Raw genomic sequence first — 57,671 nt, forward strand, 5'->3', positions numbered from 1 at the left:
GCGTTGAGACGACTGCATCTGGCCGCACAAACCAGCGAGACGGCATTTTTTATGATCCGGCCATTGAATGCAGCCAATCTGGCCTCGCCCTCGCCGCTGCGGCTGCGCCTTGAGCCCGCGCCCGATGGCGTGTCCGTGTTTTTCTTGAAGCGGCGTGGCCCCACGCGCGACGAGCCGCTTTTCGTGCCGCTTTACCCCTCACCTTTTGCGAGCAAGCGTCATGCGCCTGTGGATCGGCGTACATCTCCCCTACCTCTGCCTCGAAGCGTATCGGCCGACCTGGACGCCTGATGGCGCCGGTCTGGTTGTGCTTGAGCGCGAGAGCGTGCTTGCGGTAAGCCGCGCGGCACGTGACGCAGGCGTGCACCCAGGCATGCGGCGCGCCGGCGCGCTCACGCTCGCGCCTCACGTCACCCTAGTCGAGCGCGATGAGCTGCGCGAGGCCGCGGTGTTGCAGGCCCTTGGGATGGCACTGCTGCGCTTCTCGCCGCAGGTGACGCTTGCAAGCGAGGCGACGGTGTTAATGGATATCGGGGCGAGCTTGCGCCTGTTCGGCGGCATCCGAGCGCTACGCAGGCACGTGATCGACACTGTCAAAGTGCTCGCGCTGACGGGCCGCGTGGCGCTCTCGCCGACCGGTACCGGGGCGTGGCTTCTCGCCAGGCGCGCGCAAATTGCGCTAAGCGAGACGTCGTTGCGTCGCAAAATCACACCCTTGCCGGTCGCGCTGTTGCCACAGGCGCGACCGGCGGCAACTTGGTTAGCAGGCGTCGGATGCCACACCTTGGGTGCGGTACTGCGCCTGCCGCGCGCAGGGCTGTCGCGTCGTGCTGATCCGGGCCTCTTACTGGCGCTTGATCGCGCCGTTGGCGCCGTCCCTGAAGGCTTTGGGTGGCTGATACCGCCGCCGACCTTCGACGCAAAGCAGGAGCTACCTGATCGCACGGATCGCGCCGATCTGATCGCCTGCTACGCGCAAGCCCTTGTGGTCCAATTGACCGGTTGGCTGGCTTCGGGTTTTCGGGCGATTACCGCTTTGACCATACTGCTTGAGCATGAGCGCGGGCGAGACGCGGTCGCGCCGACAGAAATCAAGGTGATGTTCGCCGAGCCGGCCAACGAGACCACCCGTATCCAGCGCTTGATCAAAGAGCGCATTGAGCGCACCGAACTGCCGGCGCCAGCGATTGTGCTGCGCTTGCGCGTTGACGATGTTCGAGCTGCCGAGCAACTGAGCGACTCGCTCTTTCCTGAGCCCGGCGGCACTCCCGCCGATCACGCGCGCCTGATCGAGCTGCTCGCAGCGCGCCTTGGCGAGGAGCGGTTGCGCAGGCCCGCACCGATTGCCGATCATCGACCAGAGGTCGCCAACCGGTGGGTTCCCTATCATCGCCCAGGGACAATCGCGCCCGCGAAACACTTGCGTCGCCCGCTTTGGTTATTGGACAAGCCGATCGAGCTTAAAACCCGCAATCACCGCCCCTTCTACGGAAGTGCGCTGCGTTTGGCATCCGCGCCTGAGCGCATCGAGGCTGGCTGGTGGAGCGAACCATTCGCCGCGCGCGACTACTTCGTCGCGCAGGGCGCCGACCATCGCTGCTATTGGATCTATCGGGAACGCGGCAGTCTCTCCGACGATACCGACCCACGCTGGTTCCTGCACGGACTGTTCGGGTAAAACGCCATGCTCGCATCCGTCTTCCTACCCGCCTACGCGGAGCTTCAATGCTTCACGAATTTCTCGTTCTTGCGCGGCGCATCGCACGCCGAGGAACTGGTAACGCGCGCCAAGGCACTCGGTTATACGGCCTTGGCCATCACGGACGAGTGTTCGCTCGCGGGGGTGGTTCGCGCGCATGCGCAAGCGAAAGCGGCAGGGATGCCGCTGTTGATCGGAGCCTATTTCCAACTGAGCGGGCCGGATGGTCAACCCGATGCCTCACTCACGATCCTTGCCCGCAACCGGGAGGGTTACGGCAACCTCTCAGAATTCATCACGATGGCGCGCACGCGCGCGAACAAAGGCACCTACCAGGTTGGCCGGGACGACTTCGCACGGCCCGCACGCCCTTATGGCCATCTGCGCGCCCTTCCCGACTGCACCGTGATCATCGGCACTCCGCCTGGTGCCGCAGAGGTGGACCAGGCGTTTTTGGCGCAAGTCGCTTGGGCCCTTGACACGTTCGGCGCGCGACTGTGGATCGGCTTGGCACTGCATGGCGGACCAGACGACGATTTACTGCGCGAGCGCGCCGAGAGCGCCGCCGCAGCGTACGGTGTGAAGATCGTCGCGCTTGGCGGGGTGTACATGCACGTGCGCTCCCGAAAGCCGCTTCAAGACACGCTCACGGCTACGCGACTGCGCAAGTCGATCGCCGAGTGCGGCTATGCGCTGGAGCCCAACGCCGAGCGGCACCTGCGTGCGCGTCTGCGCCTGGCTAACGTGTATGCGCCGGCGATGCTTGCAGCAACGCTCGACGTCGCCGCGCAATGCGCTTTCTCGCTCGAGACGCTGCGCTATGAATATCCGGACGAATTGGCTCCCCCAGGCGTCACCCCCGCTGCCTATCTGCGCCAGGAAACGTACATCGGCGCGTGGCGCCGCTATCGCAACGGCATTCCCTATGTCGTACAGGCGCAGATCGAGCACGAATTGCAACTCATCGCGGATCTGAAATACGAGCCCTACTTTCTCACTGTCTACGACATCGTCCGATTTGCCCGCGAGGAAGGCATTCTTTGTCAGGGCCGCGGCTCCGCCGCCAACTCGGCTGTCTGCTATTGCCTGGGTGTCACCGAGGTCGATCCACAGCGCGGCAATATGCTGTTTGAGCGCTTTATCAGCAAGGAGCGTAACGAGCCCCCTGACATCGATGTCGACTTCGAGCATCACCGGCGTGAGGAGGTGATCCAGTACATCTATCGAAAGTACGGCCGTCATCGCGCCGCACTTGCCGCGGCGGTGGCCACGTACCGACCGAAAAGCGCGCTTCGCGACGCAGGCCGTGCGCTCGGTGTCGATGCGTCAATCATCGACAAGGTCGCCAAGTCCCACCACTGGTTCGACTCCAAAGAGGATTTGCTTGCGCGCTTTGTGGAAAGCGGCCTGGATGCCGATACGCCCATGATTCAGCAGTGGGCGAGGCTGGCCATCCAACTGCTGGGTTTTCCCCGGCATTTATCGCAGCACTCCGGTGGTTTCGTCATCAGCGCGGGCAAGCTATCGCGCATGGTGCCCATCGAAAACGCCGCGATGCCCGATCGTAGTGTGATCCAGTGGGACAAAGACGATCTCGACGCCGTTGGCCTGCTTAAAATCGACGTGCTCGCCCTCGGCATGCTCACCGCGATTCGCCGCACGCTCGATCTGGTGTCGGAGCAACGCGGTGAGTTTTTTGAACTGCAGGATATCCCGCCTGAGGACAGCGCGACGTACGACATGATCTGCCAGGCGGACACGATCGGCGTATTCCAGATTGAATCACGCGCGCAGATGAGCATGCTGCCGCGTCTGCAACCGCGCACATTCTACGACCTGATCATCGAGGTTGCCATCGTGCGCCCAGGCCCCGTGCAGGGTGGCATGGTGCATCCGTACTTGCGGCGCCGGCAAGGCCTGGAGAAAATCTCCTATCCGAGCGACGAGGTGCGAGGCGCGCTTGAGCGCACCCTGGGTGTGCCGATCTTCCAGGAACAGGTGATGCAAATCGCCATGGTGGCCGCCGGCTTCAGCGCCGGCGAGGCCGACCAGCTGCGCCGCGCGATGGCAGCATGGAAGCGCAAGGGCGGACTTGGCCACTATTACGACAGCATCGTCAACGGAATGCTTGAGCGCGGATACCAAAAGGCATTCGCGGATGCCCTGTTTGCACAAATCGAGGGGTTTGGCGAGTATGGCTTTCCGGAAAGCCATGCGGCAAGCTTCGCGCTGCTCGTCTACGCAAGTAGTTGGCTGAAGTGCCACTATCCTGCCGCCTTCCTCTGCGCCATGCTTAACAGTCAGCCAATGGGCTTTTATTCACCCTCTCAGTTGGTTCAGGACGCAAGACGCCATGGCGTCACCGTCTTGCCGGTGGATATCACCGCGAGCGACTGGGATAGCACCTTGGAAGGCGATATGGAACGCCCCGCCGTGCGCCTCGGCCTATCCCGAATTACTGGTCTACGACAAGAGGCTGGCTGGCGTATCGAGGCCTCGCGCGCAATGCGGCCCTTCAAGGATGTCGCAGACCTCGGGCGGCGCGCCGATCTCAACCGCCGCGACTTACAGATCCTGGCTACGGCCGACGCCCTGCGGTCAATCGCCGGGCACCGGCGGGAAGCTCTGTGGCAAGCGATCGCATCGGTACCGGAAAAATCGCTGCTTCGCGACGCTGGCCAGGACGATCACACACCGAGCCTGGCTGCGCCACGAGAAGCAGAATCGATCGTCGCGGACTACCAAAGCACGGGCCTTACCCTTGGGCGCCACCCCGTCGCGCTCTTACGCACACACCTCGACAAACTCGGACTGATGAATGCCCAGACGCTGGCCACTTATAAAAACGGGCGCGTCACACGCGGTTGCGGCATCGTCACCGTGCGGCAGCGTCCTGGCACGGCCAAGGGCGTGCTGTTCATGACCCTTGAGGACGAAAGCGGGTCGGTAAATGTCATAGTTTGGCCATCGCTCCTGGAGCGGTACCGTAAGGAAGCGCTTGGCGCCACGCTGCTCGGCGTGCATGGCGTCTGGCAAACTGACGGCAAGGTCAAGCACTTGGTCGCCAGGCGGCTTTTTGATATGACCGCCCTGCTCGGCGATCTCACAACGACGAGTCGCAACTTTTGCTAAACGGCGGTAGGCAGTTTTTTACAATGCGTTGACTAAAGATCGCGCTGTACCGTTTCACGATGGCTGAACTGGGCTTCCCGAAAACGCAAAAGTCCGAACCCAAACATGTAGAAAGCCCAGCCGATATATCGAGATCTAGAGACTGGCCGGACGTGGTCCGGTCGCGGCAAGCGGCCGCAGTCGATTGTCGGCAAGGATCACGGCCAATTCTTGATCTAACGCCCATGATCACGCGCAAGCCTGAGCGGCTTCCATTAACCGGGCGGGGCACCAAATTCTTCTATCGTCCTGCATGTCTTGCATCGATAGGTATGAACGCCCGTGCCGTGAAGGAGATATCCATAGTCCGCGTGTTGTTGCCACTGATGCCTGCCGAAAAAACACTTTACGACGCAAATAATTATTTGGCGCATCATTTTTAACTTGTCGAGAAAAGACGCTGATCACTCGCCCGGAGCACATAAGTCGGACTATTCAGAACACCCGCCGCGGCACCACTCATACGGTTTTATTCCGTGGCCAGGCGCGATATCAACACGGCCTCACAGCACGTTTTATGCCCGTCGAGCGCAACCGCCTTCTCATCAACAATGAAATTCGGATTGCCTTCGACGATTAGAAGGTCAATGATCAGTTAAGACGGTCCGGCCGTACGATCGTCGGTCCCACGAAAATCAACTTACGCAGCGCTGCCTGCGGCCCATGCGGCTGCATCCGGAAGTGCGGTCGTCGCCAATGCCCTCGAACCTCGTGATGCTCTCCGTCTCCTCCGAGTGACGGAGCCAGCCCCGCATCCAGAATCGCCGGACCGACAATATGTCGGTCATAGAGTTGTTCGATCTCAGCCAGTCGCTCGGCTCGCCGGCGCTTGCCCAGCCCATTGAACTGACGCGGTGCCTTGGTATACGCCTGCTCGTGTACGATCTGCGCATCTCGCGCATTCAGGTACAGCAACATTTTGATGCTGTAATCCATGGCGCCGCGCCAGAGCGCAAGTGTCTCGGCATCCTCAGGGTCCCGTGAGTTGCGAAAGGATTCATCGAGCAGCGCATGAATGGTTTTATCCGGATCGTCCAACGACAAGCTGATGACGTCCATCGCGCCGGTCGTCGCGCTATCCTGGCATGTCCACGCAACCAGGTCGAGCGTCTGTTCGGTGCGAAAAATGGCGATCGCCTCGACATCCCCCGCCTTCTTCCACCGCGACGGTTCAGGAATGATGCACACCGTGTCGGCTGGCAGCGTGATCATTCCGACCGGTACGTCGTCAGCAATGTAAGAGTCGTCGAGCAGTCGGTGCAAGGGGGGTGTCGGCTCATAGAACACACCATGACGCACCTCGAATGCAAGCCAGATGATGCTGTATTGCGCGATCATCCGGACCTGCATGGCGTCGAATCCGTCTGCCCCGTTAGGCAGTATGTCTCGGGTGAACGGATCGATGAATCGCATCAGCGCAAGCACCCCTTTTGTCCTTAGCGCCTGAGTGAAGCTCTGCGAGTCCACCGCGTCTAACGCGTCCCGGGCAGCGTGCCACGCTTTCATTGCGCCACTCACACGATACCGCACGAGTCCAGGCAAGCGCGCGAGCTTAGGGTTGGCTGTATCGCTACTGCGGCTGATCGCTTCGATGAGCAAGGCGCGAATCGTTGCTTGCTGCTGACGGGTTTCTTCTTCCGGCGTGGGCGCTCGTTCCACAAGTGGCTGCGAGCGGCGACGTTTGCGATACTGGGCGATGGCCTCTGGCACGTGCCGCACCTGAATCTCCATGGCGCCGGCCTGCCCACGGTGCCGATCGTCCCACCCGGCTTCGAGACGCAAGTCACGGAACGCCATCTTTACGGCTGCGGGCGACGCGGGCACGCCCAACCACTCGATGAGTCTCGGGCGGATCTTCTGCCAGATGTAGTCAAGCAGTTCATCTGGGTCTTCGCCGTCCATCGGACGCACGTGACCCGCGCTCAACCATAGCGTGACCCCTGGTAAGAAGCCGGCGCACCGTAGAGGTTGGCCATCCAGCGCCATCGAGCCCGACAGCACCACCTTGAACAGGTCGCTGGAGGCAAGCATTGCGCCATCGGAAAGCACGACGTGCTTCCCGAGCGCAAAGCGAAGCGATTCAATGTCTACTTCCAGCATGCTTTCGTCGGATGTCAATGGCGGTCGATTCATAATCATGTAAGCGAGAATGTGGAGGACGCGCCTTATCTTGAAAAACCTTACACCTCGATCCAGCCGTCGCGCACCAGCAGCGCGGCCGATGTTCAGCGTTCGCCCCAAATGGCTGGTCAAGGCCAGCAGTACTTCTCAAACTTCACTAAGTCCGGCACGTCGACCTTGCTGAACGTGTAGAGAAGAAAGATTTGCGTTAAGCCGAATTGCAGCCAGCATCAGCACTGGCTTTTACGTGGTTTTTCTCGCAGGGGCAAAGAACAAGATCGCCATCAAGCACGCAAGCGCGCCCGTCTTCTTGCATATCGGTGCCAGAGCCCTGGATCGGATGCTCTCCCGGACACTTGCCGCACGTCGCCATTTCACGATCCAACGCGACGCGCCTCTCGCCGTCGTACATGCTTGAAACTGCCGCGATGACATGCCCGCCTGTAGTTGTCGCGTCGCCATCACACACGAGTTCTTTACTCATACTCTCTCAAATGAAGATCTAGCGTTCGATTGGTTTTTACTTTACGTCATAGCGAAAGATCAGCTTACCCATCTGCCATGTGTCGTCTGGCTGTTTTAGTTTTTTGGAAGCTTTTGGCAAATCGACGTTGGGTGGGTCCGACCAGCCGAAGGTCGCGAATATCTTGTTTGCCATAGGTAACTGCTTCTTGAAACGCCGACTGATCCTATATGCGATAAAGACTGCCAAAGCTTCTACCATCAGCCAGACTATCGAAAAACTTTTAACTACATCAAACCATATGTCTATATCGTCTAAAGACCTGAGAAGTAGTAGGATGTTTACAACCAATGCACATCCGCTCCAAAATGAAACTGACCATTTGAGAAAGAACTTGAAGTTCGCTTTGCTCCCCCGCTCACAGTGCGGATGAACGGATAGGACACCGTCCGAGCATCGCCTGATCGCATATCCTATCCAGTCCTCTCCCGCGCGCTCGGCCACGACCTCTACCTCATCCCCATTTTCGAAGACCGACAGCCAGATCCACGCGCGGACCGTTTCGCCGTTCAGGTTAAACGTCACAAGATCAGCTACCGTGTCCGTGAATTCGGTCGAAGCACTCAGATTCAGTGCAACATCGTTAAGCCCAGCAAGCGCCGCCACGAGCGCAGTACGCTCCATGGCTTGCTTGTCTGATTCCGTAAAGACAGTTTCATAGGACGCTCGGCGCTTCGTCAATCCAGTAATGCTCCCGCGCAGAAGTACGGTAGCCGTGTTGAGCGGACGATCCGTCATCTTATCAGGGCGCCTGAGCCGCCCAAGCGAATGCCATAGGTCGCCATAGGGACGAGTTCGCATATTGCTACAAGCATCCACATTCGGCTTCCACAAGTCATACCTTACCGTAGCGGAAGATCAGCTTCCCCATCTCCCAGGTATCCCCTGGTTGTCTTAGTTTTTTCGAAGCTTTTGGCAAATCGACGTTCGGAGGGTCCGTCCAGCCAAAGGTCGCGAATATCTTGTTTGCCATCGGCAGCTGTCTCTTGAAACGCCGGCTAATTCTATATGCGATAAAAACCGCCATTACTTCAATGACTAACCAAATAACGAATAAAACCCTTCCAACAAATACCCACTCCTCGTAACTATCAGGTGGCGGCAATACTAAAAAAAGTGTTGGGGCTAAAGCGCATCCACTCCAAAATGTCAGTGACCATTTCATAAAGAATTTTGTAAGCGCCCGACTACCCCGCTCACAGTGCGGATGAACGGATAGAACACCGTCCGAGCATCGCCTGATCGCATATCCTATCCAGTCCTCGCCCGCGCGCTCGGCCACGACTTCTACCTCATCCCCATTTTCGAAGACCGATAGCCAGATCCACGCGCGGACCACTTCGCCGTTCAGATTAAACGTCACAAGATCAGCTACCGTGTCCGTGAATTCGGTCGAAGCACTCAGGTTCAATGCAACATCGTTAAGCCCAGCAAGCGCCGCTACCACCGCAGTACGCTCCATGGCTTGCTTGTCTGAGTCCGTAAAGACGGTTTCATAGGACGCTTGGCGCTTCGTCAATCCAGTAATGCTCCCGCGCAGAAGTACCGGCCTCGCTATCTGTTGATTTTCCATTGTCAGTTATATCCAGTCACGGCCAGGGCCGACTCAAATGCTTCGCGCTGTTTTTCCAGCGTCCATTCAGATTTTGGTGCCGTCCCGAAAGGGCAGTTTGCGAGCCAGTTTTCCAGATCGTCCGGCTGGAAATAGTTGTACACGAGCGTAATGACCGTCAGGATTAACGCAACCTCCCAGCCTGTTGCGATCAGGATCAAGCGCCCGCTGATCAATAGCCATCCGCCTGCCGAAACTTCCGATGCGACCCCGGCAGCAACCGTTTCGCCCGTAATAGTCCCCGCGGCCTTCCATGCCGCGCGCTTCACAGATGCTTTTAGCGCCGCCCCCGTCAGACCAGCTGCTCTTCCGTCTATCTGGGCCTGGGCACCCGCTACGCGCGCCGAGAGCTTGCCGAGGAATCTGAGCTTTCCCGGCGACAGTGTTGCTGACCGCATTAGCAGCGGTGCGGAAGAACTAATCGCCGTCAGTACCGCCACTGTGCCAGATGCTAGATCGAAAGCTACCTTCAATCCATAGAAGATGGCCTGTTTGTAATTCCGTGATTTGATCCCAGACTTCATCTTGTTGTGGTCAGTCCAAAGCGATATAAAAGACGAAATCCCCCCCAGACAGCTAGCCGCCACTTTCATGTTCGAAAGGGTGAGACTGGCAGCGGACTTTGCAAAGGACCCCAGCCACTTGGTTTGCACGTTGAGTGCGGCGCCCGCCAGTGAAAATGTCCCGCTCACAATCGCCAAATCATCATCCGTCGTCTTATTCGGCTTGGTCCACAACAGGAAATAATTCATCAATTCGATAACGAATAATGCGCCGGACAGCTTCACCGAAGCGATCGCCTTATCCCGAGTCGCATTCGATGTCACCTGCACATCCGCGTACAGCCTACGTACCAGTGCTCCCCGCTCATCGTTCGCTAACGCCTCATATGCTTTCGCACGAAGCTGCAGCGGACTCATTTCTGGATTCTGAGCCTTGAACTCGCTAACCTTCAGTCTCACCAACGAGTCCATCTGCCCTTCCCACGCCGCAAGCTTGACCGTGATGCGCTTGGCGTCTTCAAGTGCGATTCCTCCGCGAACCATCAAGGCCCCCTTGATCAAAGCCCCTCCGATACTACGTGAAATCGGACCAAATACGTTGACCAATGCGCGCCCGGACCACATCGTCAGCCGATCGACCTGCAGCGCCTTGAGCGGCTGCTCGGTTGCCGATCCCGCGCGCTCACGCTTGAACACTTCATCCATCTTCTCGTAAAATTTCGTAAACGACTTAAAATAGCCGAGATAGCTGGAAATGTCCGCTTGCCTGTCTTCGTACCACGACGCCACCTGGTCCAGCGTTGATTCACTTTTCTTCGCCTGTACCCCAGCCAGGAACGTCTTTAAATCTTGACGAATATCCGTCTGGTTATAAGCGAATGCCCGCCAAAAGTAGCTACGCTCGTCCATCGGGTCCATGTTGTTGATTACCTTTTCAACAATACGCAAACCCGCATCGGTGGCTGGCAATCCGGCAAACGCCTCGTCGATCACGCCGGTAAACGCCATTCCATCGCCCGCATCGTTCGGATCATAGTCATTCAGTGCGTGCCGAAAGGTATCAGCGGATAGCCAAGCATCGCGATCAGGAACACGCTGCTTCTGCAACTGCTCGCATTTGTCAGTCACTTGATCAAACCACTTACTAAAGCTGTTCGGCCACCTGCCCCCTTTGAGGCTCGCCTGGTATTTCTTCCAAGCCTTATCCCCCGCAGCCTGCTTTTCTTCAGGCGTGAGTTGCCCGGCCTTGTCGATCTGCTCTTGTGTGCCAGGCATCATGAGTCCCATTCCTTCATAGCCGCCCAGAGCACTACTCATGAGGGACTGGCGCCAGGCACTTTCACTCAACGCTGCACCACTGCGAACGGCCGCTTCAGCCGAATCGATGGATTGAGCCGCGTCAACCCGCACTGTCTGCGCACTGGTATAGCGCATCAGCGCACCCGCTGGGTCGTTGTGGAATCCCGCGAGCTCGTGGGCGATGCCTACCCCATCCCAAAGCGCTAGGAGCATCGGCTTGTGCGGGGTACCGCCCTCATTCTTGCCGATCTCTTCCATGAGTTTGACCAGGTCCTTGCTGGCTGAACCGGACGGAGAGGTTTGACGAATATACAATGGATAACGCGTTGCTTCCTGCGCCCACAGGCTATCGTCGGTAGCTCGGCCATCGGCATCCGTCGTGATCGGCTTAGCAGGAGGCGCTAGCAGGTCGGATTTCAAACCCGGTTGGTACTCGACGATCTGGTCGATGCTGGCCTGAGTGGCTGCCGTCGCATGCCCAGCCTCACCTTTCCTCATGCCGAACATACCACTGCCCGTCTGAATCCACGTCGACGGCATGATCACCTGCATGCGATCGCTACGCAACTGTGCGTTGGACGCGTACTTCTCGAATACGTTTTTGTTCCACGGATACTCTGAAAACGCGATGAACACCTTTGTTGCCTTTTCAGGTTTCTCGATGGCAATCACCTCCATAGGAACTGCGCTACCGCGCTTCCCGCAGGCAGCATGCGCTTTGCGCTCCGAAGGCACAGGCGTTTTGTGGTTCCAGAGCCGCCCGTCTTCCGTTACTCGGTAGGCTTCCCAGTAGTTGCTGCCTCTCGCACCTTTTTCGTAGAAAAGATAAAGCCAGCCTTCACGCAAGGTTCGCAAGCTGTAGTGATGTGCGCTCAGCGGAACATCCATCACACCGAGCCCGATGATGTCCGCAGGCATGGCACTCGATATCGTTTGCGGCACGACCGTGTACCGAACCGGCAAAATCGCAAGTCCGGATTTATCACAATTTGGGCAATTTTCGGTAGAGGTTGAAGCAGCGTTTTCCATGATCTTATCGTGATGTTCAGGTACGACCACCCGCGTTATTCGAGGTTCTCAGGCGCTCATGCCAAACCCCTTCACAAATTTCCTCGATTTCTTCCGGCGTGAGTTGTTCGATTTGTTCAGCATAAAACTCATCGTCTGCTTTACGACCAAGAATCTGTAAAACCTTGGGATGCAGATCAAACTCTGGGTGCCATGCTAGTGCGTGACTAACAAACTTCACCTCATCTTCCTCGTCAATCAAGCCGTATTGGCGCGCTCGCGCGGCCGCCGCGACCGCCACGTCGACTTCATGCTGGTGCGGTTGACGATCCTGGTCGTAAGCATGCAGCGCAAGCGCACGGTTCACGATGCCGTGGCGATGAATCGCCTGCCACTGCGCGGCGTCGAGCTCGAACTCGTCCCGACGGCCCATGGTATTCAATCGGCTCACTGGCATGGCACTCGCGTCGAGCGTGTGCCATGCCTGGATCGGTCCCAACAGGGACTGTTGCTGTACCGGCGACAGCACGTGCCATAGAAGCGCAAATGCTCGTGGGTCGTAAAACCTCAACAGGCAAAGACGATCTCGATCGTCACGTTGAAGCATCATGCGAGAGCAATGCGACGCAACCTCTTGCGGTGCCGCCGTAGTCGCGAGCCAACCACCGATGCGTTGCCCCATGCCTTCAGCCATCGCCTGCGGCCGACGATCGTCAAATGCCAATTCCACGCTTTGCGCAAGCGCATCGGCCCCCGCGGTACTTTCAAGATCCAGCTCAAGAAGATAAGGGTAATGCGCTGGCGACACTGCCTCATGATCGATCGTCAAGTCAATCCTAGAGAGACTTGCTAGCAATCGGCTGCCGTCGGCGGCCGGATCATTTTGAGTCGGATCGATAACGAGCAGGCAACGCATATCTGGGTGTCGACGAAACCAACTCTTGAGAGCCGTAACCTGCTCGCGGACCTGAGGTGCACCGAGCTCAACAGTGGCTGGATAAGGGCGATCGTCGCGCCCGTGTGTCTGCGTAGATTCGACCATGCCTACTCCAGCGGTACGCTTGACGCGCTATTAGCGGATGCGGTCGCGGTTTTCCAGGAACATCCCTTCGTAACGCTTGTGATCGGCGTGGGCAAGCGCATTGACGATGCCCCCTGCTTGCTCCAAGACGCGCCTTTTTCCAAGATCTGTCCGCTTGTCCCGTTTTCGATGAGCTCAGATGTGATCTTGATGTATGAACCGCCCGCGCCGATCCAAATTTCCTTATCCGCGGAGATCACGACCTTGCCGCTCGAACTGGTAATCGTCACGTCGTTGAGCGCGGCGAGCTTCATCTCATCGCTCTGCGCCTGGATCTCGACCTTGCCCTTGCTGGCAAAAAGCTTGATCCCCGCATTCTGCGCAAACAGGCTGATCTTCTCCATCACGCTGGCGATGAGCGATTTACCCGCTGCCACGTTCGTGCTCTTGCCACTGACGATGTTGACTTGCTGGTTCGCCGTGATATGAGCTGAGTCCTGCGTGGACAGGCCAACGCCTGCGGGGCTTGCAATCAGCATGATTGGGGTTGAGAAGCCATTTGCGTTACCCGTGCCCCCGCCCCCCGTGTTACCACCGACACCGCCACTGTTACCCGCCACGTTATATTGCGTCGCATCGGTAAGCTTCTTGAGTGCGTCCAAGCCGTCCTGCAGGCTTTCAGCCTGGTTTGATGTGCTGGCCTGCGACGCCAGTTCGGTGACACTTTCCGCGCTCGCCAGTTGCTCGCTTGCTGCCGTGACGTTCATCGGCTGGGCAGCGTTTGCCGGATGGGTCGAGACATACAGTCCCTGGCCCGCGCGAATTGCACCATACGCGTCCGATTTCAGGTCGAAGCCGCTGCCCAGGTAAGCCCCGCGCGTGTTGCCGTTGTGCGCAACCAGATACCCCAGGTGGAGCTGAGAATTCGCACTTGAGCTGTAAAGTTGCATACGTGGCTGGGACGTCGAGTCATCCAGTACCATCTGGCTATACCCGCTGCCGCCGTATTCCTTTGACCGATAGCCCGACAACAGTCCATTTGAATGCCAATTTGGCGTCTTCGAACCGTTGTATACGCGCCCCGTCACAATCGGCCTGTCACAATCCCCGTCGACCCAATCCACCAAGATTTCTTCGCCCACGCGGGGCACGTGCACACCGCCGTAACTGCCACCCGTATCCGACATCGCTACCCGTAGCCAGCACGAGGCATTCTCGTCTCCGCTATTCAGCCGGTCCCACTCGAATTTGCCCTTGATGCGGTTCAGCGAATCCGTGTACACCTCCGAGCCTGCAGGTCCCGTCACGGTCGCCGTCTGAATCCGCATCTGCGGCTTCCTGTGCTCGAACGGGCTGCGGTACGGCACACTCATGCGCTGCGCTTCAACCAGCGTCAGGAAGAAGCCGGCGCTCCCACCGCTCGCGGACGCACTCAGTTTTGCGCTCCCGGTCTTCTCAGCCCCCAGTTGGTCACCGAGGTAGTCTGCACGTGCATCGGCTACTTCGGTCTCCAGGCTCCCGGGCAATGGTCGGGTGTTGCCCGTCGACAAGTTATTTGCGATAAACCACCGCACGTCGATGGCGAGAAACTCACGTTCCTGCTGCCCATCATTCTGATGGTCCGGATGATTTCGCAACTCGAAATATCGGCCCGCGTCCATCCGGCGGATACTGCCCGCGCCATGAAACCGCTTGGCCCGTGACTCCATCTCCTCCATCCGCAAGGTAGCAAGATGGTCGCCACGCTTATAGTCGGGCCACGTATATTTGCCGGTGTATTCGTAGACTTCGGTCTGCTGCGGCAAATCGCCCTGGTTGGGTAGGGTATCCTTGCTGCGCGCCTTGCTTGAGCCCGGGGACTTGTAATCGCCGGTGACGCCGGTATAGCGCGTGCTCTGCAGTGTGCGGGTTCCCGACCAATGCGAAAATCCTTCCACCTCGGCGTCCATCTGTGCACGGGAGAAATCGATCTGACCGGGCTGCAGTTCGTCGCAGTAGTAGTTGTAGTCCGTGATGATCATCGTGTGGGACTGCCCATCCGGCGACTGCTCGAAGTAGAACCACAATCCCTCCGACTCCAGGAGCCGGTGCACGAAGTTCCAGTCGTCCTCGTACTGCATGCAGAACGAGCGTTGCGGCAAGGGATCGCGCAGTTCCCCGAACAGCTTGAACTTGAATCTGCCCCGTGCCTGAGGATGCGCATTAAACACGTCAGTCAGTATGTCGATGACCGTCTTACCTTGCCAGATCCTGGCATCCTTACGAAAGCGCAGGAAGTGAAGCCAGGACGCAAATTCCAGCTGCGTATGGACGAGCCCACCGTCCATGCCAAGGCGACGCACTGTATGCACGTAACCATGATGCGGCTTGTACGTCTTGTCGTTCTGGCGCATCCAAAGCGTGACGGGCTGTGCGATCAACTGCTTGAGTTCGAGCTTGCGCGACGTTGACACCATGTCGACCGTGAAGGCGTAACCGCGACCGATGCGTGAGTGCCCTACCGCGCGCAATGGCATCAATACATCCTTTCCCGCCGGGGTATCGAGCTTCAGCGGCCGGTTGTTCTGTACCCCCAGCGGGTTACCGGACTGGATCTGCTCGTAGACATCCATGATTTTTCAGTTCGTTTCATAGCGCGGTTACGCGCGGTTAGTCATCGTTTTCATTAGAGCCGGCTTGGCTTAGTGGAACAGCGGGTAGCGCCGTCTACCGCACAAGTAACGGCACGACAGCCGCCGCAGCATGGCACGCGTCTCTCGGCTAAAAAAAAGCTTGTCGAACAAACACGAATCGAAACGCTCAATCGCGTCGCTGACGCATACCAAATGGATAGTCCAAACAGTTAGAAATGACTAGCCTGTTCGATTAACTCGGCGAGATTAACAGGTAATAGTACCGCCCACTACCAGACAATTCAATATCGTTTTGAAGACAATGGTGAGCGAATGACGGCAACCTTCGATTGAGGGGTATTTATTGCCTGCCCTTTTCGCGACGGTTCTGGTGCAAATAGGCGGTGCGAATCGGTTAAAGTATTGAACCTAACAATCACGTGAACGCTGATGAGCAAGCCAAAAGGTCAGAGCAGGCTGTTTGATGGCCGACATTTTGATCGCGAAATCATCATTCTGTGTGTTCGCTGGCACCTTCGTTACAAGCTCAGCCTACGCGATCTGGTGGAAATGATGGCTGAGCGCGGTTTATCGCTGGCTCACACCACCATCATTCGCTGGGTAAAACGCTTTACCCCGGAGTTCGTTAAACGCTGGAACCGCATCGCGATCCCTGCTGGTGGCTCGTGGAGGGTCGATGAGACCTATATAAAGATTCGTGGCAGATGGGTCTACCTGTACCGCGCGATTGATCGAGATGGCCAGACGGTGGACTTCTTACTCAGGGCCATACGCGATGCGTCCGCAGCGAAAGCCTTCTTCAGCAAGGCCATCCGGCATCAGGGGCAGGCGCCCGAAACGATTACGCTGGATGGCTATGCGGCCTCGCACCGGGCTGTGCGCGAGATGAAGGCCGACGGCTTGCTGCCAGCTGAGACCGAAGTCAGATCGTCGAAGTATCTGAATAACCTGATCGAGCACGATCATCGAAACATCAAGTCGAGGACAAAGGTCATGCTGGGCTTTAAGCGGCTCAGGAGTGCCGCGACGACGATTTCAGGTATCGAGTTGATGCATCGCATCCGCAAGGGCCAGTTTGATTTCAGTGCGCTCGGGCTCAAAGACAACGATACGCCAACGCTCTGGAACGCGGTTCTGTTCAGTTAATAAGGCATACTTATCTAAAGAATAATTTTAGCCCGGCCAGATATTTGCACCAGAACCAGCAAAAGTATCTCAACAACCTTGTCGAACAGGATCACCGCGCTATCAAACGTCGAACGCGGCCCATGATAGGCTTTAAGAATTTTCGCTGCGCACGCCTCATACTTGGTGGAATCGAGATCATGCACATGATTTGTAAAGGTCAGATGACTGGCAGCGCTAAGGCACTATCTCCGGCTCAGCAATTTAACTCCTTATTGCATAAGTAATCCTATATATAGACGTTCATACGCCACCCAGTTCTTAATGCGACAGAACCTTGCCAAACACCCCACGATGTCAAACTTGCGAGCGTCGTGCTTCCAAACGGAAGACATAGACAGATGCCGCAAGTGCAAGCGCGCACGCAAACAACATTACGCAAAATGGTGAATATCCGGCATTTTGCGCGGTCACGATAAATCCAGTTCCGGACGCGAACAGGAATCCGCCCCCTATCGTGATGCAACCTGCGAGACCAGCCGCGCTTCCCGCTAGTGGAGGATGCACCGAGACGGCACCAGCATTCGCACATGAACTCGAAAGGCCATTGCCGATTCCGACGAGCATGCAAGGTGCGAGCACCCAGAGTACTTCCGACGTGCCAAGCAAGGCGACGGTAAGACTGATCAATGGGCCGAAGCACGCCAGGATACGTCCCAAAACCATGGTTCTCGCAAGCGACCATCGTTTCGAATAGCGTCCGGACAAGAAGCTCCCCAACATGAACCCCAGTGTAATGGCCCCCATGTATGCACCCAGTGCCGCGGGTGATAAGTTGAACGAGGTTTTTGCAGTCATGGGTGCGCCGGTGAGGAATGCATAGAATGCACCGGTCGAACAAGCGAGGCAAACGGTATAACCCCAGAAACGGTTCGAGCGGAGAAGGATCGGATATGCTTCGAACTGCGCCTTTATCGACCTGGAAATATTGGTTTTGGTCTCACCCAGGTCGATCCAACAGGACACGAATAACCCCCCCCCCACACAGGCAAGCACCCAAAAGTTGGCACGCCAGCCGAAGATCTCATCGAGAGAACCACCCAATGCTGGCCCCAACATAGGTGCAAACGCCGCAGCCGTCGCCGCGTACCCGATCTTGCTTGCCGCCGCCTCCTTTCCAAAGACGTCTCGAACTGCCGCTATAGAAACTGGGTAGCTAGACGTTACCGCAGCCTGGACAAACCGGAATGCAAGAAATGACCATGCGTTGGTCGCTAAGGCGCAGCCGAGCGACCCAATCGTGAACAAGGCAAGACTCAATAAAATAATCGGCCGACGACCGAAGCGGTCCGACAGCGGCCCCATGAAAAGTTCAAGAATCGCTGAGAGTGCCGCGTATCCGGCTAGCGAGAGGCTCATGACTGCATAGTCAACCCGCAGATCGCTGCAAATGCTAGGCAACGACGGTAGAAAAATACTTAGAGGCAGAACCGAGCACGCGCAAAGAAGTGTGACGACAACCAAGTTCAAAGACGGTGCTGATTTTGAAATACCTGTTTCTTTGCTTTCCATCGTTTTCTTTCCTAGCAGTTTGTAAACAACGCGGCGGCACACTCCCGCACTACCAGTCGGAAACACTGACAAGAGGGAGTGTCGGGCGCCGGCAGGTTCCTGCAACCGTGTAGAAGCTACCAATAATTACCGCATACCCAGGATGCTGGCACGTACGATCAGCGTGCAAAGAACATTCAGTGCGTAAAAAATGTAGCTTGACCCGAGGTTAGCAAATACGTAGGATAAACTATTCCACCATCCGTGTTGGTCCTCTGCAAGGCGAACCCAACAAACTTCGCCGCAGCACCGGACGCGCCGCTTGAACCTGAGCCACAAGCCCGGCAGATAGCACCCGATGAATTTTTTGCCGAAAATTGAAAGGGCTCTTGATGAATATCCTCAGCGCGGAACTTCTCGTGGTGCCACCGCTTTATAATCCTCCCGCCAACTCGATTGGCGCGACGGTTCTTTTCAAAGCGCTCGCACATGAAAACGTCGAATACATTTGGGGCTATCCCGGCGGGACGGTCCTTTACATCTACGACGAGCTTTACAAGCAAAATCAAATACAACACATCCTCGTCCGCCCCGATCAGGGGGCGGTGCACGCTGCAGACGGTTACGCCCGCTCGACCGGAAAGGTTGGGTTTGTCTAGTGACGTCGGGCCCCGGCGTCACCAACGCAGTAACCGGCATCGCGACCGCGTATATGGATTCAGTCCCGCTCGTGATTATTAGCGGGCAGGTGTCAACCTCAGCCATCGGACAAGATGCCTTTCAAGAGTGTGACGCAATTGGCATTGCGCGTCCGTGCGTCAAGCACAACTTTCTCGTGAAGGACGTGCGCGATCTGGCTGCCACCGTCAAGAAGGCTTTCCTCATCGCGCGAACAGGCCGTCCTGGGCCCGTGCTCATCGACATCCTGCGCGACGTGTCAAAAGCGCCGTGCTACTTTGAATCGATACCTGAAGCATCGCTGCGATCCTATAAGCCCGTCACCAAAGGTAATCCACCACAAATCCGCAAGGCGCTCGCATTACTACTGTCGGCTAAGCGCCCCTACATCTACACGGGCGGCGGCATCATCCTCGCCGACGCGGCGCGCGAACTGAACCAGTTCGCGAATCTGCTCGGCTACCCGGTCACCAACACGCTGATGGGCCTCGGCGGCTATCGCGCGTCGGACAAGAAATTCCTCGGCATGCACGGCACCTACGAAGCAAACATGGCGATGCAGCACTACGACGTACTGATCGCGATCGGTGCCCGCTTCGACGACCGCGTGATTGGCGACCCGGCGCACTTCGCGTCGCGTCCGCGCAAGATCATCCACATCGACATCGACCCGTCGTCGATCTCGAAGCGCGTGAAGGTCGATATCCCGATCGTCGGCGACGTGAAGGAAGTGCTGAAGGAGCTGATCGAGCGCAACTGCAGACGGCCGAGCACGGCCCCGACACCGAGGCGCTTGCGCAATGGTGGAAGGACATCGAGGGCTGGCGTGCGAAAGACTGCCTGAAGTACGACCGCGAAAGCGAGATCATCAAGCCGCAGTGCGTGGTCGAGAAGTCGTGGGAGCTGACGGACGGAAATGCGTTCGTGTGCTCGGACGTCGGCCAGCACCAGATGTGGGCGGCGCTGTTCTATCCCTTCAACAAGCCGCGTCGCTGGATCAACTCCGGCGGCCGCGGCACGATGGGCTTCGGCCTGCCGGCAGCGATGGGCTTCAAGATAGCGCACCCGGACGACGACGTGCTGTGCATAACGGGCGAAGGCTCGATCCAGATGGGCATCCAGGAGCTGTCGACCTGCCTACAGTACGACACGCCGATCAAGATCATTTCGCTGAACAACCGCTACCTCGGCATAATCCGCCAGTGGCAGTAGATCGAATACAGCAAGCGCTATTCGCATTCGTACATGGATGCGCTGCCCGATTTCGTGAAGCTCGCCGAAGCGCACGGCCATGTCGGCATGCGGATCGAAAAGACCGCGGATGTGGAGCCGGCGCTGAAGGAAGCGCTGCGCCTGAGGGATCGCACCGTGTTTCTCGACTTCCAGACCGATCCGACCGAAAACGTCTGGCCGATGGTACAGGCCGGCAAGGGCATCACCGAGATGCTGCTCGGATCGGAAGATCTGTAACGGCGCGACGCGCGCTCCGGCCGGATGCGGCCGCCTTCACGGAGGGCGGTGCGGCGCGCGGCGGCGCGCGGCCCGAGTGAATCCACACGGTAATTTCTGGAAGAAGCAAACATGAGACACATCATTTCCGTCCTGCTGGAAAACGAACCGGGCGCGCTGTCACGCGTCGTCGGTCTGTTCTCCGGACGCGGCTACAACATCGAAACCTTGACGGTGGTGCCGACCGACACAGATCCGAAGCTCTCTGACATGACGATCAACTCGATCGAATCGGCCGACATAATCGATCAGATCACGAAGCAACTCAACCGCCTAATCGATGTAGTCCGAGTGACAACCATGCATTCGGTTTCGGATTAGGGATGGCCGGCGAGGCGTGGAACGAGGCGAAGATCACTCGCCACCTCCGCGCCGGCTGCCGGTCTCACTCAAGAATCGACAACTCTCCGATATCGCGTCGACAATAGAGGCCGTTATACTGAATCTTGTCTATGTTGCGATAGACTCGCGTTCTCGCCTCAGCAAAGGAGCTTCCACGCCCCACTATGGTCAATACCCGCCCGGAAGACACAGTGGGAAGAGGGTTCGCGCAAATATTCTCGGCAAGAGGCCAAACTTCGCTTTCAACCAATCCGAGCCCAGCAATGGGTTCTCCAATCCCTTCATCTGAGAAAGGATAGCCCGGTGCAGTCGTTGTGACGGCCACGCTATACGGTTCGTCGTGCTCCCATTCCAAGGCCAGTTCGCTCAACCGACGGTCGAGCATTGCGGACACCAGATGCAATCCACTGGTCTTCAACAATGCCAGCAACGTCGGGAACTCGGGATTTCCAGGCCGAACGTTGTATTCGAGCGCTACCGGCCCGGCGTCGGTGACCATAACGCCGATGTACAGGATGTACCTGTAGTCTATCGCTTCTTCGCGCATCCCCAGCATCGTCGGTTCGATAATCCGCGCTTTGATCTGGTCGAGCAGTTCCCCATCCCACTCCTTCGCGACCGCAACCGAGCCGATCCCGGCCGTGTTCGGACCTCGATCGCCTTTGAAAATCCTCTTATAGTCTCTGACCATCGGCAGGACCTTGTAGGTTGATCCGTCCACTAAAAGATGCAGGGAAAATTCCCGCCCCTCGACGCGCTCCTCGACGACCACTTCACGCTTGGCACCGATACTATCGAGATGCTCGAAGAGGGACTGCGTCGCGGCCAATGCTTCCAGTAAGGAATCTGGCACGCAACAACTGAACTTGATGTCACTCAAATAGCCGTCGGCCTTTACGACAAACCTTCGAGCCCCTCGCCAGTTTTCGAGCAGATATTGCCTTGCGTCCACCGGGTCATCGAATGAAACGCTAGGCGCCGATGCCACCTCGTATCGTTTCATGAACGCTTTAGCTCTACTTTTGCTTGTCTCAAGCGAGATTGTGGTTTCCGGCAAACCAAACACCTGGAAGCCTGCTTCGTGAAACTTCCGGTAATTTCCTGCCTCCAATTGCTCGACACTCAACAGAATGACGATCTGGACGCCACGTCGCGACGCAATATTGATGGCGTCGGATACGCCGTTGACGAGCGAAGTATTCGGTGACGACTCCAGATACAGATTTCTTCCGGTAATGCAGCACAGCAACTCATCGTCAGACGTCAGCCTCCAACACTGCTCGCAAAACGCCTGCTCTTTAGAGGTTCCTTCACCAAAAAGCATATATCGGGTCATTATTACGTCCGCCTCTAATCTGATTGTCAGAACACATAAGGTCAACAACATGTGGGCCAGTTTCTGCTACTCGGCCACCTCGAGCGCCGCCTCTGAAAAGCGCGCGAGTCCGTCCTCAAGAAGCGTACGCTCGATTGTCAGCGGAGGCATCAGCTTCAATGTCTCGTCATCCGGGCCGCAGCGCTCCAGTAGCAGCCCTTTCCGGATGCAGAGCGAATGGATCTTCTCTGCAGTAAGGCCATCCGGGCAGCGAAGACCTTGCATCATCCCGCGGCCAACCGAGACCCATCCTGTCGCTTCCGCAATGTTCCTCAGCGTCGTCTCTACCAGTCTTGTTTTCAGTGCAACGTCGGAAGCAAATCGGCCATCTGACCAGAACTTGGTGATGGCAACCTCGCCCGTGACAAATGCGTGGTTGTTTCCACGGAAAGTCCCGTTATGTTCTCCCGGATGCCACGCATCGTATTGCGGGCGCATCAGTACGAGCGAAAGGGGGATGCCAAAACCAGAGATCGATTTTGACAACACTACGATATCCGGAACGATCTCGGCGATTTCAAAGCTAAAAAATGTACCCGTCCTGCCACAACCGGCTTGTATGTCATCGACGATCAGCAACGCATTCAGCCTGGAGGCGATAGCGCGGAGCCGTCTAAGCCAGTCGGACGAGCAAGCATTCAACCCTCCCTCTCCTTGCACCGTTTCCACGATGAAGGCCGCCGGGACGTCGAGTCCACTTGATGGATCGTCGAACATTCGCTCCGCCAGAGCCAGCGTATCAATGTCCTGTCCGAAGTAACCATCGTACGCAAGGCGTGTTACACCATGCAATTCGACACCTCCGCCGCGACGACTACTCTTGTTTCCTGTAGCCGCCAGAGCACCAAGCGAAACGCCATGGAAGCCGTTCGTAAACGCGACAACGTTGGAGCGACCCGTTACCTTTCTTGCCAACTTCAATGCGGCTTCGACCGCATTCGCACCGGTCGGTCCTGTAAACTGAACCTTATAGTCGAGCTGCCGGGGAGCGAGAATTCGGCTCACGAGACTCTGGATGAACGCGGTTTTGGCGCTCGTATGGAGGTCCAGTGAACTCGCAATTCCATTGCGCTCGATATAACGAAGAAGTGCACGCTTCATGTCCTCATCGTTATGGCCATAGTTCAACGATCCTGCTGCACACAGGAAGTCAATGAATAGCTCGCCCGACGACAGGCGCACCCTTGCGTTCTCTGCGGAATCGATCTCGAACGGAAACCCTCTGCAGTAGCTTCGTGCCGCGGATTCATACTGTTCGTAGCAATCTGAATAGTCGGTACTCACGTCACTTCCTCCTCGATTGTTGACGCCGATAAGGTAGAAACTTTCACTTTGACTTCGGGAGATCACCTGCGAGTGAGGCGCAACGACATCGAGGCGACGATGGTCTAGATCCCGCTAGCATGTTGAACCGCATGACGGCCCTTAGAGGCCAGTTTAAATTCCCCGAGAGGGGGCTGTTTACTTTCTCGGCGATTTGTTAAGCTTGAGGACCGCAATGACGGGAGCCCAAAGATGAAAGCGCCGATCATTGACGACGAACTGTGCAAACTGATCGAACCGTTGCTGCCAGCCGTGAAGCCTCGCGCGAAGAGCGATCCGGGACGTGCTCGTGTGCCCGATCGCGTGGCGCTCAACGGCATCCTGTTCGTGCTGAAGACTGGCATCCGGTGGAACCACTTGCCGACCCGGCTGGGCTTCGGCTCGGGCGCGACATGCTGGCGTCGACTGGACGACTGGCAGAAGGCTGGCGTGTGGGACCGGCTGCACGAATTGCTGCTAGACAAGTTGCGGGCGACCGACCAACTCGACCTCTCATATACAGCGGTCGACTCATCGTCGATACGCGCTGTTGGGGCGGGCGAAAAACTTGCCCGAACCCCACGGATCGAGCGCGTCCGGGTTCCAAGCATCACATCCTCGTAGACGCAAACGGCATTCCCGTCGTCGCCACCCTCACTGGCGCGAACGCCAACGAGGTTACGCAACTGCTGCCGCTCGTCGACGCCATTGCGCCGATTCGAGGCGTGCGTGGCCGAGCGCTTAAAAAGCCGGGGATCCTCTACGCCGATCGTGGCTACGACTCCAAACGACACCGTCGCGCACTGCGCGAACGTGGCATCAGGCCCATGATCGCAAAGCGCCGCACCGAGCACGGTAGCGGACTGGGCACGTATCGTTGGGTCGTCGAACGCACTCACTCTTGGCTCCACAATTTCCGTCGTCTACGCATTCGCTTCGATCGTCGTGCTGACATTCACGAAGCCTTCCTGAAACTTGGCCGCTCGCTCGTCTGTTGGAATATCTTCAGGCCTACTGAGAACGATTTTTGAACTGGCCTCTAAAACACCTCCAGTCCGTTCGCATCGTCTGGGCACATGATCTATGACGTTTATTTATTCTCGGGATCGGTAAATAATTATAAATAATTTTCACCAAGCAATTTCTTGTAATGAAAGAAGCATTACTTCGGTTTACTTATGTCTTTTCCTGACGTATCGTACACGGACGCAAGGAAGAACGCACAACCATCTTTCGATAATGGAGAGCCTTACAATGCTTAATGATTACTGCTCCATCTTCGCATCAGTTTCCCATATGGCCAAGGGGATCCGATCACGTGACGCGTATAGCGGCACTTCTCTAGCGCCGTAGTAAAAGGCACCGCGCCCCTGTTTAGGCGGAGACGTAAGCCGTCTAGCGCATATCAATCCAGGCAAATTTAGAAGTCGTGAATCCTATCGTTCCTGTTGCGTGAATTTCCGCGCGGGTTCTGGTCGGGTTCGCGCATTTCTGGAAATCATGCGTCCGGAGTCGGTTGGTTCGAAAATCGGGCCGCCATTATTTCTTCTTTGCGATCGATGCAAAGCGAGAGGGTGCATATCGTCCATTAGCATCGGAAAATGTGTTGCGCGGTGGACAGCTACTGGTGAATCTGGCTCCGGGATTGAAGGGAGTTGAGCTGCGTCTCATCAGGTCCCTGAGTTCGTACTTTCATCGTAAAACCTATCAAATGGAGTTGAAATGAGTAACGAAACCAAAAACCTGCAACCTCGCCTTGCTCGCCTGGCCCCGCTCCTTGGGGCGCCGTTGTTCGAAAGTACGCTCTGGGGCCACGAATACACGCTGGAGGGTTTGAATCCGGAGCTCAAGGCTCGTATCGAAGAAGGGGCATTCAACCGAATCGTCTTTTATGGCATGGGCTGTTCGTCGGTTGTTTCGGATATCGTGAAGGGGTTCTTTCTGACGCACGAGATTCCGCTCGCCGTCGACGTGGTAAACGACTACGATACCGATTGGTTCGTTAGCAAAAGGGTCTTGAAGGATCCGGCCACCCTAATTCTTATCGTTTGCTATAGCGGATGGTCTGTCGAGCCGTGTCTTTTCTACGACCGGATGAAGCAGCTCACCGGCAACCAGAATTTGATCGTATTGACAGGCGGCGGCAAGATCCAGAAGCTGGCACAAGAGGACGGCTGTTCAGTAATCCAGTACAAGCTCCGCCATGCAGACCGTGAATATCCACTCTATCACGTACAACAGTTCTTCTCGATCTTCCTCGATCTTTTCCATAAGCTCGGCATCACGAAGACGTCCTACGAGAGCGAGTTGAGGGATGCAGTCAGCTATCTGAACAAGACCTTCGACGCCGCCTACGTCGACAAAGCCAAAAAGATCGCGGAGAAGCTGGCACGAAGCCGCATCGCATTTCTGGCCACCGCCAAGTGGTATGTGCAGTTGTTGAAACAAACGACGATGTTCTTCAACGAGATTGCCATGGTTCCATCGCATCGAAACCTGCTACACGAGTTCTCGCACACCGAGGTAGCAGCCTATTCGAACCCTTCCGAGAAGCAGGCGATCGTCGTATTTCTCGACAATGAGGACGACGAATACACGAAGGCCAAGGTTGACACGCTCCACCGGCTCTTCGGTGACAAGAGCATTGTGCAAAACAGGAATATCGAAATTGTTCAGATCGACATCGATCAGGACGGTTTCTTCAAAAAATTCTATGCGACTCACTTCTTCATGGTTCATGTCGCCTACTTCCTTGGCGTCCAGAGTGATGTCGAAGGGCGCGACTTGATTTCGATCGCTGCGAAGAATCCGTGGTGGAGTGCCGAGTCCATCGCTGCGCACCCGAAGTGCGTCGACATTCCTGGTCAGCTCAGCGATGAGATTCAGCAGAGTATCGAACTGGTCTGATCGCTCGCGCGGGCCTGCACGGATGCGCGCAGGCCCGAGTGGTGCGCGGTCGCGGCGAGTTCGTTTAGGTCTGCCTGTCGAATCCCGGCAAAGCGGTAGTACACAGCTCGTTCGTGCTGTGGTCAGAAACTTAATGCACCGCAGACACTCCCCATATTGGAGAATCGTCGATGCAGAGAACTCCTTTAACTATTATTACTGGCGGGAGTCGCGGTATAGGTCGAGATCTACTGCGCCCGCTGCTTGAGCGCACTGATGTATTAAGCCTGTCTCGGTCCGAGATCGATCCCGCCTCCATCGAGGCAAGCGAGCATCGACTCTTCCAGCTTCAATGCGACCTGACGCAAGTCGATCGAACCATCGAAGGCCTCAATCAGTGGTTGGCCGAGCATTCTTCGCATATCGTCGATACTTTTATATCCTGCGCTGCCGTCCTAGACCTATGTTGGCTTTCGAAGACCGATACATTGTCGGCGAGCTTCGATCGGGCCTTTCAGATCAACGCACTCGCTCCGATAGCGATATCGTCCCATATAAACCGCATCAATCGATTCCGAGATGACGGCGCCCGAATTCTATACGTCACATCCTCTCTCGCGCGCCCGGTCCCAGCACTCACGTTTGCCGGGCTCGGTCTTTACAGCGCTACCAAGTCCGCGCTTGAGCGGCTTGCCCAGATTCAGGCACGGGAGTTCGATTTGTCTTCGCGGAAAACCAAGGTTGTTCTAGCGCACCCGGGTATTGTCGACACGGACATGCAGCGCGAGCTTCGAGCGAGTGACCTAATAGATCCCGCGTTTGCCGTGAAAACAGCAGGACTCCCCGCCTATCAGGAAGGGGACTGGGACCGCCAGGCTCCCGACACTGCAATGAGGACCATCTCCCCCCGCTTTTCGGCAGACTTTTTGATGTGGATTGTCGAGCGGAACGTAGAACTTCTCGATCCATATTACGACTTCTACACGGCGAGCGGTTTCCACGGTGCAGCATTGCAGTCTGTCAGATAACCGTCGCTGCTGCGAAATGAATGATGCGCAACTTCTTGGATGATTCAGCAAGATGAACCGTGCTACCAACGACATACTCGGTCTTGAATACGACGGCGATCGTACCATCGTGTTCATCCCTAGCATTAGCTTCGACGGTCTGACGAAGAAATACCTGATCGGTCTCAACTGTTTCGAGGAGCGCAATCTCTATTACCTTGCGTGCCTTTCGAACCCTAATACTCGCTTCATTGCCGTGCTCTCCTCCACGGTGGAAGACGCGTTTATCGACTATTGTGTTGACCACGTTTCGCACATCGGATGGATTGACAGCACCTCGCTACGCGATCGATTTGAGATCGTCCGTGTGCCGACCGTCGGTGACGAGCACCTGTCGCACGCGCTTCTGCGGCAACCCGTCATACTCGAAAGCTTGCGGCAGCGCATCCGTCGAGCCGCTAATCCGATCATCGACTTCTGGCTGGTGTCACCTGAGGAAATACGACTGGCGGCCGCATTGAATTGCCCCTACTACGGGCTTCCCGAATTCGCTCTTCAGTTCGACAACAAATCCAATGCCCGTGCCCTGTTCCGGGAAATCGGGCTCCGTGTCCCAGAGGGAGAGGAGCATATCGATAGCCCTAGTGAAGCATGGCGCGCCCTGAAACGCTTGATCGAACGAACTTCGGCCAGCGAATACCTCATCAAATTAAACTGCGAAGAAGCCGGAAAGGGCATCGCAATCATTGACCGTGAATCGATTCCGCAGCCGTTCGAAAAATTTGCGAGTCTGATCAAAGTACCAAAGGACATCCCGGTCGACGAATTCTTGAATGCTCTTTGCAGGCAAGGGGCAACCGTTGAAGCATTCGTTGCTGCACCAATAAAGGCTTGCCCCAGCGTAAAGATGGAAGTACTAGCTGACGGATCAGTTCGAAATCTCGCTACTCACGATCAAGCGCTCAATGGGCTGGCCTATTCCGGATCGCGTTTTCCGGCAGACGAGAGCTATCGGTCTGAACTCATTAGAATTGGATATCAGGTGGCCGAGGTTGCCGGCCAAAGGGGGGCGCGCGGAATTGTATCGGTCGATTTTCTTGCAACCAAGAACTCATCAGCCGAGCCATGGACGTTGTGGGGAATGGAAATCAATGCGAGAAAAGGCGCGACTACCCACCCGTACTATTGGACACGTTGGCTGACCGGTTCGGATTACTCCGTGGACACAGGTAAATTGACGTGCGCTGCCGGTGAAACGGTGTACTGCGCGTCGGAATTCTTCTCCGATCCTCGTCTGCATCTCGTCCCTCCTTCGCTGATTCTGAGCGATTTGAAGGAGTCGGGCTTGGACTACAACCATCAAACGAGATCGGGGGTGTTCGTACATATGCTGAGCAGCGTACGACGGTTCTCTAAGGTTGGCGCCACTGTGATCGCGAGAGACAGTAACGAAGTGGACAGGTTATCCGCAGCGTTCAGCGCGCGAGTGAAGAGTCTGGCGGAGAGAGACAGTTTCTCTTCTCCTCGTGCCAACGTAACTGCATAGCCTATCACCTCGCCGCGGTCTGTGCTTCCGCAACCCTTCTTCCCAAACCGATGACGACTTTTGACGACAGGTTAGACGATACGTATTGGCCAAACTTCATCGACGGAGTGTACTGCGACGGAGGTGCGGGGCGCATATCCATCACCAATCCCGCGACCGGTGAAGTGTTGGCAGAGCAAGCGCTCGCTGACGCAACGGACGTTGATCGCGCCGTGCAGGCCGCGCGAAGAGTACACCTTTCCGGGCAACTGAAAGACATGCACCCGATGGAACGTGGGCGCATGGTCCGCCACATCGGCAACTACCTCGCGAACAACATCGAATCGGTGAAGCGCTCCATCACGCTAGAGCAAGGCAAGCCGCTGTTCGAGTCCGAGGCGGAAATCAAACTTGCGATCCGTTTGTTCGACTATTTCGGTTCGATGGCGGAGTCACTGGAGGGGCGGTCGGTTCCCTCCGATAGTACGCGTTTCGACTTTACGGTATATGAGCCGGTCGGTGTGTCGGCTCAATTCATGCCGTGCCATTACCCAATATATATCCCTTCGCGTGCACTTTCGGTTGCACTGGCAACGGGCAACCCCTGCGTGATGAAGACAGCCGAACTTGCACCGATCTCAACTCTTTGGCTGGCGCGTGCAGCGGAGGCCGCCGGCTTTCCTGCCGGTTCGGTCAACATATTTTGCGGGCGTCGTGAAGATGCGGGATTGGCGCTTTCGATACACCCAGACATCAATCACCTTGTTTTCATAGGCCGCCAGAAGGCGGCGACAGAGGTTCTCTCTCGAGCGGCGGGCACTCTCGTACCAAGCATCGTAGAGGTGGGTGGGACATCTCCCACCCTCGTCTTTGAAGATGGCGACCTCGACGCGTTCACCTTCGAAGCGAGGATGGGCTCGTATTGGAATGCTGGTCAGTTTTGTTGCGGTATGTACCGGATCATCGTACACGAGTCGCGATATGAAGAACTGGTCGACAGAGCGGTAGCGCTTGCGGAATCACTAGAGGTTGGCCCTGGTATTGCCAGTGGAGACTTCCGCCCGTACATGGGTGCCATGGACAGCGAAGAGCAAATGCAAAAGGTGCTCGCCATGGTGGACGACGCACGGCGCAACGGCGCGAAGTGCGTAACCGGTGGCGAGCGATTGAGGCGGCCCGGTTTTTTCATGAAGCCTACCGTCTTGTGTGACGTCGATCCCGCCATGAGCGTCGCTCAAGAGGAAGTGTGGGGGCCCGTCATGTCCGTATTGAAGTTTCGTGATGAAGAAGAGGCATATCGCCTCGCTAATGGTCCGCGCCATAGCGGTCTGATGTGCGGGGTGTTTACCAAGGACCTTGGACGGATGTTGCGTGCCGCCGCGCGAGTGCGCGCCGGACATATCGTCTCAAATCAGACATTGATAGGCGGTGCTGAGCTCCCTTTCGGGGGATTCAACCGCGCGGGATACGGCAGCTTGAAAGGACGTGAGGCCATGCTGGGCTATGTGCAGCGAAAGAATGTACTTCTTAACGTATGACGAGGTTGGATATGAGTGAAGCGACTGAAATCGTTGCTGGTCAGGTAGCGGACGAACATGGGATCCCTGCGGGCGTCTGGAGTTGCAACGAGTGGGATCCGCTAGTGGAAGTGGTCGTCGGAAATCCTTTCAACGCCCGATTTCCGTATCGGGACAAGAGCAGTCACATCGCGGAGTACGCGGGCAAGCCGTTCGAGGCGATTCCCGAAGGGCCGTTCCCGAAAAAGGTGATCGAGGAAACGGAAGAGGACCTTGGTGCGATGGTCGGCGTATTCTCGAAGCTCGGAATATCGGTAAAGCGCCCGGACACATGGGATCACGAACAGGAGTTTTCCACCGCCTACTGGAAAACCAAGGGCTACTACAATTATTGTCCGCGCGACATACTGCTCGTCGTCGGCGATCAGATCATCGAAACCCCGAACGTAATTCGCGGCCGGTCTCAGGAAACCTACAGCTACCGGCGAATCCTGCTTGAGTATCTCAAGGACGGCTCGCGCTGGTATAGCGCGCCGAGACCGATGCTGCAGGACTCGATGTTCGATGTCGATCACGAGAAGCCTGTTCCGCGCAACGATGAGCCCGTCTTCGACGCGGCGAACGTGATTAGGCTCGGAAGAGACCTTCTATATCTGATCAGTTCAACCGGCAACGACCTCGGCGCGCATTGGCTGCAGACTGTCCTCGGAAAAGATTTCAAGGTTCATGTTTGCCGGCTTAACTACTATGGCAGTCACATTGACACATCCGTCGTGGCGCTACGCCCGGGTCTGCTGCTTTGCAATCCAGACCGCGTCAGCAAGGACATGCTTCCAGACATATTCAATGACTGGGAAGTGCTGTTCAGTCCACCGATGGTTGGCGCTGACCGATTCGAACCTGACTATTTGTCGAAATGCATCGGAAGTAACTGGATCGATATGAATCTTTTCAGCCTCAGCTCCGATCTTGTAATGGTTGACCGTGATCAACTTCCCTTGATTCACCTGCTCGAAAGCAAAAATATCGAAGTGGTGCCGATGAAACTTCGGCATTCGAGAATGCTGGGGGGCGGGTTCCACTGCACGACGCTGGATGTCAAACGAAAAGGGACAATGGAGTCCTACTTCGATTGAGTGTATTCCTAGGCACTACGTTTTACCTGAGGATCCGCCGCTTCGTCACATCCGCCCAGCCACAAATCGCGGTTTTCGGCGAGTGGACAAGCGGAGCGGCGCCCTGACGTCGGATCTGCTTGGCAACGGGACTGTCAGATTTTTTGTGTTTGAGGCGGTTAGCGTGACCCGCTTGTCAGCGGCCCACGAATTCAGCATATCTCAGTTGTACGGATGCGTGAAGCGCTCCTCATACAGTATCGCGAATTGGTTCATAGCTGCTTTGCAGTCATGGGCTGCTCGGGCCCAGCCAGCAGTGATGTTGCGCAAAACTAGCCATAAGAGCGTCGTTGCCGCTTCGTCGCTCGGGAAGTGGCCGCGTGTGCGGATGATCTTGCGCAGCCCCGCATTGACGCTCTCAAGCGCGTTGGTCGTGTAAATGGTTCTGGTGCAAATAGGTAAGATCGTTGAGAACGTTAATATATGTAGGATATCTGATAAAGAAGACAGAACAGCACTCCATTCGGCAGGCGGAGCGGCATCCTCGATACCGAGCTTAGTCAGATCGAACTGGCCCTTGCGAATGCGATGCATCAATTCGATGCCTGAGATCGTTGCCAAGGCGTTTCTGAACCGTTTGAAGCCGAGCATCACGTTCGTTCTGGACTTGATGTTTCGATGGTCCTGCTCAATTATATTGTTCAGATACTTCGAGGATCGGACCTTCGTGTCTTCGGGCAGCAGGCCATCGGCCTTCATCTCGCGCACCGCGCGGTGCGAGGTAGCGTAACCATCGTAAGCGGCTGGTGATCCCATCTTGACGATGGTGGAGACGGGTTAGGTTGCCGTGGGCTGCCAGTTGTGCGGCAAGAGATCATCGATCTGCCGTGCCGGATGGGTTGGCAATCGATTTAGTACGTCTTTGAGATAGGCGTACGGATCATGGCCATTGAGCTTGGCCGACTGAACGAGACTCATGATTGCCGCCGCGCGTTTGCCTGCCCGCAATGAACCCGCGAACAGCCAATTCTTCCTGCCCAGCGCAATTTCCCGTTCATTCTGCCCATATCGGGCAGGAAGTCGAGATTCATTATCGTTGGCATCCGCTGTATGGGCGTCGCGTCAAGGTTAAAGACATCGAGCGTCGCGGCGGAGGTCAGGTCGTCCATGTGGAGGCGGACCCCGGTGTAATCAGGATGATCGCGGGATGGATGCTCGATGCCGCGATTTGTTCAGCGATGGTTCTCGGCGAACCGAGAGTTACCGTAGCGACACTGCATAATCTGCATCAATTGCTGGTCGATCTGCATTTGCGGGGAAACTCTCCGGACGGTTCCACCAACGTCCGGGAGAAACGCAATGGGCAATCTGCCAAACGTCGTTCCAGCAGGTCAACAGTTATCGCGGTCGATGCCGCCCCAGATGAACCTGATGTTCGACGCGGTCGAGCTTCAGGGGATGAACGCGGTGCAACGGGCAAACACGCTCAGGCATCTCGCATGCCTGTTGATGCAGGCGGCGGGCATCCCGACTGCGAAGGGGCGTAACGATGACGAATGATGATCGTTTGCCCGCAGATCTTCTTAAACGCAAGGCGGTAGTTTATGTCCGACAGTCCAGCCGAACGCAGGTCCAACTGAACCTCGAGAGCCGGCGCCGGCAGTATGACCTCGTGCAGGAAGCAAAGCGACATGGATTTCGCGACGTCGAAGTCATCGACGACGACCAGGGACGCTCGGCGAGCGGCACAGTTGCGAGACCGGGCTTTGATCGTCTGGTCGCGTTATTGTGTGCAGGCGATGTCGGCGCAGTGCTTTGCCTGGACGCCTCACGCCTTGCCCGCAATGGACGCGACTGGCATCATCTGCTCGAGCTCTGTGGTCTCGTTCAAGCGCGGGTAATCGACCTTGACGGTGTGTACGATCCTTGCCGGGCAAATGACCGGCTATTACTTGGCATGAAGGGCAGCATCAGCGAATTCGAACTCAACGTGCTTCGAACGCGCATGCACGACGCCAAACGAGAGAAGGCACACCGTGGTGAATTACGTATCAGCGTGCCGGTCGGCTATATCTGGCATCGTGATGTTGGTCTGGGTTTCGATCCAGACGCACGGTTGCAGGAAGTCATACGCCTGATTTTTACTCGTTTCCGGCAACTGGGCAGCGCGCGGCAGGTTCTGCTGTCGATGAACGCTGAACAGGTCCACTTCCCGCGCCCCTCTGACGGCCGGACGCTGACGCGGGTCGACTGGACTCCAATACGCTACCGTAACGTGATTTCGGTGCTCAAGAATCCGTTCTATGCTGGTGTCTACGCGTATGGCAAGAGCGGCAAGCAGATGACGATCGTCGAAGGCCGGGCACGCAAGAGCTACAAGCACCGCAAGCCGTTTGAGAACTGGGACGTCATGCTCCGGGAACACCACGAAGGCTACATCGACTGGGCGGAGTTTGAACGCAACCAGAAGAAGCTCGCGACAAATGCTTACGGCAAGGCGGGCGACGTAAAATCCGGTCGTGGTGGCCGCGCGCTGCTCGCTGGCCTGCTTGCCTGCGCACGCTGTGGACGTCGCCTGTCGGTGGCCTACGCTGGACGTATCCCGCAGGCCGTGTACCGGTGTGACCGCTTCGACACGTCAGCGCGATGTATGAGGTTCGGTGGTTCCCGTATCGATGCGACTGTCAGCAAGGAGCTTCTGCGCGTCGTGGAGCCATTGGCGATCGAAGCGGCACAACAGGCTGAGCAAATGCACATGGATACCCTGAACGAGCAGCAACAGATCGTGGAACTCGAACTGCAGCAGGCCCAGTACGAGGCCACGCTGGCTGAGCGGCGCTACGCCGCCTGTGATCCCGAGAACCGCCTGATTGCCGCGCAGCTGGAGAAGAACTGGGAAGCGGCATTACGTCGTGTACAGGCCTGCCAGACGCGCGTGGAGACGGTGACTGCACCAAAGGCGCAGGCTCCCCTGCCTGACTTTACGAAGCTCGCCGAAGATCTTCATGCTGCGTGGAATGCACCGAGCGTCGCCATGCGCACACGTCAACAGCTTGTTCGCGCGCTCATCGTCGATATCGTTGCCGACGTCGACGAGGCTACACGCGAAATCATTCTGACGATCCACTGGCAAGGCGGTCAACATTCCCGGCTACGGATTCGCAGGCCGCGAACTGGCGAGCATGGCTGCAGTACGTCAGACGAAGCGCTCGCGGTTATTCGCAGCATGGTAACCCGATGGTCCGACGAGGACATTGCTGCATCACTGAACCGCATGGGAATACGCACAGGACAGGGCAAGACCTGGACCGCACATCGTGTCAGCTCTGTACGGCATGTCCGCGATATCCACGCCTACAAGTCGGCAGATAAGGATGGCGACTGGCTGACGATGTCTGAGGCAGCGAAGGAGCTTGGTGTCACTCACTACATGATCCGGCGTTTGATCAACGATCGGATTCTGCCTGCCGAGCAGGTCGTGCCTGATGCCCCATGGCAGATTCGGACGATCGATCTGCACAGCGAAGCGGTTACCGCAGCACTGGCGCGCAAGTATCGCCCGTGTCGCAACGATGTCGAAGGCCAGATCCCAATGTTTATCCAGGTTTCAGAAGGAGGTGCACAATGAACGCCCCGTTGCGATCGGGCGAATTTGATTTTCTGCCCAGTTATTATCAATGGGCAATTGGCTATCGTCCAAGAATCGCGTGAGCGCTTCCCAGCGACGTAGGCTGTAGTCGAGCGCCTTAGCGATTGCGGACCCTTCGCTTACCTGCTGACGTTGCAGTAGCATCCATGTATGGAGCGCATCGGCAATCGGTCGACTTCGTCGCTGCCGTCGTTCGTGACGCTCATCGGGTTCTAGATTTTGTACTTCGCGCTCGATTTCGTAGAGCTGCCCAATGTGTTGCAGTGCCTCTTCGGCAATCTGGCTTTTATTGCTCGCGTGCAACTCGTAGAACTTGCGCCGTGCATGCGCCATGCAGCCGATTTCCGTCACGCCCTGGGCGAATGAGGCTTTGTATCCGCTGAAGTCGTCGCAAACGAGCTTGCCCTGCCAGTTGCCGAGGAAGGCACGAGCATGTTCTCCCGCACGGCTCTCAGCGAAGTCGTAGACCACGCCCTTCATTGACTCGAACGCCCCAGGACAGTAAGTCCAGAGATAGGATCGGTGCGTCTTATGTTTGCCTGGCACCAGCATCGAGACCGGTGTTTCGTCCGCTTGCAGCACGCGGTGCTGAACAATTTGCGCACGCAGGGCGTCAACTAACGGCTGCAACTGCACCCCGCATGCGCCAATCCACGCGCCCATGGTGGAGCGAGGGATGGCGAAGCCCGCGCGCTCGAAGATACTCTCTTGACGGTAAAGCGGGAGGTGAGTGGCGCAGGGGAATCTCACCCCTGCGCTCTCCCAGAACCGGACGTGAATCTCTCGACTCATCCGGCTCCTATCGTCCAGTCGCTTGTATTGCCGCGCCCCAATGCGGACATAGCGTCGGAGCGCGATGTTGAAGATCAGACAGCCAATCCCAGGCCCTCGAGATATGGCCGCGAAGCTTCTTGTACTTGCGTCGCGCCCATCGCACTAGATGGAAGTCCAGTGCCTTCAGGGAACGTTGCAAGGTCGACGGATGGAAGAGCCCGTAATACCGTACCCAACCAACAATCTTCGGTCGAAGCCGCGCTAGCAGCTCCCCCAAATCATATCGGCTCAGGCGAGATAGGCCCCAATCACGCATCTCCTGCCGCATAGCTTTCGCCGCTTTGTCGCTCACGGCCGGCGAGAAGCTTGTGAACAACTCCCCTCGCCGATTCATCGCCTGTCTTGGCTTAAACGTATAACCAAGGAAGTCGAACCGCTTCACAGCAAAGTCACCACGCCGATTCGCATCGACGCAATATACGACCTGAGTTTTCTCTGGATGCAATTCCAACTGACACTGTGCCATACGAGCTTTAAGATCAGTCAATAACGACTGCGCCTCCGCTTCGCTTTCACAATGGCAGATGACGTCATCCGCATAGCGTTCAAACGACACCGTAGGATGATGTCGCTCCATCCATTTGTCGAACGCGTAATGCAGGAAGAGGTTTGCCAACAAGGGACTAATAACACCCCCTTGCGGCGTGCCCCTATCGCGCATTTGCCGTGTTCCGTCCGGCATCACCACATCCGCGCTCAGCCAGCGCCTAACATACAGCGCAGTCCACCGGCAGTCGGTATGCCGCTGCACAGCTTTCATCAATAGGGCGTGATCGATGTTATCGAAGAACCCCTTGATATCAAGGTCAAGCACCCAGGGACGTTGCCAGCAACGACTTCTGGCAACGCGCAAGGCATCGTGTGCCGAGCGCCCCGGTCGATAGCCATAAGAATCCTTATGGAATACCGGCTCCAGCAACGGCTCAAGCCGTCGCCGAACGACCATCTGTGCAATCCGATCAGCAACCGTGGGAATACCCAGCGGTCGCGTTTTGCCATCCCCTTCGGAATGTCAACTCGCTTGACCGGTGACGGGAAGTAGCTGCCCGAGGCCATTCGATTCCAGATCCGGTAAAGATTCCTGCTTAGATCTCGATCGAACTCGATAATACCGACCCCGTCAACTCCGGCCGCGCCACGATTCGCTTTGACGCGCTTGTACGCGTCCCAAACTTCACGCTTGGTAATATCAAACGACTTTGCCTCAGACATGAACGTCATCCCCTTGCAGGTTGTGTCCATGCTGAGACCGAACGACGACGCCCCTTCGGTCCAGCTCCATTACAGAGCCTTCTACCCTACTACGAGCATCTCCGTCCCTGTGCCCCGCATCGGTACTCTCGTTCTCGCAGAGGCTTTCCACTTGAACTTCTCCCTTAACATCGGGACGACAGGTTCTTACGTTCCTTACTGAAGCCTGATACAGAGTCACGCCGCCTTCATGCCGGGCGCCGGTCGAGCAGTCGGCAGGCTTCCCTCGACCTTCATCCCGGGCTAACCACCAAGGCCCGGTTTCGACGCCATCTATATACGTTTCGACACCACATCGACGGTTCATTTTCATTCGTCTCTCTGTACCGCACCTGACGCAGTCATTGCTGCGCCTTTTCCTCAACGCTCACCACCAGAGCTCTTTACCCCAGCAGCTTGAGGTGGTTTGGAGCCTGCTCCTGCAAACCGACTCCGAGGGGCCCACCCTCATCTTCAATAAAGCACCACAGTTCTCCTTCCTGCTATGGAGGCTGTGTTCGTAACACACGGTGATCGGCATATTTGCCGATCATGACGTGTGCAAGCAAACCGGGACCGGCTAACCCTCGGGCAATGGGTCGTGACGGCGCGCTCGCTTGAACGAGTGTCTGACAGCATGCGCAACTGAATTTGGGACGCACGTGTCGAATGACACGCCAGCTCCCGGGCACGTACTCGAGCTGCTCGGCGACATCCTCACCGATTGGCTTGAGCGCACCGCCGCAGTCCGGGCAGTCATTGCCTGAGGGCAGATGCTCGAGCGTGTCGCGCGGCAGATCCTCCGGCAGCGGCTTGCGAGAGCGGTTTTTACGTTCTTGTTCGACAGGTGTGGCGGGCGGCGGATCTTCCCCGTTGTCGAGCAGCAATTCCTCGAGCTTGAGTTCGAGCTGACCGATCTCGGTCTCCAGCTTCTCGGACTTGCGGCCGTACATCTGGCGGCGAAGCGCCGCGATCTGAATCTGTAAATGCTCGATGAGCAGTTCGCGTGCGCTCAGATTCGATTGGAGTTTGCGCACCTGGCCGGCCAGATCCGCGACCATGCACTGAAGCGCAACGACCTCGGTGGGGAGCGCACTGTTAGGGGATTCGGCCATGGCGACAGTTTACGCATTTCAGGCCACGTATACAACTGCTACGACTACGCCGCACGGGGTGTGGCGGTGCGCTGTGGTCGGCGCCAGTCGATGCCTTCAAGCAACATGGACAACTGCGCAGCGCTCAAATGCACGCTGCCGGAATCGGCCTGCGGCCAGACGAAGTAACCGTGTTCGAGGCGTTTGCAGAGCAAACACAGACCCTGTCCGTCCCACCAGAGCACCTTGATTCGGTCGCCGCGCCGACCTCGGAAGACGAACACCTGGCCGCCGTACGGGTTGTTGGCAAGTTTGGTTTGCACGACAGCGGCCAAACCGTCGAAGCCACGCCGCATATCGGTTACGCCGGCGACCAGCCACACTTGCGTGCCGGGAGGTAGCCCGATCATGCTGCACGTGAGGATGCCAAGGTTTGCGAGATGATCGTGCGCAGAATCTCGACCTCGACGTTCCCCCGAATGACGATCCTGGTCTGGCCATGCAGCCACTCGAGCTCAGTCGGGGGAACTGTGGCTAGCGGAGCACGAGCGTATTCTGAAGCAGTGGATGCGGCGCTGACGACGGGCACGAAAGTGACGTGATCGGCACGCTGATGCTCGCGACACCAGCGTGCCAGTTGATTGGCGTTGACTCCGTTGGTCAATGCCAATGCTGCACGCGACACGTCCGGCAGCATCGCTTGGCGCACCAGCTCGCGCTTGAATTCCTTGGTGAAACTGCGTCGCGCTGTGCGCGGCGTGACGGGTACCACTTGCTTGCCTTCCATCGTCTGCATCCGTCGAAAATCCGACAGCATGATGACGTCCATGTCGCGACGAAAGATGCCTTGGGTGGACGCTTACCGATCAGTGCGATCATCTCCTCGTCCACCGGGAGTTTTCCATCGCGATACAACTCCAGGCGCGCCTGCTGACGCTGGAGTATTTCGAGCCAGTCAGCCTGGTAGGTGATCAGTCCGTCGAGCCTTTTCTTGCGGTCGCTGTCGTTCATCTGGGTGTCTTTCGTATCGTGTGGTGAAGTGATGCTCGGTCTGGTAGAGCACGGCGCGTCCGGCAGCCAATGGCACGGCCGGCACTGCTTGGCTCAAACAGATACATGTGGAGGAGAATGACGCGAGGCGCGGCCGTACTGCAATACCTCGTCAGCGATCGCCGCAACGTCCGCAGCTGGCAGGTCCCAGGCCGTCAATTCTGCCGCAGTGCGGGCCGCGAAGGCTTCGGGCGTCAGCAGAATTGTTTCTTGCTCGACGACGCAGGGTTCAGCAAGCAATTCAGCGATATGTGTGGCCGCAATCATGCGCAACGGCCCGCCACCGACTCGCCACAGCGAGCGCAGTTGAAAATCACGCAGGCGCTGAACGCGCAGTCGGGCTATCTCCCAGAGAAGGGTCGTCACGTCGGCGTGGCCACGGTACCGATTACCTAGCGCTTATAGCTCGGCCTTGGTGAGGCCGGGGCGGAAATTGGAGTGCATCGCCACCTCTTAAATGCTGTATATTTACACAGTATACTAGTGCATTTGAGGCCCATAGAATGCTTGCCGATTGTCGACGTTGTTCGCTGCCGACGTTGCTGTTTAATCGATAGGGATTGCTTTGCAGTACAGTGGGCGCTTGCAGGTGGGAGGATTGTTAACAACTTTTCTAAATAGTCCGTTAGTTGCGTTTTAATGCGTATCAAGAGACGATAAGCGCGTGACTGCCCCATGGAAATACTTCTCGTCGAGCTCGATGCCGATGTACCGTCGACCGGTGCGGCGAGCTGCCTTACTGGTTGATCCTGAGCCCGCAAAGGGGGCGTCCATGTAGACAACTTTATAGACGCAAAAGTGAAAAATTTAATTTGTTCTACGCTTGACGATATCGTCGACTTGTCTGTATTAAGCATTGGCGAAATGTCCTTTTTTATTCGACAATGCTAGCTGGACGTTCATCGACGGAACAGATATGCCAGCGCAGTGCATCTTCACATTGAACGGGAAAAACACTTCCACGCTTTTCTGTAAGGGTTTTGGAGGGGTCTCGGCTTTCTCCGGCCGTAAGCAATATGTCGACAAGCCTTCGGCGACTGCCGTTGCTGGCATGGGTCCAATTCCGAAGGGGCGTTACTACATAATCAAACGCGAGTCAGGCGGTCGACTAGGGCGTGTTCGTGACTACGTAATGGATCTCGCTTCCAACAGTCAAAGAGCTACATGGTTCGCTCTGTATGCAGCCGACGGAGCGATTAATGATTGGACATTCGTGAATGGGGTCCGTCGAGGCAATTTTCGACTCCATCCTAACGGACGTTTCGGTATAAGCGATGGCTGTATTACTCTCAATTCACAAATGGATTTTGACAGGCTCCGTACCTATTTACTGTCACAGGCTCCAGCCACAATTCCTGGGACGGATATTCCGTATTATGGAATGGTTGATGTGCGATGAAAGTTCTCAGTCGTATCTTTTTGGTCTTGGTCCTTACAGCGCTCATATTTTTGGGCTTGGGCCACAGCGACACGGTGTCGCGATGGATTCTGAGTGATCGGGCCTGGTCATTTCTGATGCCGTTTTTTCGGCTATTTGGCATTTATGGGAGCGAAGGTGAGGAAAACGTAATTTTCTCTTTGCTGGCAGTCATTAGCTTGTTTATAGCCGTAATCGTCGTATCGGCGACTTACGCATGGAGCGGGCGTAATAAAGGTGGTCAGAAAATTACGTCCTGAATGGGGCGCTTACTTGGACCCGTTTATCAGAGCCCATGCCAATTCGTTTTGAATCTCCGTAATATCCAAGACGTGCTTTGCGCGTGTGCATGCGACGTACAACAATCGTAGCTCATCCTCGTCCAAGGCCGTCTTGCCATCCTCCTTTCTAAAGCGGAAGTCGTTCATAAGCTTGACGCGCCCCCATTCAAGGCCCTTGGCACGGTGAACGGTGGAGATGACGTAATCCGCTTTTTCCTCGGCTGTGATCATCGGCACCAGGCTACGCAAACCGTTCGTACCGTATTCGTCGATGAACTCGACAATCGGTTGCGTGTCGCGGCCCGCGACGCTGCGCGAATAATCCTGCGCCTCTTTCCATGTCTCGAAAAGCGAGAACGCAGCCGGGCGGAATGCTCGCTTGCCGGCCATCAGGGAATCGGCGCCGTCCGCGTAGGCGAGTATTTCAGCCGCACTCATCCGAATCGCGGGCTTTTTGCCGGCGACCACGCCCGAGGCAAGCTCCCATATGGCTGTGACGTTTTTGCGGCACAGAACCGCATCAACCGGAGGCCGGATGGACGGATCGTAGACCACGAATGAGCCGAGATTCTCTTTGCCCCGGACCGGTGTTTTTTCACCGAGTACGCGCAGAATCTCGCTCGCCAATATTGCAATCTGTGAGCCAAATCTGAATGACTGCGTCAACCGGCGCTCGGGCGCCTCGATCGCGGCCATCGCATTGATCGCACCACGCCATTCATAGATTTGCTGGTAGGGGTCACCGACGTAAATCGTTTGCGCATGCTTCTGACGGCTGAGCACAGAGAGCATGACACCATCGCTGTCCTGCGCTTCGTCAAAAAGAATGACGTCGGCGTTGATCTTCGGGTTGGATTGCGCCCAGACTTTCAGATAGACATCCGGGATGATGGCGCTACGTCCTTTCGGATCAACGCTTTCTTGCCACAGTCGGACCACATGGGGCACGAGATTGGAGCGCAGCCAGGCGGCCGCGCGCTCGTCAACCTTCTCGTCGACAACGATGTGCTCAGCGAGCGGTACAGCATCGGCTGAACGACAAAACCGACCCAAGCCTTCAATGATCATTCTTCCGAGATCGAATTGCTCGAGATCGAGATCTCGTCCCGTTACCGATGGAACCCGAATTGGCTGGATCTTATAACGCGCGGCTAATTGATGAGGTGCTTCTTCCGGTAAATTGAGCCGTGCGGTAAGTGCCCCGTTGACTGACGCGAAGGCGAGCGAGTGCACGGTCCGGCAGTTCACGGGTGCCGGGAATTTATGGCGTGCATGCTCGGCGATGGTTTTATTGAACGCGAGGTAGCTGCAGCGCCGCTCGCCCATCGCGCTGGCGAGCAGCTCAAGCGTGGAGGTCTTCCCGGCGCCGGCGTAGGCTTTCACTTTAAGATCGCCACCCTGCAGGGCCGCATCGATAACGGCGCTCTGTTCAGCCGTAGAAGCGAAATGAACTGACATTGTCATGCCCCGCAGTAGAAACGCCCAATAGATAAGCCGCTCGCCTGCGCACTGCGCTGCTGCATTCGGGTCAGCACCGCAGCGGCGATAGGCTTAGGAGGTGATTGCAAAACGCGGATATTTCTGACCACGGATCCACACAGGCGGACGCCCTTCCCCGACCACGTCTCTCCGGTTTCGGCATCGCGCCATCCAGTTTCATCACATTGACGACGCTTCCCGCGTGGCGTTTGCCAAAATGGCTAAAAGTGCCCAACGCCCATAAATGGAAAATCCCCCTGTACCTCCTGCCAGACAAGGCTTTCGGGAGGACGTATCGGGTTTACGGGCGCTGAACCTGGGTGCGAAGGTTTTCGATCCGCAGCGCCATGGGCTCAAAGATGGCGCGCATCGTTTCCCGGGAGACTTCCGGGACATCGGCCTGCAGCAACAGGGCAGGCAATTGCGCAAGCAAGGTGGTCCACTGCTGCCAGGTGTGCTCCAGCAGTTCGGCCTTCACCCAGAGATCGCGCTGCGGACGGGCATCGAGAATCGTCTGGAACTCGCGCTCGAGCGTCGCGCCGTCCGAGAGAAGGCGCAGGACGGTGGGCTTGATGGAATCAGGCAGCTCCTGTCCGGACTTTGTCCTGCCGGCATCCTTGAGCCATGCCTGCTCGAAGAGCTCGCCATAGCGGTACAGGCCTGGGTACGTCTGGCACAGCGACACGAGCAGTTCGTTGGAGGTGGTGTTCCAGAGCCGTTGCAGCTCGGGCGTATAGGCAGCCATATGCGCAAGCAGGGCTGCGCCGCGGATGCCGTTTGCTTCAAGTTGACGCACGCGCTGGTCGATCGCGGCGGCGATCCGGTGCTCGTCGGCAAATCTTCGCTCCTTGCCGGGCACCTGAATCTGCCCCGTTGCAATACCTGAGGCAACCGTTTCAACGATTTTCGCATAGCGATAGAAGCCGGCAAACTCACGCGCCAGAAGATTGATGGCGGCGTTTTCCAGCTCCGTCATCAGGCGATGGAAGTCAGGCATATGGTCGACCATTGCCGCCATGATCTCCGCTTCGTCCAGCCCTGCGGCCTGGAAACGTTGCATCTGCGCGTCGATGCGCTCAGCGAGCTCCCGCTGTTGCGGTGTAATCGATGCAGCAGCCTCGTTTGCCCGGCGTTTTGCCTCACCCATGCGATTCTCCGTGATCGGTCCGCCGGACTTCCCGTGGGGCGAATGCTGCGCATGGCAGCTATACGTCCGGCCGTGTCTGCCCCGGCCGGGCAATCCTGCTCCACCACGCTGGATCGGCATAGAACGCGGCCAGCGCATCGATGTCGACGTTGGCACCGCCCGGCGTGAACTCGAATGCCCCGAACAGGTTGATGTGCTGCCAGGCGACGGGCGACATGCTGGCGATCAGCGCCATTGCGGCATCGTCGCTCGCGGCGCGCTTCTGCTCGTACACCCGCGAAAGCAATGCCGTGTTGTAGTGAATGATCGCATTGGCAATCAACCGCGAGCATTCATTCCAGATCTGCTGTTCAGCCTCTGTCTGCACGCGAAACCTGCCAGCGTTGACGAAGGCAATCGCACGGCGCAGGCGGTGATAGGCTTCGCCGCGGTTCAGGGCTTTCTGCACACTCTGGCGCAACCCGACATCATCGATGAATTCCAGAATGTAGAGCGTGCGGCACAGATTGTCGAGTTCCCACAGCGCCTTCTTTGTCTGGTTCTGGCGGGCATAATTGCTGAGCTTGCGTACGATGGTTGCCTGCGTCACATTCTTCTGCGCGAGCGAGGCCATGATGCGCTGGATGTTGGGCCACTCGCGGATAATCAGTTCGTCGTCGGACCTGCGCGACGGCCGGATCAGCCAGTCTTCATTGTAATGACCCGGCGGGTGACGGGCGACCAGGCGATCGATCTTTTTGTGCAGATTGCGATAGCGCGGCGCGAACTGGTAGCCGAACGTGAACAGCGTGAAGAAATTGACCTGATTCGTGCCATGCGTGTCGGTCGAGTGGCGATCGGGCTGGATGTCGGACGTGTTGTTGTAGAGCAGGTCGAATACGTAATGGGATTCGTGCTCGTGTGTGCCGATGATGGTCGCATTGGCCGGTACATGATTGGCGACCAGCGTGCTGGCGCTCACGCCCTTGTCCAGACCGAAGTACTTTGGCGAGTATCGGGCGTTGAACGTGTCGATCTGCGTTTCGAAACGCTGTCCATCGCTGCTCGAATGAATCTCGTCGCGGATGTCGAACAGCCGGAACGCCGGCAGGCTGGCCGTGGCGTTGCTGATCGCATCGTTGGCCCCATGCAGGGTTTCCGGGCGCAGGTAGTTCCTGGCGGCGGTGAGCAGGCTCGCGTAGCTCAGGCCCGAGACTTCGGCCATCCGGCGCAGCCCCATGTTCGTGCCCATGGCGACCACGCAGGCGAGTATTTCACGTGGATCGGCATCCTGGCGTGCGTTACGTTCGAGCACATGAGTGAATGCCTTCAGGAAATCCGTACGGCCCGCGACGAACCACAACAGATTGGCGATGCTCACGCCTGGCAACTGGCCGTAAAACGATCCGTTGACCGTTTCGTCGATTTCAGGGTAGAGCAGCGTCCACCGGCGCACGCCCTTGCGCTGGCCGATGTTGATGTGCGTGTTCTCGCCGCTGTCGATACGCTCGTTGACGCGTTTGAAGCTGGCGTCGATTGCATCGTGGAACATCGTCAGGGTCTGTTCGATGGGCGCGAGCAGAACCGGCGCGCCGATGTCCCTGAGCAGCGCGTCCTTCTGTTCCCAACGGACATCGCTGATCAGATCGTCCTCGAACCGGCGATACTCCGTGCTGTCCTCGCCGTACACGTCACCCGCTTCAAGCGCATTGCGCAGGAGCCGATAGACGAGGAATTCATAACGGTCGACATCGAGCTGTTTCTTCCGGCCCGGCTCCGATGTATAAAGATAACGCTGCAGGTTCTTCGGGATCAGCGCCACGGGAAACGTGGCCGGTTTCACCTGCCGCAGCGAGCGGCCATTGCGCAGCAGATCATGCAGGAATGCGATGGCCTCTAGGAGCGGCGCATCCTCGATGCGACCGGAGAACTCAAGTTCACAGAACAGGTGCCGCAGGTTGCGCTTGATTTTCGCTGACAGCGTTGCGTAGTGCGCCCACTCGAAGCCGGCGCGATCAAAGGCGACGTTGCGCAGATAGCCCGACACCGGCTCGAACTGCTCGCGCTCGAGTAGCGCAAAGGCCTGCTTTCGAACTTTCGAGAACGGCGTGCTATCCGCAATCGTCTCGTCGACGAACAGGCCCAGCACCTTGCCCGCGGCCTGAAGGCGCGAACCCGCATCAGACTGCGCCTTGAGCATGGCCTCCTGGGCTGCAGCGCGAGCCCACTTCTCGTACTGGCGAACAAGATGGATGAATGCATCGATCAGGTTGTCGTTGATCTGCCGGAACCGGTGAAACGCAAAGCACAGCAGATAAAGTCTCGCGACCCGCGCCGGCATGCGTCCGAGCTTGTAGACGGTGTAGTACCGGACGAGCGACGCGTAATACCGGCCACTCTCGGTTGAGATGCCGGCGAGCTCGAGAAAGCTTCGGGCAAATTCGTGCAGGCAGGCGAAGGACTGTCGGCGGGCCACTTCCTCGCGCAGTTCACGCCAGCTGAAATCCCGCGGTTCGCGCTTCAGAAGCGTGATCCGGTAGGCGGATTCGTCGGCCTGCAGCAGCGCGTCAATCTGGTGTGCGATGTCTGGCGTGAGCGCCTCATCCAGCAGTGCAGTGATGCGCTGGCGCTCGCTGGTCACGACCCGACCGGTCATGTCCTGCAGGATGGCGTAGGCCGGGGCGACGATGTGTTGCTGGCTCAGGTACTGCAACATCTCGCGCAGGAGGTAGACAGGTTGCGTCGAGCGCATGGCGATACGCTGTGCGCGACGTTCAAGGTCCTCGCGCGCTACGCTGTCGCACAGGCGATATCCGGACAGATCGAGAATGGTGTCCCTCAGGGCTCGCCGTGTGGGACGGGACGGCAGACTGATAGTAGCCGGATCTACCTCGGGAAAGTGCCGCCGCACGACATAGTCCAGATCCTCCCGCACCGCCTCCAGGCTGTAATCGAAGAACTGCCGCTTCGCCCGGAAGTACCCAAGCTGCAGCGTCAGGTGAACGGCAACAGGTGTCGTGCGGGAGTGGACCGCACGCGACTCCGGTTCGTCGAGTTCAAAATACGTCTGACGCTCCTCGCCGGTAAAGCGCGGCACGCCATAGAGATCGTCGATCTCCTGCCGGGTGAGGATCGACAGACGGTGCGAGCGCTCCGGTGCATGCATGGGCGGTTTCTGGTTACCAGTTCGGGTCAGGCCATTCAACGCCTTCCCATCGCTTTAGTTCGCGAGGTGATATCGATTCCGGGGTGTGCCGTCCGTTCGCAGGCGTGGAATAACGGTCGTACATAAAGTCGAAGCTCAGCAGCAGCGAAGCCAGGCGACCCGCCCGCTCGGCCTTCGACCAGGAACAGAACATGGCGCCCCGGCTGTCGAGTTTTTCGAAGATGTCCGCAGTGGGATCGATTCGTAGCCAGTGATCGACCATCGCTTGCCCCTGCGCACCAAAGTCTTCCCGCAATGCCGCCTCGATGACCGCTTCCAGCGAGTAGGTGATGGCCTGATGCCGCCTGGAATGGTCAAGGTATCCGAGTGAGACCCGAAGCATCCGATGCTGCACGAGGAGAACGGGCCAGAGAATCTCCACACCGTAGCGCACGCCCATTTCCTCGTAGCCTTCGGGCGGTTGCAGGATTTCCCGCTGCTGCTCATAAACCTTGCGCACATCATACGCGAGGCCTAGAAATGGCCCTTCTTCCTGCGGGATCAAGGGAGAGCGTTCATTGACGTCATGGACGACCTCGTGCAGCTCGATGAGCGAATGGTAGTCGCCGACGAGCAAAATGCCGGCATGATTTTTCAGCAACTGATAGTCAAGCACAGGCGTCTCCTTCCACATCAAAACGGTGCAAATTCGAACTCTGGCCTGGCGCGTACGAGCTTGCAGCGTTTCAGGTTCCTGACATCTTCGAACGCTGCAAGGTCCTGCTCGAGAGTCCAGATGTTGTTCTGGAATTCCCCGATCTCGCTGGCAAGATCACGCAGGACCGTATCGGGTGATATCGGGCCGAACGGATCCATCCCATACGCATCCCGGAAGGCCGATTCGACGTGAAGGATTTCCTGATCGAGTTCGCGCACCTGACCCCGCAGGATCGTGTTGTAGTGCTTCAGCCGCTCCTCACTCAGGCCGTTGAGCGCGTGCTGGTCAATGTGCTCGAGTTCAAGCTGCAGTTCCAGTAACTGCAGCAGATTGTTTTTCTGGTAGACCTCGTTCACACGCTGCATCAGACAGGTCTTGCGCTCCCGCTCCTGAGGGTCGGTTTCACGATCAGGATGCAACGCGCTGGCCAGTTTGCGGTAAAACCTCGCGCAGGGACAGGTTGACCTGCGCCTGCTGCTCCTGTGCCCGCGCCTCGGCGGCCTGCTGTCTGGATGATTTTTTCCGTTTCGCACGCCGGGTATCGCGTTGCACATTCTCGCTTTCCCATTGCGCCTGGGCCTGCTGGAGATGGACCTGCGCACGCTGCAGCAGATCTTCCGGGGAATTCAGGTCTTCATCGTCTCCCAGGTCAACGCCGAACATCGTCTCGATCATGCTCTTCATCCCGTCGACCTCAGCGGCCACCTGACTGTCGTAGCTCTCTGGACTGTATCTGTCGTGGATGATCTTCATCTGCCCTTCGTCGTCTTCGCCGCCTATCAGCTCGCCCGCCAGATCGACAATCACGAGCGCCACCTTGCGGCGTTCAGCCTGGGTCAACTGGTCATGGGCCTGGTCGAGACGGCGCGCCATCCGGTGCCTGCAACTGTGCCGACGTTTTATCGAGGGGCAGAATTTCATCGACATATTGCTTCTGGAAGACTGGCGTCACCGTTTCCCAGTCGCGCAGGCGCTTGCGTCGTTTGCCTATCTGCCCGATCAGTGAGTTGAATGTCTTCCGGGCTTTTGACAGTGCTGACGGAGTGTGGTCGTGCGCAATGCTGATGGACCGCGATGTGCTGGTCATGAGGAGATTTTCGCTGAAGACAATGGAAGGCAATCGCTGCGCACATTTTACCCGACGGCACAGCGTCTGAATCGGTCCGTCGGTCACATGGAGGTGAGCGCTCTCGAATGTCTATCGCTAAGGCTTATTAGCGATAGACTTCTGTTTTATACTAAAACTTCCGTTTTGCAAAACGCGTCTCACCTGGCTGGCACACCATCGCGCTGTCGTATCTATAATCGAAAGATGCCGAACATAGACCCATCCTTCACATTTCCCGATACCCCGTCGTTATCCGTGCTGCGCGCGTGGTACGCTGGCATGGGTTCGCGTGAGGCTGTCGAGCGCTATCAACCTGAAGCGCTCGGGGACGGTACGTCAGCACGCGGCGTAATCGGCCGCATTCGCCGGCAGATCGTCGAATTTGCCCTCAGTCGGCATCGCGAGGATGTGGCCAGACTCTTCCAGTGTCCCGCGGATGAACGTGAGTCTTATCGCAAGGCGGCCAGCCGGGCGCTTGATATACTGCCATCGCTGCAGATCCCACAACCTCAGGTCTCTGACCAGGTCGACGTCTGGCTACCGGCACGGGTTGTAGCAGTCCTGCATCGGCACGGTATCCATACGCTCGCCGATCTGACCGTACGCATCCCCCGCCGGCGGCGCTGGTGGCTTCCGGTGGCCGGACTCGGCGAGCGCAGCGCACGCTGTATCGAAGCATTCTTTGCGGCTCATCCCGCGCTCACCGAGCGGGCGCGCGCACTGGTTGCCGTTACATCCCCCGAGGGTGTGGTGCCGTGGGAAAACATCCTCGTACCACGCGAAGTCGATGGTTCGCGCGGCCTTTTTCGTGCGCCGAAATCCATGTGCGCGCTCGAGGCCGATAACGACTGGCAGGCCATCAACGCGTGGCTCGAACGGCACGAAGCCCGTGACACGCAGCGCGCCTACCGCCGCGAGGCAGAACGGCTGCTGTTGTGGGGCATTGTCGAACGCGGCAAGGCGTTATCGTCACTGACCAGCGAGGATGCGGCGGCCTGGCGTGCCTTCCTGCGCCACCCCGCGCCCCGCGCTCGCTGGGTTGCACCCGCGCGGCCACGATCGTCGCCCGAATGGCGGCCGTTTACGGGGGCACTGTCGTCGGATTCCATCGCCTATGCGCTGTCGGTGCTCGGCGCCATGTTCCGCTGGCTGATCGAGCAACGTTATGTGCTGGCCAATCCGTTCGCGGGTCTCAAGGTGCGTGGTGCGCGCCGCAAGGGCAAACTGGACAGATCCCGGGCCTTTACGACTGGCGAATGGGAGCTGGTACGCACGATCGCCGACGGGCTCGAGTGGTCGTATGGCTGGGCAGTGCCGGCTGCACAGCGCCTGCGATTTCTGCTCGACTTCGGTTACGCGACCGGCCTGCGGGCCGCCGAACTGGTTGGTGTGACACTCGGCGGCATCGAGCATGGCGCACGCGGTGAGCGCTGGCTTCACCTCACGGGTAAGGGAGCGAAACCCGGCAAGGTGGTCCTGCCGTCACTCGCAAGCTTCGCGCTGGACCAGTATCTGGCACAACGCGGTTTGCCCGTCACGCCGTCCCGATGGGCACCTGATACGCCGATACTGGGTCACCTCGGCGAGCCGTGCGGCATCACCACGCCGCGCCTGAGGCAGATGCTGCGCCGGTTCTTTAGCGACGCGGCCGATGCCATCGAAGCCGACCATCCACCTCTCGCAGACAAACTGCGACAGGCCACGCCGCACTGGATGAGACACTCGCACGCGACACACGCACTGGCCGGTGGGGCAACGCTCACGACCGTGCGCGATAACCTGCGGCACGCATCGATTTCCACGACCTCGGTCTATCTCGACGACGACGAGGTGCGGCGCACGCAACAGATCGAGCATGTCTTCACGCGACGCTCGCCCGCGTAACGACTCGCCCGCCCTCCCCAAAGCCTCATCTGACAAGGGTTACGGATGGATTTTCCATTTATGGGCGTTGGGCACTTTTAGCCACATACGAGTACCACAGTGGATCGTACGGATTCTGGTCCGAATGCACCAGGATATGCCGCACAATAGCCACCGAGCTCGCATGGAAGAGCCGATAAAATGAAGGCCGTTGATCAGGCACGGGGTTACGAGCAGAGAACCACCAGTCGCGATTGCCGACCATCGCATAATATTTCTGCTTGATCCACCGTAGCCCTTTCTTGGGGTGACGAGCTTTCGCCCAACGCCACAAGATATAGAAGATCCGATGGTCGACATGCGAGAACGTCCGCTTCGCAACAATATGCCGATGATAATTCGCCCAACCCCGTATAACCGGATTTGGGGTTCCAAGCCGGACAATGGCATTCGGTTAAGGCTTCGGCGCGGCACCAAACGAATTCCATCGCGTGCGGGGCTTGAAGGAGCGTCGCGGGTAGCGCCGCCCCGGGCGATTGCGTTGCCTGATTCGGGCCACTGCCGCCATCGCCTTATCCAGCCAGTCCGCAACAGTACGCCCTGCCATCAGAACAAGATTTTCCAGGTGGCGTCCGACAACAGACAGGCAATGCTTGAAATTGATCTTCAACGTCTTGCCGGATTGAGGCCATGAGATCGTGCGGCAGGATTCCTCTGGCCGGCCATTGGAAGGTAGCCGGTTGCGGGTATCTATTTCAAACAGTCGGGCAAGGTTGATCAGCAGGAAATGCCCATAGATCTCATGCTTTACACCGCGCTCCGTTTGCGAATGAAAGTCCTCCATGCCGATGATCTCTTTCGAAATCTTGTACAGCTCTTCGATGCCCCAGCGCCCGTGATACAGATCCGGAAAACAGTCTGCAGGATAACCGGCCTGATCCATCAGGGTCGTGGCATACACGTGGGTTTCATCCTCGATACGGCACTTCACCAGCCTGACTGAAAGCGGCTGAGGACCCACGGTGTGTCCGCGTTTTTTGAGCCCATGTTTCACTGCGGGCGACGGGACGTACTCGATAATGGCGTCCCTGCGCTCACTCCCCCAGAACGCGGCCACTTGCGAATTGGTGGTCCCCTGCTGCAGGCGGAACACCGCGTATTGTCCGCTGGCCAGAACCTGATGCAGCATCAGGTAGCTGAAGTAGCCCCGGTCGAAAATGACCAGATCTCCCTCCTCCAGTTTTGCCAGATGGTCAGGCACACAGCGGCGTTCATCGTTGTGGGGTACCAGTACGAAATCGTAGATCAGTTGTTCCTGCAGGTTGTACAAGCCGCTCACCATGCCGCAAGGGTAATGCCGGGTCGTCTCCCGCGGAGTTTTATAGCCGTATTCCAGCAGGCCGCGGGGCGCATTGATTTTCGAGCCGTCTATGGCGAAAACGCGATGCCCTTTCCAGTTCGGGGTATCCCGGTGAGCATGCCACAGTGAAATCAGTTCGTTGTTGAGCGTTTTAAAAATGGCTTCTGGAAGCTTTTGCCGGGCCTCACACAGCGACGAAGCCGCAACAGCATCGGTACGGGGCAGAGTGATCCCTTTGTCCGAACAGGACTCCCAGAGTGCGCACAGACTGCTGCCATAGCCCTGCCGGTTTCTACTCAAAACCAGCTTCAGGATGAATACGACCAGCAGCCGGGTATCGATCACGCGCTTACGTTTTCGCCAGATTGGATCCATGGCTTGACAGGTTTGCTCAAACAGTTCGCCGGCTTTTGTCCAAAACACTGATATTTCTTCATGAGGCATCGGGAAGAGGAACCTTGCTCGATTTTTTGAGAAAACTAGCATAGCGCTTAACCGAATGCCATTGCCAAGCCGGAACCGCCGAAATTTCCGTCACTCCAATTCGAGCCCGGCGATAAGCGCGTCCAGGTCGATTTTGTTGTCACTTTGAAAGGTGTAGTGCCCGTTCAGCAGGATATGTCGCCAAGCCGCCGGCGATATCTGTGTTAGCCGTGCCAACGCCTTGGTGTTGCCGCTGGCTTCGCACTTCGTCAGCAGCCGCGACAGAATCGCCGAGTTGTAGAAGATGATCACGTTGGCGATCAGCCGGGCGCACTGGTTACTGCTCTCGATTTCGATGTCGGTGCGGCCGGTCAATTCCTTCTTGCGTCGATCTCGACCACTTCGATCTACCAGCACACCGATGATGTCAAGCGTGCGCGGCAGTTCGGGCAGGCATTTACTGACTGAATGACTCCTCCGTCACCTCAGGCAACAAGCCGATTGATGTTCACAATGTGGAACGGCGGAATTTTCGGCGGTTCCGGCTTGGAACCCCAATCTGATCTCAACAAATTGCGCTATCGCTTATCTGGCGGGCAAAATGACCGCCTAAGTGAATTGGCTATTCCGTTGCTCCCCGGACCCCATTTGCGACACCGCGTGCGTGGCTGTCGTGTCTGCCAAGCTCTTAACCTAACAAAAAAGCGCACCACTTGGCGCGCTTTTTTTCTTTTCTGAATTCTAGAGAGCCTCACAGAACCGCTCTGTTGTACGGTGAAACCCCTATCAGCTCTTGCAGCTTCGCGGCGAGATCGCCCCACGCACCGACCTGCGGATCACTACACTACGTTCGTTGATCGACACTTTTGCACCCGATTCCGCCCGCATCACTTTGGATACAAGCCAATCATACGATTGCTTTTGCAGCGACACCACGCCCGGACGAAGCGTCTTAGATGCGTTCGAAGCCATAAAAGCCTCCTTCGTCGTTTTCTGGTTGCGCGACTACCCTCACGGTCATGCCCCGCGACGGGTCGGTGAATCGCCTTACCAATCGATTATACATGCGATCCAATGCCGCGGTTTGTGGGATGAAGAAATACTGTGGGACAGTCGCATAAAGAACGGCGTGCTCCCGTAACGCAATCTCCAAGGCATCCATAAATTGCCAGATCAGTCCTGGCACGGGCAATGGCCAACTTTGAGGATTGAAGCTCGTCTCTCGATCTGCTTCCAATCGAAAAAATTTTACGATCCGCGCGCCGCGCGCCGGCAAGACGCCCCGTCCCCATGACTGCGCCATGTCGATGATCGTTGTCTCATCGTTACCGACGTAGGCGTACGCTTCAAAAAAGAACATTACCGTGTGGGTACCGGCGAAGTCGATGCCGACCAACTCTATGCCGTCCTCCACCTCGATGAAGTGGCTGATCGTCATCCCCTGCGCTGCGCTATTGAGATCAGGGAAAAGTAGCGCGATGTTGTCAGGGGTCAGATAGCTGTGCATTGGTCATCCTATATGTCCAAATTCTAGCACTTTCCTGGTTGGTTTCAATGGTGATAACTATTATTATCACCATTGCATTTGATTCCCTTTTTTGGCACTATCGAAAATCCATCGGCCCGAAAGTCCCGTCCAGCAAGGGTTTGCGCGGGATTTCAGCCCTCTGTTGTCGGCCGCTTGATCCGACGCGTGGCATCGTTCTTAACCAGCGCCTCCCCATGACAGTTAGTTGCAAATTGCAATGACCGAAAACTTACTCGTCACCCGGCAATATTCTGCAAAAGACTATGCGGCGCTTCGCGGTTTCGTACAGAAACTCAGCCCTGAAGTCCTCGCTCGCACCTATTACGATCAGGACGAAGATCCTCATGCCGCCACCCCCAGCGCCATGGAGCGATACCTCAAGGAGATGCTCCAAACGCTCGTCGATCTTGCGATCGAGCATGGCAGCGCTCCCCTGGCCACTCACCTCAAAGCCTCAATCAGGACGCACGGCGAGCCGCGATTGACCATCGTTAGCCTTCAGATGGTGTTCGAAGCCGCCAAACTCGCCGCCGCATCGCCCAAAGCGGAGCACGGCGTCGGCATGTGGTTCCGGCCACTCGTCGCACGAAATATCAAAAGTGCCGGCATTCGCACGCTCGGTGAATTGGTCGCATTCTGCAACCGCCGCGGGGGTAGTTGGTGGCGAGCCGTGCAGCGCATCGGTTACGGACGCGCTCAGATCATCGAAAACTGGCTCAACACGCATCGTCCGTCCATTGGGCAAGCATTAACGATCGCGGCCGAGACGAACGACCCTCTTGCCCTCCCCGAGACGGTCACGCTCGAGCCCGGCAGCGCTACCCTCATACCGCTAGAGCGGATCAAACTTGCCTCGCCGCTCAGCGGTGCTGACGGCATCAATCGCGCCAAGCTTTTTTCCTATATCGGCGCATCCAATGACTTGGAAGCGATTCGAACGTATCTCCATCTATATCGGGAGCAACCAAAGACGCTGCGCGCCTATACCAAGGAACTGGAACGTTTTCTTCTTTGGTCAGTGACCATTCGCCAAAAACCCTTGAGTTCAATCCTGGTGGAGGATTGCGAGGCGTATAAGGATTTTCTTCAGAATCCTTCTGAGCGTTTCGTCGGACCGAAGGCGCCGCGGATGTCCTCTCGCTGGCGCCCTTTCTCATCCCCTGCACTCAGCCCTGAAAGTCAGCGCTACGCGGTCCGGGTCATCAAGGCGGCGTTTTCGTGGTTGGTGGACGTGCGGTATCTCGATGGGAACCCCTGGAAAGCGGTACGTGACCCCTCGATCGTTCGACGCGAGCGTCAGATCAAGGTCGACAAAGCGTTACCCGAAACGCTATGGCATATCGTGCGTTCCGAGGCGCTTGCCCGCTCTCTACAGCCGGAAGCGGTCCGCTGGCGCGTTGCAGCGGCTTTTCTTCTTCTTGCGGGCGATTGCGGCCTACGGCGCGAGGAGGTATTTTCCGCCCAAAGGGAGTATCTGCGCCTTGAACCCATCCCTCATTCCGAAGACGAAATATGGGCTCTCACCGTGATCGGCAAACGGATGAAAGAGCGCACAGTTCCGGTAAGCGAGGAAGCGGTCGAGGCGCTTAGGCGCCATTGGCAGGATCGAAACCTGGACTTCGACGCGCAAGACGCGAGTGGGCCACTGCTCGCCCCAGTCGTCGTGCCCCCCACCCCCCGCGCGATAGCACGGCATGCCGATGGCACAAAAAGCTACCATCCGAATGTAGGCAACCAACTTGTCAATTGGATACTTGAACAGCTGCTGAGTGATCCGCTATTCCTTTCTGACGCGCAGCGTCAACGCCTCGGGCGTCTCACACCTCACGCACTGCGTCATACGTTCGGCACCCTTGGCGTGTCGGCAGGCATTCCGCTTGATGTCATGCAGAAAATACTGGGGCACACATCACTTCAAACGACCACTGTGTATGTGAACAGCGAAACTGAGCGGATTCTATCCGAGAGCAAAAAATACCATCGTAACAGTTAGGCACTCACCACAAAACGCCGCACGGGAAATTCAGCCTAGATCCTGAAAAGATGTTACAGGGCCTGGCATCGCTGCGCTTGGCATATCATTCCTTTGTGTAGTCGGCATCGCAGCAACTGGTGGCAGGCGGTTCCTCGTACCGGTGTGGTCCGGCCCAAGTTCACAACCAGATAGATAGGCTCTCGTACGCATACGATCGGGCTCAATTCGAACGTCAGTGTTGACCTAGTCGTCCCATTGCTCGACAACGACGGATCGAGAGTTTTGGTGCGAACGAATTGTGTAAAGCCCCCCTCAGGCTTCCCGAAACTGGCCAACGAGCAAGCCCCCCCAAAAAAATGGATCGAATTGCTCACTTGATATTCCCTATGCGCCAGCTAAACATGATTTAGTGGCTACCGCCGACTCTCTACGGATATTTTTCATTCAACCCGCGTCGTTGCCCGGTTGCTCAAGGTCATTTGAGTTACTCACCATGTTGAGCATAAATCAGCACGAGATCGGTCAGTTTGGCACCATTTGCTCAAGACAATTTTGGTGCACATTCGCAATCGTACTCGACAGGACCTTGAGGAGAGCGTTCAAAAGACGTGCGATTTAGCTACTCCACGGACGATCCTTGGACGGCAGGCAAAGATGAGATGGTTGCCATTCGCGAAATGTCGGTTACATCGCGCGCTCCAGCCCTCTGCTCCCAGTGTTACCCCTAATGCATTTCTAGCAATCCGTTTGGCGTTTCTGTGCACGTGCACAGAAACGCATCCAAACCTTGTCAGCCTCGATATAGAGCTAACCGGCAAACCAAGTTCGCAATAACAAGCGACTTTTGCTCATTCAATACGGCGTGCGACCGGCTCCAACAAGTTCTTGTTAGAAGGCGATTCTGTGCACGTGCACAGAATGAGAAATTTGATTTAGAAGATTAGCGAAATGTTTCAACATTCACCAAAATGATTTGATATCATCGACAACATCATCTATTTACAAACGCAGTTTCTGTGCACGTGCACAGATTCCCTGTACAAAGAGGTGGATCCTTGGCCAAAAAGCGAAAGCTAACTAGTAGCTCAGCGAAAATCATTTTGGTGACCAACCAAAAAGGAGGGAGTGCAAAAACCACGACCGCTATGAATACAGCGGCGGCGTTACACAATGCTGGTGAGCGAGTTCTGCTAGCGGACTATGATCCGCAAAACACTCTAGGTAGCTGGTACGGGCAGGCTGACGATACTAACCCCATTCCGTTTCCATATCTGAACCTATCTACACCAAGCCTTGATGTAACCACCGAGTTGGAATCACGACAGTACGACTTTGATTACATCGTCATTGATGGTCAACCAAATCTAGATCTCTCCATGAGCGGCGTATTGCTTCTTTCCGATTTCGTGCTCGTTCCTCTTAAACCTTCATTGGCCGATCTGCACTCAACACAAGGAATGATCAAAGAGATTCAATTGGCACAAGCTGAACGACCAGACTTGAAGTTCGCATTACTGCTTGTAATGGTCAAGAAAGGAACTCTTTTGCTTCAGTACACGAAAGATGCCATACGTGAATTAGGATTCCCACTTTGTAAGACTATGGTTATGCATCGCGAGCTACACCCCCACACATATGCTCTTGGACATACTGTCTTTTCAAATCGAACTTTGGGCTACCGAGCCGCGGCTGAAGAAGCGACCAAAATCACTGAAGAAATAATTAATCTCAGTCTAAAGGGAGCTGATGATGGCAAGCAATAAACTTCAGAAGGCCTTCAGCAAAGAGCGTAGCGCAGAGACCGTAAGTGAACAAAATTCCGGACTTTCGCAACTAAAGAGTCAACCCAGCAAATTCGATCGCGCGCGC

The 57,671-nt window shown here is 57.0% G+C and carries 47 protein-coding genes and 8 pseudogenes (2 of these 55 running past the window's edge); 23 read left to right on the top strand and 32 right to left on the bottom strand.

Annotated elements, in window-relative coordinates:
* From imuA to SJQ66_RS11470, 5 genes are all read left to right on the top strand, one after another.
* Window positions 1-291, top strand: the 3' end of a protein-coding gene (imuA, locus tag SJQ66_RS11450) for a translesion DNA synthesis-associated protein ImuA (protein WP_320533873.1). The gene continues 408 nt to the left of window position 1, outside the view; only the last 291 of its 699 coding nucleotides appear in the window; the start codon falls outside the window, past its left edge; the stop codon is at window positions 289-291.
* Window positions 221-1,678 (top strand): Y-family DNA polymerase, encoded by a 1,458-nt coding sequence (locus SJQ66_RS11455; RefSeq protein WP_320534197.1) that lies wholly within the window; start codon window positions 221-223, stop codon window positions 1,676-1,678. The genes imuA and SJQ66_RS11455 overlap by 71 nt, the downstream gene beginning before the upstream one ends.
* A 6-nt stretch (window positions 1,679-1,684) precedes the next feature.
* Window positions 1,685-4,831 (top strand): error-prone DNA polymerase, encoded by a 3,147-nt coding sequence (locus SJQ66_RS11460; RefSeq protein ID WP_320534198.1) that lies wholly within the window; start codon window positions 1,685-1,687, stop codon window positions 4,829-4,831.
* 123 nt (window positions 4,832-4,954) lie between these two features.
* A complete protein-coding gene (locus tag SJQ66_RS11465; RefSeq protein WP_407691491.1) occupies window positions 4,955-5,050 on the top strand; it encodes an H-NS family nucleoid-associated regulatory protein in 96 nt (31 codons plus the stop codon).
* Window positions 5,051-5,055: 5 nt separating this feature from the next.
* Window positions 5,056-5,253: a hypothetical protein gene (locus tag SJQ66_RS11470; RefSeq protein ID WP_320534199.1), complete on the top strand. Its 198-nt coding sequence runs from the start codon at window positions 5,056-5,058 to the stop codon at window positions 5,251-5,253.
* 86 nt (window positions 5,254-5,339) lie between these two features.
* Here SJQ66_RS11470 and SJQ66_RS29670 read toward each other — a convergent pair whose 3' ends face one another.
* The 8 genes from SJQ66_RS29670 to SJQ66_RS11505 form a co-directional block, all read right to left on the bottom strand.
* Window positions 5,340-5,465, bottom strand: a complete 126-nt coding sequence (locus tag SJQ66_RS29670) for a PAAR domain-containing protein (protein ID WP_407691492.1) — start codon at window positions 5,463-5,465, stop codon at window positions 5,340-5,342.
* Window positions 5,462-7,003, bottom strand: a complete 1,542-nt coding sequence (locus SJQ66_RS11475; RefSeq protein ID WP_320534200.1) for an AcrVA2 family anti-CRISPR protein — start codon at window positions 7,001-7,003, stop codon at window positions 5,462-5,464. Before SJQ66_RS11475 ends, SJQ66_RS29670 begins: the two co-directional genes overlap by 4 nt.
* 196 nt (window positions 7,004-7,199) lie before the next feature.
* Window positions 7,200-7,475: a PAAR domain-containing protein gene (locus SJQ66_RS11480; RefSeq protein ID WP_320534201.1), complete on the bottom strand. Its 276-nt coding sequence runs from the start codon at window positions 7,473-7,475 to the stop codon at window positions 7,200-7,202.
* Window positions 7,476-7,511: 36 nt separating this feature from the next.
* On the bottom strand, window positions 7,512-8,252 hold the full coding sequence (locus SJQ66_RS11485; protein WP_320534202.1) for a putative type VI secretion system effector: 741 nt from the start codon (window positions 8,250-8,252) through the stop codon (window positions 7,512-7,514).
* A gap of 97 nt (window positions 8,253-8,349) precedes the next feature.
* Window positions 8,350-9,087 (bottom strand): putative type VI secretion system effector, encoded by a 738-nt coding sequence (locus tag SJQ66_RS11490; protein ID WP_320534203.1) that lies wholly within the window; start codon window positions 9,085-9,087, stop codon window positions 8,350-8,352.
* 2 nt (window positions 9,088-9,089) lie between these two features.
* Window positions 9,090-11,957, bottom strand: a complete 2,868-nt coding sequence (locus SJQ66_RS11495) for a T6SS effector BTH_I2691 family protein (RefSeq protein ID WP_320534204.1) — start codon at window positions 11,955-11,957, stop codon at window positions 9,090-9,092.
* A gap of 16 nt (window positions 11,958-11,973) precedes the next feature.
* Window positions 11,974-12,978: a DUF4123 domain-containing protein gene (locus SJQ66_RS11500; protein ID WP_320534205.1), complete on the bottom strand. Its 1,005-nt coding sequence runs from the start codon at window positions 12,976-12,978 to the stop codon at window positions 11,974-11,976.
* A gap of 2 nt (window positions 12,979-12,980) precedes the next feature.
* The gene (locus SJQ66_RS11505; RefSeq protein ID WP_320534206.1) at window positions 12,981-15,569 is read right to left on the bottom strand and encodes a type VI secretion system Vgr family protein; all 2,589 of its coding nucleotides are present in this window, start codon (window positions 15,567-15,569) and stop codon (window positions 12,981-12,983) included.
* A gap of 450 nt (window positions 15,570-16,019) precedes the next feature.
* Between SJQ66_RS11505 and SJQ66_RS11510 the strand changes: the two genes are divergently transcribed.
* Window positions 16,020-16,736 carry an IS6 family transposase gene (locus tag SJQ66_RS11510; protein WP_320534207.1) on the top strand — a complete coding sequence of 239 codons (717 nt, stop codon included), beginning with the start codon at window positions 16,020-16,022 and terminating at the stop codon, window positions 16,734-16,736.
* Window positions 16,736-17,002 carry a DDE-type integrase/transposase/recombinase gene (locus SJQ66_RS11515; protein ID WP_407691493.1) on the top strand — a complete coding sequence of 89 codons (267 nt, stop codon included), beginning with the start codon at window positions 16,736-16,738 and terminating at the stop codon, window positions 17,000-17,002. Before SJQ66_RS11510 ends, SJQ66_RS11515 begins: the two co-directional genes overlap by 1 nt.
* A gap of 70 nt (window positions 17,003-17,072) precedes the next feature.
* On the opposite strand, the gene SJQ66_RS11520 is transcribed toward SJQ66_RS11515, so the two are convergent.
* Complete coding sequence (locus SJQ66_RS11520) at window positions 17,073-18,287, bottom strand: multidrug effflux MFS transporter (RefSeq protein ID WP_320534208.1); 1,215 nt, start codon at window positions 18,285-18,287, stop codon at window positions 17,073-17,075.
* 371 nt (window positions 18,288-18,658) lie between these two features.
* Between SJQ66_RS11520 and SJQ66_RS11525 the strand changes: the two are divergent.
* Both SJQ66_RS11525 and ilvN read left to right on the top strand, forming a co-directional pair.
* A pseudogene (locus tag SJQ66_RS11525) lies at window positions 18,659-20,414 on the top strand (acetolactate synthase 3 catalytic subunit).
* Between the two features lie 111 nt (window positions 20,415-20,525).
* A pseudogene (gene ilvN / locus SJQ66_RS11530) lies at window positions 20,526-20,756 on the top strand (acetolactate synthase small subunit); the annotation flags it as partial.
* An 82-nt stretch (window positions 20,757-20,838) separates the two neighbouring features.
* On the opposite strand, the gene SJQ66_RS11535 reads toward ilvN, so the two are convergent.
* Both SJQ66_RS11535 and ectB read right to left on the bottom strand, forming a co-directional pair.
* Complete coding sequence (locus SJQ66_RS11535; RefSeq protein ID WP_320534209.1) at window positions 20,839-22,131, bottom strand: phosphoribosylamine--glycine ligase; 1,293 nt, start codon at window positions 22,129-22,131, stop codon at window positions 20,839-20,841.
* A gap of 66 nt (window positions 22,132-22,197) precedes the next feature.
* The gene (gene ectB, locus SJQ66_RS11540; RefSeq protein ID WP_320534210.1) at window positions 22,198-23,454 is read right to left on the bottom strand and encodes a diaminobutyrate--2-oxoglutarate transaminase; all 1,257 of its coding nucleotides are present in this window, start codon (window positions 23,452-23,454) and stop codon (window positions 22,198-22,200) included.
* A gap of 231 nt (window positions 23,455-23,685) precedes the next feature.
* Here ectB and SJQ66_RS11545 point away from each other — a divergent pair.
* From SJQ66_RS11545 to SJQ66_RS11570, 6 genes are all read left to right on the top strand, one after another.
* A protein-coding gene (locus tag SJQ66_RS11545) for an IS5 family transposase (protein WP_320534211.1) occupies window positions 23,686-24,503 on the top strand; the annotation gives its coding sequence in 2 pieces (ribosomal slippage) (window positions 23,686-24,043 and window positions 24,043-24,503; 819 coding nt in all).
* A 691-nt stretch (window positions 24,504-25,194) separates the two neighbouring features.
* On the top strand, window positions 25,195-26,379 hold the full coding sequence (locus SJQ66_RS11550; RefSeq protein WP_320534212.1) for an SIS domain-containing protein: 1,185 nt from the start codon (window positions 25,195-25,197) through the stop codon (window positions 26,377-26,379).
* 170 nt (window positions 26,380-26,549) lie between these two features.
* Window positions 26,550-27,386 (top strand): SDR family NAD(P)-dependent oxidoreductase, encoded by an 837-nt coding sequence (locus SJQ66_RS11555; RefSeq protein WP_320534213.1) that lies wholly within the window; start codon window positions 26,550-26,552, stop codon window positions 27,384-27,386.
* Window positions 27,387-27,438: 52 nt separating this feature from the next.
* On the top strand, window positions 27,439-28,911 hold the full coding sequence (locus SJQ66_RS11560; protein WP_320534214.1) for a peptide ligase PGM1-related protein: 1,473 nt from the start codon (window positions 27,439-27,441) through the stop codon (window positions 28,909-28,911).
* A gap of 50 nt (window positions 28,912-28,961) precedes the next feature.
* On the top strand, window positions 28,962-30,428 hold the full coding sequence (locus SJQ66_RS11565) for an aldehyde dehydrogenase family protein (protein ID WP_320534215.1): 1,467 nt from the start codon (window positions 28,962-28,964) through the stop codon (window positions 30,426-30,428).
* An 11-nt stretch (window positions 30,429-30,439) separates the two neighbouring features.
* Window positions 30,440-31,543 (top strand): inosamine-phosphate amidinotransferase 1, encoded by a 1,104-nt coding sequence (locus SJQ66_RS11570; protein WP_320534216.1) that lies wholly within the window; start codon window positions 30,440-30,442, stop codon window positions 31,541-31,543.
* A 201-nt stretch (window positions 31,544-31,744) separates the two neighbouring features.
* Here SJQ66_RS11570 and SJQ66_RS11575 read toward each other — a convergent pair whose 3' ends face one another.
* From SJQ66_RS11575 to SJQ66_RS11590, 4 genes and pseudogenes are all read right to left on the bottom strand, one after another.
* Window positions 31,745-32,173, bottom strand: coding sequence for a transposase (locus tag SJQ66_RS11575; protein ID WP_320534307.1), 429 nt, complete (start codon window positions 32,171-32,173; stop codon window positions 31,745-31,747).
* Window positions 32,153-32,338: pseudogene (locus SJQ66_RS11580) on the bottom strand (DDE-type integrase/transposase/recombinase); the annotation flags it as partial. The pseudogene SJQ66_RS11580 and the gene SJQ66_RS11575, both read right to left, overlap by 21 nt.
* Before the next feature lie 21 nt (window positions 32,339-32,359).
* Window positions 32,360-32,575: pseudogene (locus SJQ66_RS11585) on the bottom strand (transposase domain-containing protein); the annotation flags it as partial.
* Window positions 32,497-32,691, bottom strand: coding sequence for a hypothetical protein (locus SJQ66_RS11590; RefSeq protein WP_320533723.1), 195 nt, complete (start codon window positions 32,689-32,691; stop codon window positions 32,497-32,499). The gene SJQ66_RS11590 and the pseudogene SJQ66_RS11585, both read right to left, overlap by 79 nt.
* A 190-nt stretch (window positions 32,692-32,881) precedes the next feature.
* On the opposite strand from SJQ66_RS11590, the gene SJQ66_RS11595 reads away from it, so the two are divergent.
* Window positions 32,882-33,082 (top strand): hypothetical protein, encoded by a 201-nt coding sequence (locus tag SJQ66_RS11595; protein WP_320533730.1) that lies wholly within the window; start codon window positions 32,882-32,884, stop codon window positions 33,080-33,082.
* A complete protein-coding gene (locus tag SJQ66_RS11600; RefSeq protein WP_320533729.1) occupies window positions 33,072-35,150 on the top strand; it encodes a recombinase family protein in 2,079 nt (692 codons plus the stop codon). The genes SJQ66_RS11595 and SJQ66_RS11600 overlap by 11 nt, the downstream gene beginning before the upstream one ends.
* Here the strand turns inward: SJQ66_RS11600 and tnpC are convergent.
* The 5 genes and pseudogenes from tnpC to SJQ66_RS11625 all read right to left on the bottom strand — a co-directional run.
* Window positions 35,148-35,906 (bottom strand): annotated as a pseudogene (gene tnpC, locus SJQ66_RS11605) (IS66 family transposase); the annotation flags it as partial. The gene SJQ66_RS11600 and the pseudogene tnpC sit on opposite strands and share 3 nt — an antisense overlap.
* A 64-nt stretch (window positions 35,907-35,970) precedes the next feature.
* A pseudogene (gene ltrA / locus SJQ66_RS11610) lies at window positions 35,971-37,217 on the bottom strand (group II intron reverse transcriptase/maturase).
* 521 nt (window positions 37,218-37,738) lie between these two features.
* Window positions 37,739-38,350: an IS66 family transposase zinc-finger binding domain-containing protein gene (locus SJQ66_RS11615; RefSeq protein WP_320534218.1), complete on the bottom strand. Its 612-nt coding sequence runs from the start codon at window positions 38,348-38,350 to the stop codon at window positions 37,739-37,741.
* Window positions 38,351-38,394: 44 nt separating this feature from the next.
* The gene (gene tnpB / locus SJQ66_RS11620) at window positions 38,395-38,739 is read right to left on the bottom strand and encodes an IS66 family insertion sequence element accessory protein TnpB (RefSeq protein WP_046154715.1); all 345 of its coding nucleotides are present in this window, start codon (window positions 38,737-38,739) and stop codon (window positions 38,395-38,397) included.
* Window positions 38,736-39,146 carry a transposase gene (locus SJQ66_RS11625; RefSeq protein ID WP_320534219.1) on the bottom strand — a complete coding sequence of 137 codons (411 nt, stop codon included), beginning with the start codon at window positions 39,144-39,146 and terminating at the stop codon, window positions 38,736-38,738. The genes tnpB and SJQ66_RS11625 overlap by 4 nt, the downstream gene beginning before the upstream one ends.
* 311 nt (window positions 39,147-39,457) lie before the next feature.
* On the opposite strand from SJQ66_RS11625, the gene SJQ66_RS11630 reads away from it, so the two are divergent.
* Window positions 39,458-39,775, top strand: a complete 318-nt coding sequence (locus tag SJQ66_RS11630; protein WP_320534220.1) for a hypothetical protein — start codon at window positions 39,458-39,460, stop codon at window positions 39,773-39,775.
* A gap of 240 nt (window positions 39,776-40,015) precedes the next feature.
* On the opposite strand, the pseudogene SJQ66_RS11635 reads toward SJQ66_RS11630, so the two are convergent.
* Window positions 40,016-40,144: pseudogene (locus SJQ66_RS11635) on the bottom strand (DNA methyltransferase); the annotation flags it as partial.
* Between the two features lie 151 nt (window positions 40,145-40,295).
* Here SJQ66_RS11635 and SJQ66_RS11640 point away from each other — a divergent pair.
* On the top strand, window positions 40,296-40,778 hold the full coding sequence (locus tag SJQ66_RS11640; protein WP_081765240.1) for a DUF2778 domain-containing protein: 483 nt from the start codon (window positions 40,296-40,298) through the stop codon (window positions 40,776-40,778).
* A gap of 287 nt (window positions 40,779-41,065) precedes the next feature.
* On the opposite strand, the gene SJQ66_RS11645 is transcribed toward SJQ66_RS11640, so the two are convergent.
* The 7 genes from SJQ66_RS11645 to SJQ66_RS11675 form a co-directional block, all read right to left on the bottom strand.
* Window positions 41,066-42,535 (bottom strand): 3'-5' exonuclease, encoded by a 1,470-nt coding sequence (locus tag SJQ66_RS11645; protein WP_320534221.1) that lies wholly within the window; start codon window positions 42,533-42,535, stop codon window positions 41,066-41,068.
* Between the two features lie 322 nt (window positions 42,536-42,857).
* Window positions 42,858-43,703 (bottom strand): hypothetical protein, encoded by an 846-nt coding sequence (locus SJQ66_RS11650; protein WP_320533719.1) that lies wholly within the window; start codon window positions 43,701-43,703, stop codon window positions 42,858-42,860.
* Between the two features lie 58 nt (window positions 43,704-43,761).
* Window positions 43,762-46,848: a Tn3 family transposase gene (locus SJQ66_RS11655; protein ID WP_320533707.1), complete on the bottom strand. Its 3,087-nt coding sequence runs from the start codon at window positions 46,846-46,848 to the stop codon at window positions 43,762-43,764.
* A gap of 13 nt (window positions 46,849-46,861) precedes the next feature.
* Window positions 46,862-47,503, bottom strand: coding sequence for a DUF6904 family protein (locus tag SJQ66_RS11660; protein WP_320533706.1), 642 nt, complete (start codon window positions 47,501-47,503; stop codon window positions 46,862-46,864).
* A 17-nt stretch (window positions 47,504-47,520) separates the two neighbouring features.
* Window positions 47,521-47,964, bottom strand: coding sequence for a hypothetical protein (locus tag SJQ66_RS11665; RefSeq protein WP_320533720.1), 444 nt, complete (start codon window positions 47,962-47,964; stop codon window positions 47,521-47,523).
* Complete coding sequence (locus SJQ66_RS11670; RefSeq protein WP_320533721.1) at window positions 47,954-48,418, bottom strand: hypothetical protein; 465 nt, start codon at window positions 48,416-48,418, stop codon at window positions 47,954-47,956. The genes SJQ66_RS11665 and SJQ66_RS11670 overlap by 11 nt, the downstream gene beginning before the upstream one ends.
* A complete protein-coding gene (locus SJQ66_RS11675) occupies window positions 48,390-48,632 on the bottom strand; it encodes a hypothetical protein (protein WP_320533704.1) in 243 nt (80 codons plus the stop codon). The genes SJQ66_RS11670 and SJQ66_RS11675 overlap by 29 nt, the downstream gene beginning before the upstream one ends.
* A gap of 225 nt (window positions 48,633-48,857) precedes the next feature.
* Between SJQ66_RS11675 and SJQ66_RS11680 the strand changes: the two genes are divergently transcribed.
* The gene (locus SJQ66_RS11680; RefSeq protein ID WP_320533703.1) at window positions 48,858-50,537 is read left to right on the top strand and encodes a site-specific integrase; all 1,680 of its coding nucleotides are present in this window, start codon (window positions 48,858-48,860) and stop codon (window positions 50,535-50,537) included.
* Window positions 50,538-50,595: 58 nt separating this feature from the next.
* Here SJQ66_RS11680 and SJQ66_RS29675 read toward each other — a convergent pair whose 3' ends face one another.
* From SJQ66_RS29675 to SJQ66_RS11695, 4 genes and pseudogenes are all read right to left on the bottom strand, one after another.
* Window positions 50,596-50,961 (bottom strand): group II intron maturase-specific domain-containing protein, encoded by a 366-nt coding sequence (locus SJQ66_RS29675; RefSeq protein ID WP_407691494.1) that lies wholly within the window; start codon window positions 50,959-50,961, stop codon window positions 50,596-50,598.
* A gap of 9 nt (window positions 50,962-50,970) precedes the next feature.
* Window positions 50,971-52,251 (bottom strand): IS4 family transposase, encoded by a 1,281-nt coding sequence (locus SJQ66_RS11685; RefSeq protein ID WP_320533958.1) that lies wholly within the window; start codon window positions 52,249-52,251, stop codon window positions 50,971-50,973.
* Window positions 52,252-52,410: 159 nt separating this feature from the next.
* Window positions 52,411-52,683 (bottom strand): annotated as a pseudogene (locus SJQ66_RS11690) (Tn3 family transposase); the annotation flags it as partial.
* A gap of 568 nt (window positions 52,684-53,251) precedes the next feature.
* The gene (locus SJQ66_RS11695) at window positions 53,252-53,806 is read right to left on the bottom strand and encodes a hypothetical protein (protein WP_320534222.1); all 555 of its coding nucleotides are present in this window, start codon (window positions 53,804-53,806) and stop codon (window positions 53,252-53,254) included.
* Window positions 53,807-54,044: 238 nt separating this feature from the next.
* Here SJQ66_RS11695 and SJQ66_RS11700 point away from each other — a divergent pair, with 238 nt between their 5' ends.
* From SJQ66_RS11700 to SJQ66_RS11710, 3 genes are all read left to right on the top strand, one after another.
* A complete protein-coding gene (locus tag SJQ66_RS11700; RefSeq protein ID WP_320534223.1) occupies window positions 54,045-55,820 on the top strand; it encodes a site-specific integrase in 1,776 nt (591 codons plus the stop codon).
* Window positions 55,821-56,857: 1,037 nt separating this feature from the next.
* Window positions 56,858-57,565, top strand: a complete 708-nt coding sequence (locus SJQ66_RS11705) for an AAA family ATPase (RefSeq protein ID WP_320534224.1) — start codon at window positions 56,858-56,860, stop codon at window positions 57,563-57,565.
* A protein-coding gene (locus SJQ66_RS11710; protein ID WP_320534225.1) for a ParB/RepB/Spo0J family partition protein crosses the window boundary here: on the top strand, window positions 57,549-57,671 show its 5' portion. Its footprint extends 975 nt past the window's final position; the window shows 123 of its 1,098 coding nt (coding positions 1-123); its start codon is at window positions 57,549-57,551; the stop codon falls past the right edge of the window. The genes SJQ66_RS11705 and SJQ66_RS11710 overlap by 17 nt, the downstream gene beginning before the upstream one ends.

The sequence above is a fragment of the Robbsia andropogonis genome (assembly GCF_034047095.1).
Classification (GTDB): Bacteria; Pseudomonadota; Gammaproteobacteria; order Burkholderiales; family Burkholderiaceae; genus Robbsia; species Robbsia andropogonis.

Excerpts from the sequence above, each read along its gene's own strand:
- SJQ66_RS11455 (WP_320534197.1), top strand. The coding sequence starts at position 221 with ATGCGCCTGTGGATCGGCGTACATCTCCCCTACCTCTGCCTCGAAGCG.
- SJQ66_RS11460 (WP_320534198.1), top strand. The coding sequence starts at position 1,685 with ATGCTCGCATCCGTCTTCCTACCCGCCTACGCGGAGCTTCAATGCTTC.
- SJQ66_RS11470 (WP_320534199.1), top strand. The coding sequence starts at position 5,056 with ATGATCACGCGCAAGCCTGAGCGGCTTCCATTAACCGGGCGGGGCACC.
- SJQ66_RS11475 (WP_320534200.1), bottom strand. The coding sequence starts at position 7,003 with ATGAATCGACCGCCATTGACATCCGACGAAAGCATGCTGGAAGTAGAC.
- SJQ66_RS11480 (WP_320534201.1), bottom strand. The coding sequence starts at position 7,475 with ATGAGTAAAGAACTCGTGTGTGATGGCGACGCGACAACTACAGGCGGG.
- SJQ66_RS11485 (WP_320534202.1), bottom strand. The coding sequence starts at position 8,252 with ATGACGGATCGTCCGCTCAACACGGCTACCGTACTTCTGCGCGGGAGC.
- SJQ66_RS11490 (WP_320534203.1), bottom strand. The coding sequence starts at position 9,087 with ATGGAAAATCAACAGATAGCGAGGCCGGTACTTCTGCGCGGGAGCATT.
- SJQ66_RS11495 (WP_320534204.1), bottom strand. The coding sequence starts at position 11,957 with ATGGAAAACGCTGCTTCAACCTCTACCGAAAATTGCCCAAATTGTGAT.
- SJQ66_RS11500 (WP_320534205.1), bottom strand. The coding sequence starts at position 12,978 with ATGGTCGAATCTACGCAGACACACGGGCGCGACGATCGCCCTTATCCA.
- SJQ66_RS11505 (WP_320534206.1), bottom strand. The coding sequence starts at position 15,569 with ATGGATGTCTACGAGCAGATCCAGTCCGGTAACCCGCTGGGGGTACAG.
- SJQ66_RS11510 (WP_320534207.1), top strand. The coding sequence starts at position 16,020 with ATGAGCAAGCCAAAAGGTCAGAGCAGGCTGTTTGATGGCCGACATTTT.
- SJQ66_RS11520 (WP_320534208.1), bottom strand. The coding sequence starts at position 18,287 with ATGGAAAGCAAAGAAACAGGTATTTCAAAATCAGCACCGTCTTTGAAC.
- SJQ66_RS11535 (WP_320534209.1), bottom strand. The coding sequence starts at position 22,131 with ATGACCCGATATATGCTTTTTGGTGAAGGAACCTCTAAAGAGCAGGCG.
- SJQ66_RS11550 (WP_320534212.1), top strand. The coding sequence starts at position 25,195 with ATGAGTAACGAAACCAAAAACCTGCAACCTCGCCTTGCTCGCCTGGCC.
- SJQ66_RS11555 (WP_320534213.1), top strand. The coding sequence starts at position 26,550 with ATGCAGAGAACTCCTTTAACTATTATTACTGGCGGGAGTCGCGGTATA.
- SJQ66_RS11560 (WP_320534214.1), top strand. The coding sequence starts at position 27,439 with ATGAACCGTGCTACCAACGACATACTCGGTCTTGAATACGACGGCGAT.
- SJQ66_RS11565 (WP_320534215.1), top strand. The coding sequence starts at position 28,962 with ATGACGACTTTTGACGACAGGTTAGACGATACGTATTGGCCAAACTTC.
- SJQ66_RS11570 (WP_320534216.1), top strand. The coding sequence starts at position 30,440 with ATGAGTGAAGCGACTGAAATCGTTGCTGGTCAGGTAGCGGACGAACAT.
- SJQ66_RS11575 (WP_320534307.1), bottom strand. The coding sequence starts at position 32,173 with ATGCTCGGCTTCAAACGGTTCAGAAACGCCTTGGCAACGATCTCAGGC.
- SJQ66_RS11590 (WP_320533723.1), bottom strand. The coding sequence starts at position 32,691 with ATGGACGACCTGACCTCCGCCGCGACGCTCGATGTCTTTAACCTTGAC.
- SJQ66_RS11595 (WP_320533730.1), top strand. The coding sequence starts at position 32,882 with ATGGGCAATCTGCCAAACGTCGTTCCAGCAGGTCAACAGTTATCGCGG.
- SJQ66_RS11600 (WP_320533729.1), top strand. The coding sequence starts at position 33,072 with ATGACGAATGATGATCGTTTGCCCGCAGATCTTCTTAAACGCAAGGCG.
- SJQ66_RS11615 (WP_320534218.1), bottom strand. The coding sequence starts at position 38,350 with ATGGCCGAATCCCCTAACAGTGCGCTCCCCACCGAGGTCGTTGCGCTT.
- tnpB (WP_046154715.1), bottom strand. The coding sequence starts at position 38,739 with ATGATCGGGCTACCTCCCGGCACGCAAGTGTGGCTGGTCGCCGGCGTA.
- SJQ66_RS11625 (WP_320534219.1), bottom strand. The coding sequence starts at position 39,146 with ATGCTGTCGGATTTTCGACGGATGCAGACGATGGAAGGCAAGCAAGTG.
- SJQ66_RS11630 (WP_320534220.1), top strand. The coding sequence starts at position 39,458 with ATGACGCGAGGCGCGGCCGTACTGCAATACCTCGTCAGCGATCGCCGC.
- SJQ66_RS11640 (WP_081765240.1), top strand. The coding sequence starts at position 40,296 with ATGCCAGCGCAGTGCATCTTCACATTGAACGGGAAAAACACTTCCACG.
- SJQ66_RS11645 (WP_320534221.1), bottom strand. The coding sequence starts at position 42,535 with ATGTCAGTTCATTTCGCTTCTACGGCTGAACAGAGCGCCGTTATCGAT.
- SJQ66_RS11650 (WP_320533719.1), bottom strand. The coding sequence starts at position 43,703 with ATGGGTGAGGCAAAACGCCGGGCAAACGAGGCTGCTGCATCGATTACA.
- SJQ66_RS11655 (WP_320533707.1), bottom strand. The coding sequence starts at position 46,848 with ATGCATGCACCGGAGCGCTCGCACCGTCTGTCGATCCTCACCCGGCAG.
- SJQ66_RS11670 (WP_320533721.1), bottom strand. The coding sequence starts at position 48,418 with ATGGCGCGCCGTCTCGACCAGGCCCATGACCAGTTGACCCAGGCTGAA.
- SJQ66_RS11675 (WP_320533704.1), bottom strand. The coding sequence starts at position 48,632 with ATGACCAGCACATCGCGGTCCATCAGCATTGCGCACGACCACACTCCG.
- SJQ66_RS11680 (WP_320533703.1), top strand. The coding sequence starts at position 48,858 with ATGCCGAACATAGACCCATCCTTCACATTTCCCGATACCCCGTCGTTA.
- SJQ66_RS11685 (WP_320533958.1), bottom strand. The coding sequence starts at position 52,251 with ATGGATCCAATCTGGCGAAAACGTAAGCGCGTGATCGATACCCGGCTG.
- SJQ66_RS11695 (WP_320534222.1), bottom strand. The coding sequence starts at position 53,806 with ATGCACAGCTATCTGACCCCTGACAACATCGCGCTACTTTTCCCTGAT.
- SJQ66_RS11700 (WP_320534223.1), top strand. The coding sequence starts at position 54,045 with ATGACCGAAAACTTACTCGTCACCCGGCAATATTCTGCAAAAGACTAT.